The organism is Pseudomonas folii, from assembly GCF_014357575.1.
Lineage (GTDB): Bacteria > Pseudomonadota > Gammaproteobacteria > Pseudomonadales > Pseudomonadaceae > Aquipseudomonas > Aquipseudomonas folii.
The window spans coordinates 1-46,398 of record NZ_JACONW010000030.1 but is presented as its reverse complement, the minus strand read 5'-3'; the positions used below and the strand labels follow the sequence as shown (position 1 = coordinate 46,398).

Annotated in this window: 42 protein-coding genes, 3 pseudogenes and 1 riboswitch; of the genes and pseudogenes, 25 read left to right on the top strand and 20 right to left on the bottom strand. The window is 58.2% G+C overall.

What is annotated here, in order from left to right:
• The first annotated feature begins 412 nt into the window (after positions 1-412).
• From H8S59_RS09055 to H8S59_RS09020, 8 genes are all read left to right on the top strand, one after another.
• A complete protein-coding gene (locus H8S59_RS09055) occupies positions 413-1,150 on the top strand; it encodes a FadR/GntR family transcriptional regulator (RefSeq protein ID WP_187521183.1) in 738 nt (245 codons plus the stop codon).
• Positions 1,147-2,154, top strand: coding sequence for an ABC transporter ATP-binding protein (locus H8S59_RS09050; protein ID WP_187521182.1), 1,008 nt, complete (start codon positions 1,147-1,149; stop codon positions 2,152-2,154). The genes H8S59_RS09055 and H8S59_RS09050 overlap by 4 nt, the downstream gene beginning before the upstream one ends.
• Positions 2,151-3,284: an oligopeptide/dipeptide ABC transporter ATP-binding protein gene (locus H8S59_RS09045; RefSeq protein WP_187521181.1), complete on the top strand. Its 1,134-nt coding sequence runs from the start codon at positions 2,151-2,153 to the stop codon at positions 3,282-3,284. The genes H8S59_RS09050 and H8S59_RS09045 overlap by 4 nt, the downstream gene beginning before the upstream one ends.
• Complete coding sequence (locus tag H8S59_RS09040; RefSeq protein ID WP_187521180.1) at positions 3,281-4,783, top strand: ABC transporter substrate-binding protein; 1,503 nt, start codon at positions 3,281-3,283, stop codon at positions 4,781-4,783. Before H8S59_RS09045 ends, H8S59_RS09040 begins: the two co-directional genes overlap by 4 nt.
• Positions 4,784-4,811: 28 nt before the next feature.
• Positions 4,812-5,756 (top strand): ABC transporter permease, encoded by a 945-nt coding sequence (locus H8S59_RS09035; protein ID WP_027898078.1) that lies wholly within the window; start codon positions 4,812-4,814, stop codon positions 5,754-5,756.
• Positions 5,756-6,628, top strand: a complete 873-nt coding sequence (locus H8S59_RS09030) for an ABC transporter permease (RefSeq protein ID WP_027898079.1) — start codon at positions 5,756-5,758, stop codon at positions 6,626-6,628. The genes H8S59_RS09035 and H8S59_RS09030 overlap by 1 nt, the downstream gene beginning before the upstream one ends.
• 32 nt (positions 6,629-6,660) lie before the next feature.
• Positions 6,661-8,256 carry a gamma-glutamyltransferase family protein gene (locus tag H8S59_RS09025; protein WP_187521179.1) on the top strand — a complete coding sequence of 532 codons (1,596 nt, stop codon included), beginning with the start codon at positions 6,661-6,663 and terminating at the stop codon, positions 8,254-8,256.
• 200 nt (positions 8,257-8,456) lie between these two features.
• Entirely contained in the window at positions 8,457-8,906 is a 450-nt protein-coding gene (locus H8S59_RS09020) for a DUF411 domain-containing protein (RefSeq protein WP_187521185.1), read from the top strand.
• A 113-nt stretch (positions 8,907-9,019) separates the two neighbouring features.
• Here the strand turns inward: H8S59_RS09020 and H8S59_RS09015 are convergent, their stop codons facing one another.
• From H8S59_RS09015 to H8S59_RS27265, 4 genes and pseudogenes are all read right to left on the bottom strand, one after another.
• Positions 9,020-10,297, bottom strand: coding sequence for an HAAAP family serine/threonine permease (locus H8S59_RS09015; protein ID WP_187521178.1), 1,278 nt, complete (start codon positions 10,295-10,297; stop codon positions 9,020-9,022).
• Positions 10,298-10,505: 208 nt separating this feature from the next.
• A pseudogene (locus tag H8S59_RS26950) lies at positions 10,506-10,725 on the bottom strand (hypothetical protein).
• 404 nt (positions 10,726-11,129) lie between these two features.
• Positions 11,130-11,855: a methyl-accepting chemotaxis protein gene (locus tag H8S59_RS27270; RefSeq protein ID WP_425504569.1), complete on the bottom strand. Its 726-nt coding sequence runs from the start codon at positions 11,853-11,855 to the stop codon at positions 11,130-11,132.
• Positions 11,856-12,035: 180 nt separating this feature from the next.
• Positions 12,036-13,010 (bottom strand): annotated as a pseudogene (locus tag H8S59_RS27265) (cache domain-containing protein); the annotation flags it as partial.
• A 410-nt stretch (positions 13,011-13,420) separates the two neighbouring features.
• Between H8S59_RS27265 and H8S59_RS09005 the strand changes: the two are divergent.
• Positions 13,421-14,320 carry a DMT family transporter gene (locus H8S59_RS09005; protein ID WP_187521176.1) on the top strand — a complete coding sequence of 300 codons (900 nt, stop codon included), beginning with the start codon at positions 13,421-13,423 and terminating at the stop codon, positions 14,318-14,320.
• 191 nt (positions 14,321-14,511) lie between these two features.
• Here H8S59_RS09005 and H8S59_RS09000 read toward each other — a convergent pair whose 3' ends face one another.
• Both H8S59_RS09000 and cysK read right to left on the bottom strand, forming a co-directional pair.
• Positions 14,512-15,450 (bottom strand): aspartyl/asparaginyl beta-hydroxylase domain-containing protein, encoded by a 939-nt coding sequence (locus H8S59_RS09000; protein WP_095093497.1) that lies wholly within the window; start codon positions 15,448-15,450, stop codon positions 14,512-14,514.
• Between the two features lie 139 nt (positions 15,451-15,589).
• On the bottom strand, positions 15,590-16,564 hold the full coding sequence (cysK, locus tag H8S59_RS08995) for a cysteine synthase A (RefSeq protein WP_095093623.1): 975 nt from the start codon (positions 16,562-16,564) through the stop codon (positions 15,590-15,592).
• Positions 16,565-16,699: 135 nt separating this feature from the next.
• Here cysK and H8S59_RS08990 point away from each other — a divergent pair, with 135 nt between their 5' ends.
• The 3 genes from H8S59_RS08990 (at position 16,700) to H8S59_RS08980 (ending at position 20,005) form a co-directional block, all read left to right on the top strand.
• Entirely contained in the window at positions 16,700-17,767 is a 1,068-nt protein-coding gene (locus H8S59_RS08990) for a DUF748 domain-containing protein (RefSeq protein WP_187521175.1), read from the top strand.
• A 201-nt stretch (positions 17,768-17,968) separates the two neighbouring features.
• The gene (locus H8S59_RS08985; RefSeq protein ID WP_027901874.1) at positions 17,969-18,814 is read left to right on the top strand and encodes an AAA family ATPase; all 846 of its coding nucleotides are present in this window, start codon (positions 17,969-17,971) and stop codon (positions 18,812-18,814) included.
• 12 nt (positions 18,815-18,826) lie between these two features.
• On the top strand, positions 18,827-20,005 hold the full coding sequence (locus H8S59_RS08980) for a vWA domain-containing protein (RefSeq protein WP_099269108.1): 1,179 nt from the start codon (positions 18,827-18,829) through the stop codon (positions 20,003-20,005).
• 185 nt (positions 20,006-20,190) lie between these two features.
• Here the strand turns inward: H8S59_RS08980 and H8S59_RS08975 are convergent, their stop codons facing one another.
• The 3 genes from H8S59_RS08975 to H8S59_RS08965 form a co-directional block, all read right to left on the bottom strand.
• Positions 20,191-20,715 carry a DUF2937 family protein gene (locus H8S59_RS08975; RefSeq protein WP_095093500.1) on the bottom strand — a complete coding sequence of 175 codons (525 nt, stop codon included), beginning with the start codon at positions 20,713-20,715 and terminating at the stop codon, positions 20,191-20,193.
• A 217-nt stretch (positions 20,716-20,932) separates the two neighbouring features.
• Positions 20,933-21,706 (bottom strand): class II glutamine amidotransferase, encoded by a 774-nt coding sequence (locus tag H8S59_RS08970; RefSeq protein WP_095093501.1) that lies wholly within the window; start codon positions 21,704-21,706, stop codon positions 20,933-20,935.
• Positions 21,707-21,765: 59 nt separating this feature from the next.
• Entirely contained in the window at positions 21,766-22,254 is a 489-nt protein-coding gene (locus tag H8S59_RS08965; protein WP_187521174.1) for an MFS transporter, read from the bottom strand.
• Between the two features lie 142 nt (positions 22,255-22,396).
• Between H8S59_RS08965 and H8S59_RS08960 the strand changes: the two genes are divergently transcribed.
• Positions 22,397-24,457 carry a S9 family peptidase gene (locus tag H8S59_RS08960; RefSeq protein ID WP_187521173.1) on the top strand — a complete coding sequence of 687 codons (2,061 nt, stop codon included), beginning with the start codon at positions 22,397-22,399 and terminating at the stop codon, positions 24,455-24,457.
• 106 nt (positions 24,458-24,563) lie between these two features.
• Positions 24,564-25,040 carry a cyclic nucleotide-binding domain-containing protein gene (locus tag H8S59_RS08955; protein WP_095093625.1) on the top strand — a complete coding sequence of 159 codons (477 nt, stop codon included), beginning with the start codon at positions 24,564-24,566 and terminating at the stop codon, positions 25,038-25,040.
• A gap of 332 nt (positions 25,041-25,372) precedes the next feature.
• Here the strand turns inward: H8S59_RS08955 and H8S59_RS08950 are convergent, their stop codons facing one another.
• A complete protein-coding gene (locus tag H8S59_RS08950; protein WP_095093503.1) occupies positions 25,373-25,657 on the bottom strand; it encodes a hypothetical protein in 285 nt (94 codons plus the stop codon).
• 93 nt (positions 25,658-25,750) lie between these two features.
• Here H8S59_RS08950 and H8S59_RS08945 point away from each other — a divergent pair, with 93 nt between their 5' ends.
• From H8S59_RS08945 to H8S59_RS08930, 4 genes are all read left to right on the top strand, one after another.
• Positions 25,751-26,437 (top strand): spermidine synthase, encoded by a 687-nt coding sequence (locus H8S59_RS08945; protein ID WP_095093504.1) that lies wholly within the window; start codon positions 25,751-25,753, stop codon positions 26,435-26,437.
• 71 nt (positions 26,438-26,508) lie between these two features.
• Positions 26,509-26,880, top strand: coding sequence for a YajD family HNH nuclease (locus H8S59_RS08940; protein ID WP_095093505.1), 372 nt, complete (start codon positions 26,509-26,511; stop codon positions 26,878-26,880).
• Positions 26,881-27,006: 126 nt separating this feature from the next.
• Positions 27,007-27,495: an RNA methyltransferase gene (locus H8S59_RS08935; protein WP_087265375.1), complete on the top strand. Its 489-nt coding sequence runs from the start codon at positions 27,007-27,009 to the stop codon at positions 27,493-27,495.
• Between the two features lie 86 nt (positions 27,496-27,581).
• Positions 27,582-27,956, top strand: a complete 375-nt coding sequence (locus H8S59_RS08930) for a YgaP family membrane protein (RefSeq protein WP_095093506.1) — start codon at positions 27,582-27,584, stop codon at positions 27,954-27,956.
• A gap of 686 nt (positions 27,957-28,642) precedes the next feature.
• On the opposite strand, the gene H8S59_RS08925 is transcribed toward H8S59_RS08930, so the two are convergent.
• Entirely contained in the window at positions 28,643-29,092 is a 450-nt protein-coding gene (locus H8S59_RS08925; RefSeq protein ID WP_187521172.1) for a YcgN family cysteine cluster protein, read from the bottom strand.
• Positions 29,093-29,320: 228 nt separating this feature from the next.
• Here H8S59_RS08925 and H8S59_RS08920 point away from each other — a divergent pair, with 228 nt between their 5' ends.
• Entirely contained in the window at positions 29,321-29,914 is a 594-nt protein-coding gene (locus tag H8S59_RS08920) for a nitroreductase family protein (protein ID WP_187521171.1), read from the top strand.
• A gap of 331 nt (positions 29,915-30,245) precedes the next feature.
• Here the strand turns inward: H8S59_RS08920 and H8S59_RS08915 are convergent, their stop codons facing one another.
• From H8S59_RS08915 to H8S59_RS08895, 5 genes and pseudogenes are all read right to left on the bottom strand, one after another.
• Complete coding sequence (locus H8S59_RS08915) at positions 30,246-31,178, bottom strand: D-2-hydroxyacid dehydrogenase (protein WP_187521170.1); 933 nt, start codon at positions 31,176-31,178, stop codon at positions 30,246-30,248.
• Positions 31,179-31,292: 114 nt separating this feature from the next.
• Positions 31,293-31,586: a YcgL domain-containing protein gene (locus H8S59_RS08910; protein ID WP_027901859.1), complete on the bottom strand. Its 294-nt coding sequence runs from the start codon at positions 31,584-31,586 to the stop codon at positions 31,293-31,295.
• Positions 31,583-32,716, bottom strand: coding sequence for a ribonuclease D (gene rnd / locus H8S59_RS08905; RefSeq protein WP_095093510.1), 1,134 nt, complete (start codon positions 32,714-32,716; stop codon positions 31,583-31,585). The genes H8S59_RS08910 and rnd overlap by 4 nt, the downstream gene beginning before the upstream one ends.
• Positions 32,717-32,863: 147 nt before the next feature.
• Positions 32,864-33,481: pseudogene (locus tag H8S59_RS08900) on the bottom strand (methylated-DNA--[protein]-cysteine S-methyltransferase); the annotation flags it as partial.
• Positions 33,482-33,810: 329 nt separating this feature from the next.
• A complete protein-coding gene (locus tag H8S59_RS08895) occupies positions 33,811-35,499 on the bottom strand; it encodes an NAD-dependent malic enzyme (protein WP_187521169.1) in 1,689 nt (562 codons plus the stop codon).
• Positions 35,500-35,877: 378 nt separating this feature from the next.
• On the opposite strand from H8S59_RS08895, the gene H8S59_RS08890 reads away from it, so the two are divergent.
• The 3 genes from H8S59_RS08890 (at position 35,878) to H8S59_RS08880 (ending at position 40,027) form a co-directional block, all read left to right on the top strand.
• A complete protein-coding gene (locus H8S59_RS08890; protein WP_187521168.1) occupies positions 35,878-36,528 on the top strand; it encodes an HAD-IA family hydrolase in 651 nt (216 codons plus the stop codon).
• Positions 36,529-36,652: 124 nt separating this feature from the next.
• Positions 36,653-37,459 (top strand): alpha/beta hydrolase, encoded by an 807-nt coding sequence (locus H8S59_RS08885; RefSeq protein ID WP_187521167.1) that lies wholly within the window; start codon positions 36,653-36,655, stop codon positions 37,457-37,459.
• Between the two features lie 270 nt (positions 37,460-37,729).
• On the top strand, positions 37,730-40,027 hold the full coding sequence (locus H8S59_RS08880; RefSeq protein ID WP_187521166.1) for an autotransporter family protein: 2,298 nt from the start codon (positions 37,730-37,732) through the stop codon (positions 40,025-40,027).
• 108 nt (positions 40,028-40,135) lie between these two features.
• Here H8S59_RS08880 and H8S59_RS08875 read toward each other — a convergent pair whose 3' ends face one another.
• The 4 genes from H8S59_RS08875 to H8S59_RS08860 form a co-directional block, all read right to left on the bottom strand.
• Positions 40,136-40,432, bottom strand: coding sequence for a hypothetical protein (locus H8S59_RS08875; protein ID WP_425504568.1), 297 nt, complete (start codon positions 40,430-40,432; stop codon positions 40,136-40,138).
• 491 nt (positions 40,433-40,923) lie between these two features.
• Positions 40,924-41,721 (bottom strand): ABC transporter ATP-binding protein, encoded by a 798-nt coding sequence (locus H8S59_RS08870; RefSeq protein ID WP_187521165.1) that lies wholly within the window; start codon positions 41,719-41,721, stop codon positions 40,924-40,926.
• On the bottom strand, positions 41,718-42,761 hold the full coding sequence (locus H8S59_RS08865) for a FecCD family ABC transporter permease (RefSeq protein WP_187521164.1): 1,044 nt from the start codon (positions 42,759-42,761) through the stop codon (positions 41,718-41,720). The genes H8S59_RS08870 and H8S59_RS08865 overlap by 4 nt, the downstream gene beginning before the upstream one ends.
• A complete protein-coding gene (locus H8S59_RS08860) occupies positions 42,758-43,795 on the bottom strand; it encodes an ABC transporter substrate-binding protein (protein WP_187521163.1) in 1,038 nt (345 codons plus the stop codon). The genes H8S59_RS08865 and H8S59_RS08860 overlap by 4 nt, the downstream gene beginning before the upstream one ends.
• 192 nt (positions 43,796-43,987) lie before the next feature.
• Positions 43,988-44,182: riboswitch (cobalamin riboswitch) on the bottom strand.
• Positions 44,183-44,393: 211 nt separating this feature from the next.
• On the opposite strand from H8S59_RS08860, the gene pcsA reads away from it, so the two are divergent.
• From pcsA to H8S59_RS08845, 3 genes are all read left to right on the top strand, one after another.
• Positions 44,394-45,113: a phosphatidylcholine synthase gene (gene pcsA / locus H8S59_RS08855; protein WP_095099333.1), complete on the top strand. Its 720-nt coding sequence runs from the start codon at positions 44,394-44,396 to the stop codon at positions 45,111-45,113.
• 252 nt (positions 45,114-45,365) lie between these two features.
• A complete protein-coding gene (locus H8S59_RS08850) occupies positions 45,366-45,641 on the top strand; it encodes a hypothetical protein (RefSeq protein WP_095099331.1) in 276 nt (91 codons plus the stop codon).
• A gap of 134 nt (positions 45,642-45,775) precedes the next feature.
• A complete protein-coding gene (locus H8S59_RS08845) occupies positions 45,776-46,381 on the top strand; it encodes a LysE family translocator (RefSeq protein ID WP_095099328.1) in 606 nt (201 codons plus the stop codon).
• The last annotated feature ends 17 nt before the right edge of the window (positions 46,382-46,398 follow it).

The window sequence follows — 46,398 nt, the reverse complement described above, 5'->3', positions numbered from 1 at the left end:
GCGGGCGTGGTGCGCCGGGGTAGTGCCCGGTATCAAGGCTGAATGCAATTCACTTTAGATCGCGCCCAGCCTTGTCGCGGGCAAGCACCGCTCCCACAGGAATCGCATTCCGCCTTGATACCGGGCACTACCCCGGCGCACCACGCCCGCATTGATGCACAAAATCTGAACCTCCCCTGAAATTGGTCCACCCACCCGCGAACCAATTACCGTTCATCCCTCCGAACCACCCTGCCGAACCTTTGCACATTGGCCCGTCAGCACTGATCGCTAGCAATCACACAGCCTATTGCGCCTGGAAACTGATCGAACCAATTTCCATTGGCATCGCTCTTGCACCAGCCCTCTTGCCTCGAATCACTGCCTGCAGGCAGCTCAGGGCATCTTTTTCTGGTCTGGCGCGAGTACCACGATGCAAAGGTTCGACCCTGACACGCCCATCGACAACTCCTCGAAACTGGCGCTCGATGCCTTACGGCAGATCGTTGCCCAGCATGCTGCGTTCCCCCAGCGGGCGCTGCCTACCGAGCGCGAGCTGGCTGCCGATTTCGGTGTCAGCAGACGGGCGATTCGTCGCGCGCTGGCAGTGCTGGAAGCCGAAGGCCAGATCTGGCGGCGGCAAGGCAAAGGAACCTTTGTCGGCCCAACGCCGCCCAGCGCGTCCATGAGCTTCGCCCGGCTTTCCGGGCGGACCAATTTCAGCGAGGTCATGGAAGCGCGTCTGCATCTGGAGCCCGCGCTGGCGTCACTTGCCGCAGTACGGGCCAACGGTGAGCAGATGGCGATCCTGCGCCGCCTTGCCGAGCGCACCACCCGTCAGCAGGCAGCCGAGCATCCCGATGCGGAAGGCATCGAGCTCTGGGACAGCTCCCTGCACCGCGCCATTGCTGAAGCTGCGGGCAATCGGTTGATGCTGGACATTTTCGAAATGCTCGATGCGATCCGTCTGGACCCGGCATGGCGCGACTTGCGTCAACGGGCGCGCAACGCCGACCGCCTCGACACTTATAGCCACGATCACGACGACATCGTCAGCGCCATCGAAACGCGCGACCCGATCAAGGCTGCTACCGCCATGCGCGGCCATTTACGGGCCCTGCAACAGGCGCTGGATAACGTCATCAATCAAGACCTGGAGGCCAGCTTATGAGCGCCACCGTCTCAACCACCGATAACACAGTTCTCAGCGTCAGCGACCTGACCGTGCGCTTTGCCGGTGCGCCCGCCAATGTGGTGGATGGCGTGTCATTCTCGGTCAAGCGCGGCAAGACCCTGGCCATTGTCGGCGAGTCCGGCTGTGGCAAGAGCGTAACGTCCATGGGCCTGATGGGCCTGTTACCCGCGACGGCCCAGGTGGGCGCCAGTGAATCTCTGCTGATAGACGAAGCGTTGCTGGGCATGTCCGAAGAACGCCTGCTGGACGTGCGCGGTAATCGCATGGCGATGATCTTTCAGGAACCGATGACATCGCTGAACCCGGTGTTCACCATCGGTGAGCAGATCGCCGAAAGCGTGATCCGGCATCAGGGCCTCTCGGACAAGGACGCCCGACAACGGGCGCTGGAAATGCTTGAGAAAGTTCGCGTACCGGACGCCCGGCAACGACTGGACGCCTACCCTCACGAACTCTCCGGCGGCATGCGGCAGCGGGCGATGATCGCCATGGCACTGGCCAACGATCCGGCGCTGATCATTGCTGATGAGCCGACCACTGCACTGGACGTGACCATTCAGGCACAGATCCTCTCGCTGGTCGCCAACCTGCAGACCGAAACCGGCACCGCGATGATTCTGATCACCCATGACCTGGGCGTGGTCGCCGAAGTCGCTGACGACGTGATGGTGATGTACGCCGGACGCGTGGTGGAAAGCGGTCCGGTGAAGACGCTTTTTGACGATCCACAGCACCCGTACACCATTGGCCTGATGGGTTCGATGCCGTCGATTGGCCCACGTGAAGGTCGTCTGGCAACGATCAATGGCCGAGTGCCGACGCCAGCAGAAATGCCCAGCGGTTGCCGCTTCGCCGGGCGCTGTCCGTTTGTCATCCAGCAATGTAGAGACGAGCGTCCGCCGCTGCTCGAGTTGTCCCCCGGACACTTCGCCGCGTGTATCCGCGCGCCTTTGGAACAGCATGTGGGAGTCAGTGCGTGAGCCTTTCCGAACGAGACAACGCCGAGCCCATCAGCCCGGCAAGCAGCACGCAGAAACCCATTCTGGAAGGCATCGGCCTGAGCAAACACTTTGCTGTGGAAAGCGGTCTGTTCCAGCCGAAGAAACCACCTGTGCAGGCGGTCAATCAGGTCAACCTGTCGGTTCGCAAAGGCGAGACACTGGCGTTAGTGGGCGAGTCCGGCTCGGGTAAATCAACCCTCGGTCGCCTGCTGCTCAACCTGCTGCAACCAACCGCAGGCGACGTGATTTACGAAGGCCGCAACCTGGCCAACCTGCCGCCGGAAAAGCTGCGTCAGGTACGCCGCGACTTGCAGATCATCTTTCAAGACCCGTTCGCGTCGCTGAACCCGCGCATGACCGTGGAATCCATCGTCGGCGAACCGATCTGGCTGCACAGCGAAGCCAGCCGCAGTGACCGTCAGGCCAAGGTTGCCGAACTGCTGCGCACGGTCGGCCTGGCCCCGGAACACGGCGGCCGTCATCCCCACGAATTCTCCGGTGGTCAGCGCCAGCGTATCGGTATCGCTCGTGCGCTGGCTTCCGAGCCGCGGCTGATCCTCGGCGATGAACCGGTGTCGGCGCTGGACGTTTCGGTGCAGGCCCAAGTGGTCAATTTGCTGGAAGACCTCAAGCATCAGTTCGGCCTGACCCTGGTGATTGTCGCCCACGGACTGGCCGTAATCCGCCACATGAGCGACCGCGTGGCGGTGATGTACCTGGGTGAAATCGTTGAACTGGCGCCGGTCAACGCGTTGTTCGAAAACCCTTTGCATCCTTATACCCAGGCGCTGATGGCCGCTGTACCCGTCAGCCATCCGGATTTGCGCCAGCCACGGCCATTGCTGGGCGGCGACATGCCCAGCCCGAGCCGCCCGCCTTCTGGTTGCCGTTTTCATACCCGCTGCCCCCACGCCCGTGCGCTGTGCAAAGAGGCCGTGCCGGTCATGGAAACCGTTGAGGCCGAACGCCAGGTGGCGTGCCACTTCTGGCGTGAAATCGCCAATGCGGGCAGCGGCACCTTGATCCTTCCAACACCCAGCGCTGCTTATACGCAACGCCTGAATCTGTTCAAGAACCATCAATCCCTTGCAGTGGAGAGCCAGCCATGAAAATCGCACGCGTCATGACAGGAACATTGTTATTGCTGGCCGCCAACGCCGCCTTTGCCGAATCGACGTTGCGCATCGGTATTCAGGACGATCCCGATGTGCTTGACCCGCATCGCTCGCGCACCTATTCCGGGCGTCTGGTCTACACCGCGCTGTGCGACAAGCTGGTGGACGTCAATCCGGACCTGACGTACGCACCACAACTGGCCACTGCCTGGAACTGGAGCGAAGACGGCAAGACCCTGACCATGACCTTGCGGGACGGCGTGACCTACCACGATGGCGAACCTTTCGATGCCGCCTCGGTGAAGTTCAACCTCGACCGCGCCCGCACCCTGCCCGACTCCCTGCGCAAAAGCGAACTGGCCTCGGTGGACAGCGTGGAAGTGGTCGACGCGAAAACCGTGGCCATCAAGCTCAAGCAAGCCGATGCCACACTGGTTTCGCAACTCTCGGACCGTGCCGGGATGATGCTCGCGCCGAAGGCCGCTCAGGGCGAATTCGCGTCCAAACCTGTCTGCTCCGGGCCCTACAAATTCGTCCAGCGCGTGCAGCAGGATCGCATCGTACTGGAGCGTTTTGATAACTACTGGAACAAGCAGGCCTATCACTTCGACAAAGTCGTGTTCCTGCCAATTCCGGACACCTCGGTGCGCCTCGCTAACCTGCGCTCCGGCGATCTGGACATCATCGAGCGCGTCGCGCCGACCGACGTGAAAACCGTCAAGGGCGACAGCAAGCTGGCGATCTACAACACGCCAGGCCTGGGCTATATGCAGCTGATGTTCAATATCGGCAACGGTGAAAAAGCCAATACGCCGATGGGCAAAGACAAGCGCGTGCGCAAGGCATTCGAGCTGTCCATCGACCGCGATGCCATCAACCAAGTGGTGTTCGAAGGTCTGTACGCCCCAAGCGCTCAGCCGTTCCCGAAAAACAGCCCGTACTACGATCAGGCGCTGCCGATCCCGACTCGGGACGTCGAGAAAAGCAAGGCGCTGCTGGCTGCGGCCGGTGTGAAACTGCCTTTGGCGGTAGACCTGAAAGTGGCCAACAACCCGATCGCGCAACAGGTCGGGCAGATCATTCAGGCCATGGCTGAAGAAGCGGGCTTCAAGGTCAATCTGATCGCCACTGAATACGCCACGATGCTCAGCGAACAGCAGAGCGGCAACTTCCAGATCGGCATGAGCGCCTGGTCGGGCCGTCCTGATCCGGATGGCGACATCCACCAGTTCGTGACCTGCAAAGGTGGCCAGAACGACGGTAAATACTGCAACGCCAAGCTCGACGAACTGCTGAACAAGGCGCGCACTGTCAACGACGTTCCACAACGTCAGGCGCTATACAACGAAGCATTGCGTTTGCTGGCTGACGAAGTACCGACCGCGTACCTGTATTTCGACCCACGCATCATTGCCATGCGTAACAACGTGACCGGCTTCGTGCCAAACCCGGACGGTCTGATTCGTCTGGCCAACGTCGCGTTCAAACCATGACTGACGGACGCACCTGCGAGGTTCCGGCATGCTGATGTTCATCCTGCGACGCCTGCTCAGCTCGATCCCGACGCTGATTCTGGTTTCGCTGTTCGTTTTCACCCTGCAGAAGCTGCTGCCGGGTGACCCGGTGCTGGCCATGGCCGGGGAAGAACGCGATCCGGCGGTCATGGAATACCTGCGCGACAAGTACCGGCTTGATGACCCGATCCCGTTGCAGTACCTGAACTGGGTCGGCAACGTGCTGACCGGCGACTTCGGCACCTCGCTGCGCACCGAGCAACCGGTGACCACGCTGCTGGCGTCCAAGTTGCCGGTGACCATTGAGCTGGCAGTGCTGGCCTTGCTGATTGCGCTGCTGATCGGCATCCCCACCGGGATCATCTCGGCGGTGCGCAAAGGCACCGCCGTGGATTACGGAGCCAACGTCGTGGCGCTGTCGGGGATTTCCATTCCGCACTTCTGGCTGGGCATCCTGCTGATCATGATTTTTGCGGTGAAACTGCAATGGTTGCCCGCCTCCGGTTTCGTGCCCATGGGCGAGGATTTCGGGCAAAACCTGAAAACCTTGATCCTGCCTGCGTTCGTGTTGGGTGCCGGGTTGTCGGGGATTCTCATGCGCCACACCCGCAGCGCCATGCTCGAAGTGCTGCGCACCGATTACGTCCGTACTGCCCGGGCCAAAGGGCTGTTCCCGCGCACGGTGATTCTCAAGCATGCGCTGCGCAACGCATTGATGCCCATCGTCACGCTGACCACCTTACTGTTCGGTGAACTGCTTGGCGGCGCAGTGCTGACCGAGCAGGTCTTCAGTATTCCGGGCTTCGGCAAGATGATTGTCGATGCGGTGTTCAACCGTGACTACGCCGTGGTGCAAGGCGTGGTGCTGTGTGTAGCAATTGGCTTCCTGATGCTGAATCTGCTGGCCGACGTGCTTTACCGCCTGATCAACCCGCGTCTGAGGACTGCCTGATGACCGCTATTGCCAGCCTCCCGCACAGCGCGATCCTGCCCCGCAGTCGCTCGCCGTTCCTGAAGAAATTCCTCGCCAACAAAGGCGCGGTGATTGGCGCAGCGGTGTTGCTGCTGTTTGTCCTGGCGGCCCTTCTGGCGCCATGGATTGCGCCCCACGACCCGCTGAAAGCCAACTTCCTCGCCGTGCGTAAAGCGCCCTCGCTGATGTACTGGCTGGGCACCGACGAATTGGGCCGCGATCTATTTTCGCGCCTGCTGTTTGGCGCTCGCAGTTCGCTGCTGGCCGGTGGTGTTTCGGTGGCTATCGCCATGTTTATCGGCGTGCCCCTGGGCCTGCTGGCCGGGTATTTTGGCGGCAAACTGGACATGATCATTTCGCAAGTCATGGAAGCGCTGCTGTCCTGCCCGTTTCTGGTGTTGGCCATCGCGCTGGGCGCCTTTCTCGGCCCAAGCCTGACCAACGCGATGATCGCCATCGGCCTATCTGCCATGCCGATTTTCGCCCGGTTGACTCGCGGCCAGGTGCTGTCGATCAAGCACGAGGATTATCTGGAGGGTGCACGCGCCATTGGCCTGCCGGATCGCTGGATCATTCTGCGTTACGTGCTGCCCAACGTGATGTCGCCGCTGGTGGTGCAAGCGACGCTGACCATCGCTTCGGCGATTCTGGCCGAAGCCAGCCTGTCGTTCCTCGGTCTGGGCCAGCAACCGCCGTCGCCGTCCTGGGGCTCAATGCTCAATACTGCGAAGAATTTCATGGAGCAGGCTCCGTGGATGTCGATTGCGCCCGGCGTGGCGATCTACATCACGGTCCTGTGTTTCAACCTGCTGGGTGACGGCCTGCGCGATGCGCTGGACCCCAAAGGCTAAACCTTTCGTTATTCTGCCAAAGAGAAACGCATATGTTCGATGATCTGGATTACAGCCAACCTTACGCTTCGGCGCGCTCGCCGGTGATGGGCAACAACATGGTCGCCTGCTCCCAGCCGTTGGCCGCACAGGCCGGGCTGGACATGCTGCGCAAGGGCGGCAATGCGGTCGACGCCGCCATCGCTGCGGCCATGGTGCTGACCGTGGTCGAGCCCACCGGTTGCGGGATTGGCAGCGATGCCTTCGCCATCGTCTGGGACGGCAGCAAGCTGCAAGGCTTGAACGCCTCCGGTCGCGCACCGCAGGCCTGGACGCCCGAGTATTTCGCGGGCCAGAGCCAGATGCCACAACGTGGCTGGCCTGCGGTCAGCGTGCCGGGTGCGGTATCAGCCTGGGTCGAGTTGTCCGAGCGTTACGGCAAACTGCCGTTCGCCACACTGGCTGAACCGGCTATTGGCTATGCCCGCGATGGCTATCAGGTCACGCCGATCATCGCCGAGCTGTGGAAGCGCGGCTCGCAGTTGCTCAAGGATCAACCGGGCTTTGCCGAGTGCTTCATGCCGGATGGCAAGGCGCCGCTGGCTGGCGAGAAAATCAAACTCAAAGACCATGCCCGCACCCTGGAACTGATCGCCCAGACCAAAGGTGAAGCCTTCTATCGCGGCGAACTGGCAGAGACAATCATTGCCCATGCCAATGCCAACGGCAGCGTCATGAGCCTGGACGATCTGGCGACGCACACCGTGGACTGGATCGACACGCTGGCGGTGCCGTATGCCGGTGCCGTGGTTCACGAATTGCCACCGAATGGTCAGGGCATTGCAACGCTCGCCGGTTTAACCATGCTTGAAGCGCTGGGCGTGGGCGAGCATCCGGTGGACAGCCTTGAAACCGTTCACCCAGTGCTGGAAGCCATGAAACTGGCCCTGGCTGACCTGGACGAACACGTCGCCGACAGCGATCACATGCGCGTGCCTTCCGAAGATTTGCTGGGCAAGGCCTACCTGATGGAGCGCGCCGGACTGGTGACTGATCAGGCGGCCAATCCGGGTCACGGCTCACCAAAGCCAGGCGGCACGGTTTACCTGTCGGCCGCCGATGAAAGCGGCATGATGATCTCGTTCATCCAGTCCAATTACATGGGCTTTGGCTCCGGCGTTGTCGTGCCGGGCACCGGCATCAGCATGCAGAACCGCGGCGCGGGCTTTTCGCTGGACCCGACCCACGTGAACTACGTGGCACCGCGCAAGCGTCCGTTCCACACCATCATCCCCGGCTTTGTGATGAATGCCGACGGCACGCCGTTGATGTCCTTCGGCTTGATGGGCGGCCCGATGCAGGCGCAGGGTCACTTGCAGATGATGATGCGCATCTTGCGTTACAAACAGAACCCGCAAGCCGCCGCCGACGCACCGCGCTGGAGGATCGAGTCGGGGCTGAAGGTTGCTGTGGAGCGTGCGTTTGATCCAGAAGTGGTCAAGGCACTGCGCGCCAAAGGCCATGACATCGATGTCGAAGAGCCAAGCGGCGTGTTTGCCTTTGGTGGCGCACAGATCATCCAGCGCACGGCCCATGGGTATGTGGGTGGGACTGATCCAAGAAAGGATGGGTTGGTGGCTGCGTACTGACTGACCAAGCGCGGTTAAATGTGGGAGCGGTGCTTGCCCGCGATAAACGATAACGCGGTGTGTCTTCAAGCTTCGTCTCATGCATCGCGGGCAAGCACCGCTCCCACAAGGAACCGCGTACATCGTTTAGGGCCAAGGTTTTCCAGCCCTCACAACCCGTGTAGCCTTTGCCCTTTGAATATTCCTTGAGCACATCTCTCATGACGCTTTCGAAGATCAAACAGGCCAGCCTGATCGCACTCCTCGGGTTCAGTACTCTGCTGCACGCCGCGCCACAAACCATTGACGTGCACCGCGATCCGAATTGCGGTTGCTGCACCAAGTGGATGGCGTACCTCAAGGAAAACGGTTTTACCGTGAATGATCATCCCGAAGACAACATGAGTGCCGTGAAGGAAAAACTCGGCGTGCCCGAGAAACTGGGCTCATGCCACACCGGCGTGATCAACGGCAAGTTCGTCGAAGGTCACGTGCCAGTCTCGGAGATTCGCGAGCTCGTGGCCCGGAAAGACCTGATCGGCGTCGCCGCACCCGGCATGCCGATGGGCTCGCCGGGTATGGAGTCGGGTAATCGCAGAAGCGCTCACCAGATCATTGGCCTGACCGCTTCGGGTGAAGAGCAGGTAGTGGCGGACTACCCGGCGCAGTGAGTTTTCCCTGCAGACACAACCCCGTAGGAGCTGCCGAAGGCTGCGAATGGCGGTGTATCAGGATTAACGCTTCGCAGCGTTCGGCAGCTCCTACAGGAATTGCATTCCAACGACTACTGCATCAATGAATAAACCAGCGCCAGCATCGACACCACACCCACAACTACCACAAACACGTTGGATGCCTTGCCTGCGTACTGACGCATGGCCGGAACCTTGTGGATGGCGTACATCGGCATCAGGAACAGCAACGCGGTAATGATCGGCCCGCCAAGGGTTTCGATCATGCCGAGGATGCTTGGGTTAAGCGTGGCGACCACCCAGCACACCACCAGCATCATGGCCGCAGTCAGACGGTCGAGGGCTTTCGGCGCTGGACGCAGACCGGTCCTCACCACAATACCTTTCAAACCTTCACTGGCACCGATGTAGTGGCCGAGGAACGATTTGGCAATCGCCACGAAGGCAATCAGCGGCGCGACAAACGCGATGGTCGGGTTGCTGAAGTGGTTAGCCAGGTAAGACAGGATCGAGATGTTCTGGGTCTTGGCTTCAGCCAGTTGTGCCGGTGACAGGGTCAGCACGCAGCTGAACACGAAGAACATCACCATGATCACCATCAAGCCGTGGGCACGCGCAAGAATCTGCGAGCTGCGACCTTCAGCCTGAGCGCCATACATACGCTTCTGGTCAACGGCAAACGCAGAAATGATCGGTGAATGGTTGAAGGAAAACACCATCACCGGAATCGCCAGCCAGAAGGTATGCAGGAATGCCGAAGGTTCCGGTAGCGTGGTGGCTGTGCTGAGAATGCCGCCGTTCCAGTGCGGAATCAGGAACACCGCAAGGAACAGCAAGGCCACGATGAACGGGTAGACCATCAGGCTCATGGCCTTGACGATGAACCGTTCGCCGCAGCGCACCACTGCCAGCAAGCCAAGAATCAGCACAAATGCCAGCAATGCACGTGGCGGCGGCTGAATGTGCAGTTGATGCTCTAGAAAGCTGCCGACGGTGTTGGTCAGCGCCACGCTATAGATCAGCAGAATCGGGAAGATTGCAAAGAAGTACAACGCGGTGATCAGCGTGCCGGCGCTTTTGCCGAAATGCTGTTCGACAACTTCGGTGATGTCCGCCCCCTCTCGACCGGAAAGTACGAAGCGGGTCAAACCGCGGTGCGCGTAGTAGGTCATCGGAAACGCCAGCAGCGCCAGGGCCAGCAACGGCCAGAAGCCGCCAATACCTGCGTTGATGGGCAAGAACAACGTACCTGCGCCGATGGCGGTGCCGAACAACCCGAGCATCCAGGTGGTGTCATGACGACTCCACGCCGCAATCGGTGTAGCGGCTGCATCGAAACGCTGTTCGACGCTATTGGCCTGATCATTCATCCGGTCGAATCTCCGTGCCGGTTAATACAACATGGCAGGGACGCGTCAGAAAAACTGGGCAGTTTCGCGTCCCCTCAGAAAAGAGGGGCGCGATTGTCCGGGATTACGCCGGAAAATCAAAGGTTTGTCGGACGAGGAGAGTGTGATCGGGATCAGTCTTACGCGATATTCAGAACGGATGAAGTCAGCTTGGACGTGGTTTGGTGGCTTACACCAAGGCTGCCAGATGCTGCACCGTCTCAGGAAACCGATCTACCAACCGAATCAACGTCGTGGCCTGAGCGTTCGGCCTCGGAGAGACCCAAGACAGCGACCGGCTGAGAGTTTTTCAGCTCTACATAATGAGTAAGTAGCCCTGTCTTCCCTTGGCGATGTTCAGACAAGGCGTCTAGCCCTTCATTGATCTCAGCAAAAATGTCACGTGTCATAACTCTCTCATCTCAAAATACAACTTACTGAATTTGAATGAATTTTTGTAGGAGTGCCGCCCGTTCTGAACGCTGCGCTGCCGCGCAGAAAACACGGGATTTGTTGGAGCGTGGCTTGCCCGCGAAGAACGATAACGCGGTGTGCCTGACCCTCTGAGTCTGCTGGTTCGCGGGCAAGCCTCGCTCCAACAGGCCCCCGCCCCGGCCCATCAGGTCCTACAGAATCACATGGTTGGCGGGCGACATTTCAAGTGCCCCACCATAAAGCAGGCCAGATAGCCGTGGCAGTCCGACTTTTCCCATGGTTACGCGGGATTGCTCCGTTAATTCTTGGCGAACCGCCCATAAAAAAGGCCAGGAGCTTCAACGCTCACTGGCCTTCGCTGACATCACCGATAGACCGGTCAGATCTTGAAGCTTGCCACCAATTGCTTCAGGCGCCCTGCCTGCTGCGAAAGCGCGGCGCAGTCGGACAGGGTTTCGTTGAGGTTGGCGACGCCCTGCTGGTTAAGCATGTTGATCTGGCTGATGTCGACGTTGAGCGTCTCCACCACGGCGGTCTGCTCTTCGGTGGCAGCCGCCACTGACTGGTTCATGCCGTCGATTTCACTGATGCGCTGGGTGACGCTGGTCAGTCGGGTGCCTGCCTGGTTGGCGACGTCAACGCTGTCGCGGCTGCTGGCCTGACTCTGGTTCATGTTCTCCACCGCGTCATGAGAACCCTGCTGCAACTCGCCGATCATCTTGTGTACCTGATCGGCAGACTCTTGAGTCCGGTGCGCCAGGTTACGTACTTCATCGGCTACCACCGCAAAGCCACGACCGGCTTCACCTGCGCGCGCAGCTTCAATCGCCGCATTGAGCGCAAGCAGGTTGGTCTGCTGCGAGATGCTTTTGATCACGTCGAGAATCTGCCCGATGTTTTCAGTGCTGGTGTTCAGGGTTTCAATTTGCGTGCACGAATCGCTGATCTTGGATGAAAGACTGGTCATGGCCTGAATGGTTTTTTCCACCACTGCGCGGCTGTCTTCCGCCTGCTCACGGGCCTGGCTGGCCTGAGCGGAAGCATCGGAAGCGTTGCGGGCAATCTCCTGGGTGGCAGCGCCCAGTTCGTTGATCGCGGCGGCCACGCTATTGGTCCGGGCGCTCTGCTCGTCAAAGCCCAGAATCGAGGAATTGGACGATTGCTCCACCCGTTGCGACAGGTCATGAACCAGTAGCGTCGCTGAAGAGACTTCCGAGATGGACGCATGCACGCGCTCGACGAACTGGTTGAATGAGCCACCCAATTCGGCAAATTCATCCTTGCCCTGAATGCTCAGGCGGCGGGTCAGATCACCCTCACCTTGCGCGATGTCCTGCATGGCACGGCCCATCGCCGTCAACGGACGCATCAGCGCGCTGATCAGCAAACTCAACAGCAAAGCGATGACGATGACGGCCACCACCATGGCAATAAGCGCCGAGGTCCGGAATTCGCCTAACGGCGCGTAGGCTTTTTCCTTGTCGATCGACAGTCCGATGTACCAGTCCGCCCCCGGCAACCCACTGATCGGGGCAAATGACAGCAAGCGTTGCTGGCCGTTGAGGGTGACTTCACGCAACTTCTTGTCCAGCGTCAGGGTTTGCCCTGGATAGATGTCCTTGAGATTTTTCATCACCTGGTCTTTGTCCGGGCTGACGATTACCTGTCCGTCGCCGCTGACCAGGAAGGCATGTCCCAGGCCGCCGAACTCTACTGAGTTAACGATTTTGACCAGGGTTTCCAGGCTCAAGTCGCCGCCTGCGACGCCGGCAAGCTTGCCGTTGATCTTGATCGGACTGGCAATGGTCACCACCAGCCCGCCTACCGAGGCCAGGTAAGGCGCGCTGATGATGGTCTTGTCGGCGGTAACCGTCGAGGTGTACCAGGGACGCTTGCGCGGGTCATAACCGGCAGGCATTTCGGCGTCCGGCCGCTGCGTGAATACGCCGTCAGTATCACCGACATAGGTGAACTGGAAAGTCGATGTCAGTGACGTTTGACCGATCAGGCCACCCAGATCGCTTTGAGTGCCTTGCCGCGCGACGTTCTGCCCGAGGTTTTCCAGAACCAGAATGCGTCCGCTCAACCAGCTCTGAATGCCGGTCGCTGTCAGCTCGCCCGCCTGAGCCACCGAGTTCTCAAGGTTTTTGGTAATCGTATTGCGCTGCAGATAATCGTTGTACAGCGTGAATAACGCGAACGCCAATACCACAATGAGCGAAGCAGCCAGCAGAATTTTATGACGAAACTTCAAAGCCATTACGACACTTCCTCTCCGATCACAAACCGATTAAAACGGTGGGATGCGATAGTTTTAATAGATTTGCATTTTTCATGGTGATTGCTGAGCCCCTTTGAAAACGGGCCCTCCAAGGCATGAAGCCAATACATTGGCGTTGGATTAAAGTCACCGTGCAGTGTTTACCGCAGTACGGCGACCTATTACCTTGTGTCGGCAGCTGAGAAGATAAATTAATGACCAGATATCGATAATTCAGGCATTACGCTGAAGTATTAGATAATTAACACTGCATGCAGTTGTATGACGAGTTAGCCGGTTTTATTACCATCACGCAATCGAAGCCAGGCAATCCCAATAACGTTACAGACTATTGCAACAGCATCCGTCTCCCGGTAAAACTCCCGCCCTTCTAACAAGAAGGACCTTTCATGAAACCTGCCGATATCGTCAACCTGTTGGTGCTGGCCGCCATCTGGGGCGCGAGCTTTTTGTTCATGCGCATAGTTGCGCCCGTGCTGGGCAGCGTGCCGACTGCCTTCTTCCGTGTATCAATTGCCGCAGCAGGCCTGCTGATCATTTTCCTGATGATGCGCGTGCACCTGGATTTTCGCGGCAAGCTCAAGACCTGCATGCTGCTGGGGGTAATCAACTCGGGGCTGCCAGCGACGCTTTACTCGATTGCGGCACAAACACTACCTGCCGGTTACTCGTCGATTTTCAATGCCACGACGCCCCTGATGGGCGTGCTGGTCGGCGGGTTGTTCTTCAGCGAGAAGCTCTCCGCAGTGAAAATCAGCGGCGTATTCCTGGGACTGGTCGGTGTCGGCATCCTGACGCGCGCAGGACCGGTGGCTTTCAATCTGGAGCTGTTGATGGGTGCCCTCGCCTGCCTGCTGGCAACCACGTGTTACGCGTTCGCCGGCTTCCTGACCCGCCGCTGGCTGGACCGTCAGGGCGGACTGGACAGTCGTCTTTCAGCACTGGGCAGCATGCTTGGCGCGACGTTATTGCTGTTGCCATTTTTCGGCTATCGCGTCTTCACCGATCCGCCCGCCAGTTGGGGAGGCGTCAGTGTCTGGGTATCGCTGCTGGGGTTAGGGCTGGTATGCACAGCACTCGCCTACATCCTGTATTTCCGCCTGATGAGCAGCATCGGACCACTCAGTTCCATGACGGTCACCTTCATGATCCCGCCGTTCGGCGTGCTGTGGGGGGCTTTGTTTCTGGATGAGCCGCTATCGATGGCGCATGTCTATGGCGGCTTGCTGATTGCAGCGTCGCTGTGGCTGGTGCTGCGGCCTGCTGCTGTGGTGAAAACTGCAAGCTGATGTGCGACGTGGGACCGGCTTTAGCCGGGAAGGCGATATGTCTGGCGCCCCATTTTGATGACTGTAAGGGCCTCTTCCCGGCTAAAGCAGGTCCCACGTCATCACATAGATTCTGTGGGTGCTTGCCCGCTCCCACAAGAATCTATGCAGTCCCCCCTGGGATTTATGTCGCTAGCAATCCTTTGTCACACTCAACCAAACAACCAATACCCCAACAACGTCAGTACCACCACCGCCAGCACCGGACGCAGTACCCGGTAGGCTTTTGGATGCTTGCGCTTGAATTGCTTGACCTTGCCACTGAAGGTATCACTGAAACGCTTGCTCCACGCATAGGCCTGGTTGATCCCGCCAACGCGTTCGTCGTCAGTGTTCTGCGGCGCGGTCGCACGGCCCAGAAATGCGCTGACCCAACGATTGAGGCGGGTCATGATGCGGGTACGCAACGGACGCTCAATGTCGCAAAACAGGATCACGCGGGTAACATCAGTCTCGTTCTTGACCCAATGCACATAAGTTTCGTCAAACATCACGTCTTCGCCATCGCGCCAGGCATACACCTGCCCATCGACGTAAATCCGGCAATCGTCGGAGTTAGGCGTCGAAAGCCCCAGGTGATAACGCAGTGAACCGGCAAATGGATCGCGGTGCGGGTTCAGGTGGCTGTCGCCCGGCAACAGGGCGAACATCGCGCCTTTGACGTTGGGAATGGAGTTGACCAGTGCCACGGTCTTCGGGCACAGCGCCTCGGCAGACGGCAACGCTTTGTCGTACCACTTCAGGTAAAAACGCTTCCAGCCCTTCTTGAAGAACGAACCGAAACCGGCATCGTTATTCTTCTCGGCAGCCCGGATGTAACCCTCGTCGAACAGGTGCATGGCCTCTTCGCGAATGGTCTGCCAGTTATTCTTGAGCACATCCAGCTCGGGGAACGCGCTGCGGTCCAGATAAGGCTTGGACGGCACGCGGGAAAACAGGTACATCAGGGCGTTATAAGGAGCGAACAACGCCGAATGATTGACGAACTGACGCAACAAGGGCAAACGTGCCTTGCCACGTAAATGCACATACAGCGTGCTGCCGACAAAAAGCATCAGAATCGACACCTTGGCAGCCAATGAAAACGTCATCTAACTCTCCTTGCTTACCGCTGTATGTCTTGCCGTGGTGATCATGCGTGAGGGCGAAACCATCATCTGGATGGTTCGCCAGCCGGGCATCATAAACCCTCGCCGACCTGACAAGAAGCAGCGGCGTGCAAACGAGGTCTTACTGCTGCAGCTCCTGATCAGTGAACAAGTCGCTGAACAACATGCTCGACAGGTAGCGCTCGCCCGAGTCCGGCAGGATCACGACAATGGTTTTGCCTTGCATTTCCGGGGTTTCCGCCATGCGTACCGCGGCAGCCATGGCTGCACCACAGGAGATACCGCACAGGATGCCCTCTTCCTGCATCAAGCGCAGTGCCATGGCTTTGGCTTCATCGTCACTGACCAGTTCCACCCGGTCGACCAACGACAGATCGAGATTTTTCGGGATGAAACCGGCACCAATCCCCTGAATCTTGTGCGGGCTTGGCTTGATTTCTTCACCCGCCAACGCCTGAGTAATGATCGGCGAAACCATAGGCTCCACCGCAACAGACAGAATCGGTTTGCCTGCGGTGTTTTTGATGTAGCGGGAAACCCCGGTGATCGTGCCGCCGGTGCCAACACCCGCGACCAGCACATCGACCGCGCCATCCGTGTCGTTCCAGATTTCCGGCCCCGTGGTTTTTTCATGGATCGCCGGGTTGGCCGGGTTCTCGAACTGGGCTGGCATGAAGAATTTTTCAGGATCGCTGGCCAGCAGCTCTTCGGCTTTCTCGATAGCGCCTTTCATGCCTTTGGCTGGCTCGGTCAGAACCAGTTCGGCCCCCAATGCCTTGAGGACTTTACGGCGTTCGATGCTCATGGACGCGGGCATAGTCAGCATCAGCTTGTAGCCACGGGCTGCAGCAACAAATGCGAGGCCGATACCGGTGTTGCCGGAGGTAGGCTCGACGATGGTCATGCCGGGCTTGAGTTTGCCCTTGCTTTCAGCGTCCCAGATCATATTGGCGCCGATCCGGCATTTCACCGAGTAGCCCGGATTGCGGCCCTCGATCTTGGCCAGAATCGTGACTCCACGGGGGGCGATACGGTTGATCTGCACCAGTGGGGTGTTGCCGATCGAGTGGGCGTTGTCAGCGTAGATACGGCTCATGGCGGTGTCCTTGTGCACGTTCATCAGATGTCAGAGAGTTGGAAGCCTATGCCTCATGACCGGCATGCGTCCAGTCGCAGCGAACGGATGCGAACGCAAAGAGTCAACAACTCATCGCAACTTGAGACCCTTGCCATGAAACGTCGCTATCGCTGGCCACTCTGGACCCTGGCCGGGATTGTTGTGCTATTGATCGCAGTGCATATCACCTTGCCCTTGCTGGTCCGCAACTACCTCAACGACAAGCTCGCCGACATGGGCGATTACCGCGGCCAGGTCACGGATGTCGATCTGGCCCTGTGGCGCGGCGCTTACAGAATCAACGGGCTGAACATCGTCAAGGTAGACGGCAAGGTGCCGGTCCCGTTCGTCAAAGTACCGGTCATCGATTTGGCCGTGAGCTGGAAACATCTGTGGTACGACCATGCGGTGGTTGCCGAGATGATATTCGCTCAACCAGAGGTCAACTTCGTCGACGGCGGCAACAACAAGCAAGCGTCACAGACGGGTCAGGGCACCGACTGGCAAGAGCAAATCAACAAGCTGCTGCCGATCACGCTCAACGAAGTCCGAATCAATGACGGCAGGATCACCTTCAACAATTTCAGCACGACGCCGAAAGTGAAAATCGAGGCCGACTCGCTCAATGCCAGTCTTTACAACCTGACGAACGTCGAGGACGTAAAAGGCAATCGCGATGCTCGCTTCGAAGGCAAGGCGCTGCTCGAAGGCCACGCCAAAATGGAAGCCTCCGCGACCTTCGATCCGTTCACCAACTTCGAGGATTTTGACTTGCGCCTGCGAGCCACGGGCATCCAGCTCAAGCGCTTGAACGACTTTGCATCTGCCTACGGCAACTTCGATTTCAACGCCGGGCAAGGCGATCTGGTGATCGAAGCTCAAGCGAACAAAGGCCAGTTGAGTGGTTACATCAAACCCCTGCTGCGCGATGTTGAAGTCTTCAACTGGAAGCAGGACGTCGAAAACCAGAATAAAGGCTTCTTTCGGTCTATCTGGGAAGCCGTGGTGGGCGGCGGCGAAACCGTGCTCAAGAACCAGAGCGAAAACCAGTTTGCTACTCGGGTTGAACTGAGCGGGAGCGTGCACAAACAGAATGTCAGCGCGTTTCAGGCGTTCCTGCAGATCCTGAGGAATGCTTTTGTCCAGGCGTTCAATACGCGGTATGACAACAGCAAGGGCTAACGCCTGTAGGACCGGCTTTAGCCGGGAGGGCGTCGGAACATCCGTCACATTTCCTTCGCCAGAAAAAATGCCCTCCCGGCTAAAGCCGGTCCTACGGGACGCGCACCAACCTCGCCATTCAGTCACTGAATACCCGCCCCACATTCACAGTCGCCAAGGCCTCGCGCTATAGTCCGCGCATTGCTTACCGAGGATTTACCGATGAAGTTTGAAGGCACCCGCGCATACGTCGCCACCGACGATCTCAAGCTGGCGGTCAACGCGGCCATTACCCTGGAGCGTCCGTTACTGGTCAAGGGCGAGCCCGGCACCGGTAAGACCATGCTCGCCGAGCAACTGGCTGAATCCTTTGGTGCGAAGCTGATTACCTGGCACATCAAATCCACCACCAAAGCCCATCAAGGCCTGTATGAATACGATGCGGTCAGCCGCCTGCGGGACTCACAACTGGGCGTGGATAAAGTCCACGACGTGCGTAACTACCTGAAGAAAGGCAAGCTCTGGGAAGCCTTCGAAGCCGAAGAGCGGGTCATTCTGCTGATCGACGAAATCGACAAGGCCGACATCGAATTCCCTAACGATCTGCTGCAAGAACTCGACAAGATGGAGTTCTACGTTTACGAGACCGACGAGACTATCAAAGCCAAGGTCCGACCGATCATTATCATTACCTCCAACAACGAAAAAGAGCTGCCGGACGCTTTCCTGCGCCGCTGCTTCTTCCACTACATCGCCTTCCCGGACCGCGCCACGCTGCAGAAGATCGTCGACGTGCACTACCCGGATATCAAGAAGGATCTGGTCAGCGAGGCGCTGGACGTGTTCTTCGACGTGCGCAAAGTGCCAGGCCTGAAGAAAAAGCCTTCGACCTCCGAACTGGTGGACTGGCTGAAACTGCTCATGGCCGACAACATCGGTGAGGCGGTACTGCGCGAGCGCGATCCGACCAAGGCCATTCCGCCACTGGCCGGTGCGCTGGTCAAAAATGAGCAGGACGTACAGCTGCTTGAGCGTCTGGCGTTCATGAGCCGTCGCGGTAACCGCTGATCCGGAGAGACCATGCTCCTCAATCTGTTCAATGAAATGCGCGCCGCCAAGGTCCCGGTCTCGGTGCGCGAGCTGCTGGACCTGATCAATGCCCTGAAACAGCGGGTCACCTTCGCCGATATGGACGAGTTTTATTTCCTCGCCCGAACGATTCTGGTCAAGGACGAGCGGCATTTCGACAAGTTTGATCGGGCGTTCAGCGCCTATTTCAATGGTCTGGAAAAACTCGACGATCATCTCAAGGCGCTGATCCCCGAGGACTGGCTGCGCAAGGAGTTCGAGCGCTCGCTGACAGATGAAGAGCGGGCGCAAATCCAGTCACTGGGCGGGCTCGACAAGCTTATCGAAGAATTCAAGAAGCGCCTGGAAGAGCAGAAGGAACGCCATGCTGGCGGCAACAAATGGATCGGAACCGGCGGTACCAGCCCCTTCGGCTCCGGCGGCTATAACCCGGAAGGCATCCGGGTTGGCGACGCTGGCGAGCGCAAAGGCAAGGCGGTCAAGGTCTGGGATCAGCGGGAATACAAAAACCTCGATGATCAAGTGGAACTGGGCACGCGCAACATCAAGATCGCCCTGCGCCGCCTGCGAAAATTCGCCCGACAGGGCGCGGCGGAAGAACTGGACATCGACGGCACCATTGACCACACCGCTCGCGACGCAGGTCTGCTGAATATCCAGATGCGCCCGGAGCGGCGCAACACCATCAAGCTGTTGCTGCTGTTCGACATCGGCGGCTCGATGGATGCCCACGTCAAAGTCTGCGAGGAGCTGTTCTCGGCGTGCAAAACCGAGTTCAAGCATCTGGAGTATTTCTACTTCCACAACTTCATCTATGAATCGGTGTGGAAGAACAACATGCGCCGTGGCTCGGAACGCTTCTCGACCCAGGATTTACTGCATAAATACGGTGCGGACTACAAAGTGATCTTCATCGGCGATGCGGCTATGGCGCCCTATGAAATCACCCAGGCGGGCGGTAGCGTCGAGCACTGGAACGAAGAGCCGGGCTATTTGTGGATGCAGCGCTTTACGGCCAAGTTCAAGAAGCTCATCTGGATCAACCCCTACCCTAAAGACGCCTGGGCCTATACCACATCAACCAATATCGTGCGGGACTTGATCGAGGATCAGATGTATCCGCTGACGCTGCGGGGGCTGGAAGAAGGGATGAGGTTTTTGTCGAAGTAGCACTCTCATCAAACAGCGCGGAGCTATCTGAATCTACGCAGAACCTGTAGGAGCGAGGCTTGCCCGCGAAGCAGTCATGCGGTAAGTCAGACGCACCGCATTATTGTCTTTCGCGGGCAAGCCTCGCTCCTACAGGTCCAATGTTTGCCGCGATATAGCGCGGTGTAGAGATACCGGGGCTAAAATCAGCGCCAATCCCGCTCCGGCCGATGCTTGCGACGGCCGCCGTTGACGACCCAATTGATCATCAGGAAGAAGCTCTCGATCAGGAACGCCAACAAGAGCGCGCTGACGATGCCCCAGGCAATGACGTCTGGTGCCAGCAACACCTGCCAGGTGTAACCGTTCCAGGTCTCTCTGCGGATATCGGCATCGGAAGCTACAGCGACATGAATCGCTCGGGCATACCAAGGGCCTTGCATGGCCAGCCATTCACGTTCCAGGACCTGAGTGCGGGTCAAGAGCGTGTTGATGGTATCGGCGTCGCTGCGGAACACCGGGTCTTCACTGTCGCGGTAGTGCTGAATCAACGCCTGCACATCGCCTTTGAAGAACTGCTGCGCGGTCGCATTGTAGCCTCGCACACTCTGCTGAGCCTCAAGCAGATGCGCCTCGACCCGCTTGCCGTAATCGCTGATAAAACCCGGTATCTGAACCCCGAACAACAGGCCCGCCGTGAACAAGACCAATCGCAGATAACTTCGCAGCATTTAGATCCCTCTCAAACCAGGCACATCTATTGGATTTGGACTGCATCCCTACTGTGGGAGATTCTATGTTTGCCTGCAAGCTGGCGCCTGGGCCCTCGACCTCGTAGGACCGGCCTTAGCCGGGAGGGCGGTATTTCAGGCAACGGAGATTTGGTGAATGTTCCGACGTCCTCCCGGCTAAAGCCAGTCCTACAAAATTGCGCACCGCTCCCAAAAATCAGGTATTGCCGCTCGCCACACATTCACCACGCCGCCATAACGCCCACTGACCCGGCTCGTAGCGGTTCCAGTTTTCGTTCTCGGTCAACGGCTCGGTAGCAATCACCGTCACGACATCATTGGGTGTGGTTTCGGCCTGAAAATCGACGATCACGTCGACATCCTTCAGACGTGCCGGACCAAACGGAGCGCGACGTGTGATATGGGCCAGTTTGGTACTGCAAAAGCAAAACAGCCAGTCGCCATCACTGAGCAAGCAGTTAAACACACCCTTGCTGCGATAGTGACTGCACGCCTCGACCAGTGATGGCAGCAGTTCTTCGACTTCTACCGGCTCAGGGAAGGCTTCGCGCACGCGGTTGAGCAAATCACAGAACGCCGCCTCGCTGTCGGTGTCGCCCACCGGCCGATAAAACGTAGCAAGGGGATCGAAACCTGCCAATTGGCCGTTATGGGCGAAACACCAGTTACGGCCCCAGAGCTCGCGCACAAAGGGATGGGTATTGGACAGGCATACGCGACCGACATTGGCCTGACGGATATGGCCAATCACCACTTCGCTTTTGATGGGATAACGCTGCACCAGTTGGGCAATTTCCGATTCGCTGCTGGCGGCGGGGTCCTGAAACAAGCGTAAGCCACGACCTTCGTAAAAGCCGATCCCCCAGCCGTCACGATGCGGGCCCGTACGCCCGCCGCGCTGTATCAGGCCGGTAAAGCTGAAAACGATGTCAGTCGGGACATTGGCGCTCATGCCCAGTAGTTCACACATGCTCAGGTTCTCGATTGCAAACGTTCAGCAGCATGGCGACACAAGCGCCGGAGGACGATTCAAAGGCGCGGTTCGACCCGCGAACGACTGCTGGTATTGACGTTGGGCGCCACCGGTTTACGCGCAGGGCGGTCAGTGTCGGAAAAAGGCTCATCCTCGTCTTCGACATCCGTTGCGGTTTCAGGCTGGACAGGTTTTTCCGGATTGCGAGCTTTCCAGCTTTTTTCCAGAGGCCAGCGAATCAACGCGAACAGCACGTAAACCACCAGGGCAATCATGCCGTACATGGCCAGATCAGACAGCGCGTTCCAGACGTTACTGCCCACCTTGAACAACAGGTCCAGGGCCGTAATGGCAACGGCAGGCGCGTAAATTTCCTTGGTGGCGTCGATCATTGTCGGAGTAAACAGCAACACCGCAACGATCACCACCAGGGGCTCGCGCAGGTAACGCCACATCCAGCGAGTCGCCAGAAACCAAACCAGCAGACAGCCCAACGCAGCAAATGCGTAGAGCCCCCAGGCGATCGTATAGTCGTTCTCGGTCATGACATCCGTGGTAAGGCAGGTAAAGAGGCGCTTATGATAACGGCTTTTCGCCAACCCGGCTTGTCCGGCTTGAGTATTAGTCCGGCGCAGCGGCTTTTCATTTTTTCCGCTTGCGCCAGGCGCCTCCACGAGAGAGCCCTGCATGACCCTATCGAATTCACCATCCACTGCCCCCCTCGCCCGCAAAGCCGAGGGTGCAGATCCTTACGCCTGGCTGCAAAACCGCGACACCGAGGAAGTTCTCGACTACCTCAAGGCGGAAAATGCCTGGCAGCAGACACAACTGGCCGATCAGGAAGCGCTGCGCGAGACGCTGTTTCAGGAGATCAAAGGCCGCATTCTGGAAACCGACCTGTCGCTGCCCTCCCCTTGGGGACCGTATCTGTATTACACCCGCACCACCGAAGGTGACGAATACGCCCGTCATTACCGCTGCCCGCGTCCGGCGGACGGTTCGCTGAGCATCGACGAAAGCCATGAAGAAGTGCTGCTCGACCCCAATGTGCTGGCGGGGGGCGGCTTCTTTTCCCTCGGTGCATTCAGCATCAGCCCTGACCATCGGCGTCTGGCGTACAGTCTGGACACTACCGGCGAAGAGGTTTATCAGCTTTACGTCAAAGAGCTGAGCAATGGTGAAGTCAGAAGTCTGCCGTTTGAGGATTGCGACGGCAGCATGACGTGGGCCAACGACAGTCAGACGCTGTTTTTCGGCGAGCTGGACGACACCCATCGGCCGCACAAGCTGTATCGCCATCGCCTGGGTGATGACGCGGCGGATCTGGTTTTCAACGAGCCAGATGGCCGGTTTTTCCTGCATTGCTATCGCAGCAGCTCGGAAAAGCAGTTGATTCTCGGGCTCGACAGCAAGACCACCAGCGAAGCCTGGGTGCTGGATGCCGATCAACCACAACACGCATTCGTGTGCATGGCGCCGCGCGTTGAAGGTCATGAATACTCCATCGATCACGGCCAGGTGGACGGCGTGTGGAGCTGGCTGATCCGTAGCAATCAGGACGGCATCAACTTTGCGCTGTATCAGGCTGAGCAAAAAGCCACCGGCGTGCCGACCCGCAATGACTGGAAAGTGCTGGTTCCGCACAGCGACACGGTGATGCTTGAAGGTCTGAGCCTCAACGCCAAAGGCCTGACCCTTAGCCTGCGCGAAGGAGGCTTGCCGATCATCGAGGTGCGTCCGCAGGGTCTGCCTGCCTATCGCGTGCAGTTGCCGGACGCGGCTTACAGCCTTTACGTGCAGGACACGCTGGAGTTCGACAGCGATAAAATCCGCCTGCGCTACCAGTCTCTGAATCGCCCGGCCCAGGTACGGCAACTGACGCTGGCCAGCGGCGAGCAATCGGTCCTCAAGGAAACCCCGGTGCTCGGCCCGTTCGATGCCGACGCCTATGTCAGCCAGCGTTTGTGGGCCACCGCCAAAGACGGTACGCAAGTGCCGATCAGCCTGGTCGTCAAACGTGAGCTGGCAGACCAGCCAACGCCGCTGTATCTGTATGGCTATGGTGCTTACGGCGAAAGCCTTGACCCGTGGTTTTCCCACGCTCGCCTGAGTTTGCTGGATCGCGGCGTGGCCTTTGCTATCGCCCACGTGCGTGGCGGCGGCGAGCTGGGTGAAGCCTGGTATCGGAACGGCAAGCAGGAACACAAGCAGAACACCTTCGACGACTTCATCAGCTGTGCTGAGCACTTGATCGCTGAGAAGCGCACCAGCGCCGAACAGTTGGTGATCAGTGGCGGCAGCGCCGGCGGCCTGCTGATTGGCGCAGTGGTCAACAAACGTCCCGAGTTGTTCAAAGCCGCGATTGCCGAAGTGCCCTTCGTTGATGTGCTCAACACTATGCTTGATCCCGACCTGCCACTGACCGTCACCGAGTACGACGAGTGGGGCAACCCGCAGGAGCCGGAGGTTTATGAGCGAATCAAAGCCTATGCGCCGTATGAAAACGTCAGCGCCCAAAAGTATCCGGCCATGCTAGTGATCGCAGGCTACAACGATAGCCGGGTGCAGTATTGGGAAGCGGCCAAGTGGGTGGCCAAACTGCGGGCGCACAAGACTGACGATAACCTGCTGCTGCTCAAAACCGAACTGGGCGCAGGCCACGGCGGCATGAGCGGTCGCTATCAGGGTTTGCGTGACGTGGCACTCGAATACGGGTTTATCTTCAAGGTATTGCAGATCAACCCATGAACTCGGTTTGAAATCCGTGTCTTAGTAGCTGTGGGGTCGGACCTTGAAGCGTCCGACCTTGCTCAAATACATCAACACCGTTGATTGGCCAAAACAAGACCCGACCATGTCAGAACAACCGTCACACCTGAATAATGAAATCCGCGACATGCTCATGGACTGTGGGCTGTTTGACCCACTGCTGCCTGCTGATTTCCAGACCGCTGCGGGCTACTTCAACATGGCATCGATTGCCAAAGGTGAAGCCATCTTCAGTGAAGGCGATCCAGGCTCGTTCATGAGCATCATCCACCTGGGCACGGTCTCGGTGCAGAAGCTCAACCCTGAGGGGCAAACGGTGGAAATTGCCGTGTTGCGTCGCGGCCGGGCATTTGGCGAAATGGCCGTGCTGGATGGCGAGCGTCGCTCGGCCAGTTGCATTGCAGCAACCGATTGTCAGTTGCTGAATCTGGGCCGGGATGCGCTGGAAAAAATGCTCGATGAAGCGCCGCGGGTTGCCGCGAAAATCATCCGGGCGCTGGCCACGTCGCTGTCCAAACGCTTGCGGATGGTTGATGGCCAGCTGTTGGCGCAGCAGGTTTAGTTGTTTGTCTCAAGTAATTCGCAACGTCTGAGCAGAAACTGGCTTTAAATGTGGGAGCGGTGCTTGCCCGCGATAAACGATAACGCGGTATGCCTGCAAACTGCGTCTAATGATCCTCGGAATGTCGCCCAGACACAGCATCGCTCCATAGGATTCTCTGATGAGGTGGGACCGGCTTCAGCCGGGAAGAGACCGGTACAGACGTTGAATTTTTATCTGTGAAATACCGCCTTCCCGGCTGAAGCCGGTCCCACGTCCTCGATCAGCTTGCGGGCAAACATAGAACTCCCGCAGGCCCTCGACCCGCTCCATGACATCGATTTCAGGGGAATCTATTTAGGCCGAGCCGGCATCGGCGTCGGGGCATTCTGATCCAGCCCTGGCACTGGCTGCCCCTTGGGTGGCTGCGGCAGTTCGACTTTGGGCAGCAATGTCCCGTTGCCCTGTGTGCCGTTTATGAGTGCAGGCCCAGGCGGAACGACCTGAGGATACGGCGTCGGTGTGGCGGTGCCCGGCGAGCCCGATGCGGGGATAGATGCCGCAGACTGATTATCTGCATACCCGACATTTACCCAGAGCGCAGTCAGGATAATCGCCGGTAGAATAGCGCGCTTCATCAATGGCCTCCTGTGCCAAACGATTGTTGTGCCGTTCAGCCTACTCCTGGCCGACGACCTATGGTCAAAAATCTACCTCCAGATGAGTCCTCAATGAAACGTTTCGTACTGCTCGACACCACTGCCATTCCCGATAACGGCGGTGCTTTGTGCCTGTTCGAATACGGAGAAGACTTTGTAATCAAGATTCAAGGCGGCGATGGCGGCCAGTTGATGAACACCCGTATGCACGGCTCCGAAGACGCTTTGGCGGAAATCCCCTGCAAGAAAGTCGCCTCACGGGTGCAGCCTCGCGTACTGATCGGCGGCCTCGGCATGGGCTTTACTCTGGCCTCGGCACTCAAGCATCTGGGCAAGAATGGCGAAGTAGTGGTGGCCGAGCTGGTACCCGGTGTCGTGGAGTGGAATCGCGGGCCGCTGGGCGAGAAGTCTGGTAATCCGCTGCTGGACCCGCGCGCCAGAGTGATCGTTCAGGACGTCGCTCAGGTATTGAAAAGCGAGCCTCATGGCTTCGATGCGATCATGCTCGACGTGGACAACGGCCCCGAAGGCCTGACGCAGAAGTCCAACAGCTGGCTGTATTCGTCCGGTGGACTGGCAGCCTGTGCGCAGGCTTTACGCCCCAAGGGTATTCTGGCTGTGTGGTCAGCCAGCGCCGATCAGAAGTTTTCCGACAAGCTGCGCAAGGCCGGTTTCAAGGCAGAGGAAGTGCAAGTCTTCGCCCACGGCAACAAGGGCACGCGACACACCATCTGGATCGCCGAAAAACTCAAAGGCTGAACCCGTCGCGACGCGCTAGACTTGGCACATTCATTATTGTTTCAACGACCGAATTCGATACAGGTGATCCCATGAGCACGGCCAACCCACCCTCCCACACCGCCAAGCTGGATCGCATCCTGGCCGACGCCCAGCGCGACCGCGAAATGGGTTATCGCGACAAGGCGCTGCGCATGTATCCGCATGTCTGCGGCCGCTGCGCTCGTGAATTCGCTGGCAAGCGCCTGAGCGAACTGACTGTGCACCACCGCGACCACAACCACGACAACAATCCTCAGGATGGCTCCAACTGGGAATTGCTCTGCCTGTACTGCCACGACAATGAACATTCGCGCTACACCGACCAGCAGTACTTCTCTGAAAGCTCCACCAGCAGCCCGAAAGCCGCCAAGGCGACGCATAATCCGTTTGCGGCGTTGGCGGGGTTGATGAAGAAGGAATAGAAGCAGTTTCGAGCTGCAAGCTTCAAGCTGCAAGTAAGAGCAACCCAATCCGCTTGTAGCTTGTAGCTTACCGCTTGCGGCTTTGCCACCGTATAATCGCCCGCTTTTCCCAGCGAGCACCTCTCCGTGGCAAACAAACGCTATGCCTGCATCGGCCTGTTCAATCCCAAGTCTCCGGAAAACGTAGGCTCCGTGATGCGTGCGGCGGGTTGTTACGGAGTGGCTTCGGTGTTCTACACCGGCAAACGCTATGAGCGCGCCCGGGACTTCGTCACCGACACCAAGAAGATCCATCAGGACATCCCGTTAATCGGCATCGAAGACCTGAAAAGTATTCTGCCGCTGGGCTGCATTCCGGTCGCGGTGGAACTGGTGGACGGCGCTCGCGCCCTGCCGGAATACACTCACCCGGACCGTGCGCTGTACATCTTCGGCCCTGAAGACGGCTCTCTGGACAAAGAGATTCGCGACTGGTGTGAAGACGTCGTCTATATCCCGACTCAGGGCTGCATGAACCTGGCTGCCACCGTCAACGTGGTGCTTTACGACCGCATGGCGAAGGGCGTCAACACTCGTTCGGGTCCGCAATTCGGCCGGGAACAGGCTGATTCGTAAACAGCTGAGTGAAATGGATTGAACAGTTTCGGAAGGCAACAGTCAGTTCTTACTGAACCGAAATCATCCCATCATGGAGCAAGATCATGAGCGATACCCCGATTGTAGAACGCATTGACGACGCCATCGAAGGCAAACCAGAACAGAACGTTCAAGGCTGGGAGCGTGTTGGCTCGCTGGCAGGCGGCGTATTGATGATGGGCAAAGGCCTGCGTCGGGGCGGTTTCTTCGGCCTGATCCAGCTGGCTATCGGCGGCGCCGTGCTTGCCCGCGGTATCACCGGGCATTGCTCGGCCAAGAGCATGATCGAGAAGAGCCGCAACGATCTGGACATCGCCAAATCGCGCATCAAACGTGCCGGTGACGAGCTGAGCCTGCTGAAGACCAAAGCTGAAGTGGCGACTGAAGACGCGCTGACTGAAGGCCTGGAAGCGCTGACCAAGCCGAAGAACGGGCTGTAAGAACACATCGCATCGGTAGGAGCGAACTTGTTTCGCGAGAAGCAGTGGCTGATACACCGCCTCGCCAACAAGTTGCCTCCTACCCGGTCCGGCGACAAATCTGAAAATAACGCGTGAAGCTTTCACCGCATCGGTAGGAGCGAACTTGTTCGCGAGAGGTGCTGACTGACACAACGCCTCGCCAACAAGTTGCCTCCTACCCTGTCCGGCGACAAACCTGAACATGACGCGTGAAGCTCTCATCGCACCGGTAGGAGCGAACTTTGTTCGCGAGAAGCAGTGGCTGACACAACGCCCTCGCCAACAAGTTGCCTCCTACCCGGTCCGGCGACAAATCTGAAAATAACGCATGAAGCTTTCACCGCACCGGTAGGAGCGAACTTGTTCGCGAGAGGTGCTAACTGACACACCGCCTCGCCAACAAGTTGCCTCCTACCCGGTCCGGCGACAAACCTGAAAATGACGCGTAAAGCTTTCACCGCACCGGTAGGAGCGAACTTGTTCGCGAGAGGTGCTGACTGACACAACGCTTCGCCAACAAGTTGCCTCCTACCCGGTCCGGCGACAAATCTGAAAATAACGCATGAAGCTTTCACCGCACCGGTAGGAGCGAACTTGTTCGCGAGAGGTGCTGACTGACACAACGCCTCGCCAACAAGTTGCCTCCTACCGATACGCGCAATGATTCACCCCGCCCGAAATATCAGGTAATCCTCCCAATCATCCTCAGGCACGCTGTTCTCGCTGACCATGCGACCAGACTGAGAGATGCGCTCTTTATGTACCGCCTCCCGATCACCGCACACCAGATGGTGCCAAAGCGGCAAGTCCTTGCCTTCGCTGACCAAACGATAACCACAGGTCGGCGGCAGCCATTTGAATTCGTCAGCCTGCCCCGGCGTGAGCTGGATACAGTCCGGAACCGATGCACGGCGATTCGGGTAATCGGTGCATTGGCAGGTTTTCAGGTCGAGTAGCTTGCAGGCAATACGCGTGTAATAAACGCTGTTGTCGTCTTCATCCTCAAGCTTCTGCAGACAGCACAGGCCACAGCCGTCACACAGCGACTCCCACTCAGCAGTGTCCAGTTGGGCGAGGGTCTTGCGGATCCAGAAGGGTTCGACTTTAGCGGCCATGGGTTCGGGCTATCAACATCAGGTAGGAAAAAGGCCGCCAGTCTAGTGCGACAGGGGCTACGGGCCAAGTGTGATCGACTGCCGGTACTCAAGACTTGTCATCGGACGGACGGCGCAGTAGTTTTAGTGCGCTGCTTTTATACAACATGCGCTAGTCGACATCCGCGATGCCTGCCGTCCACGGCCCACCGCTTGAGCGTTCCTCCATCCTTGCCTTTCAGGATTCTCATGAGCACAAACCCTCGCGTCGCCGATTTCCCTATCGATCCACAATTCACCGAGCGCTGGTCGCCTCGCGCGTTCAGTGGCGAAAGCATTCCTCAGGAAACCCTGCTGAGCTTTTTCGAAGCTGCACGCTGGGCGCCTTCGGCTTATAACTCGCAGCCTTGGCGTTTCCTGTATGCACGCCGGGACACGCCGAACTGGGAGCGTTACCTGAGCCTTTTGGTCGAGTTCAACCGTAACTGGGCACAACATGCGGCGGCACTGGTGATCGTGATCTCCAAGACCACCTTCACCGCCCCCGGCGCCACCGAAGAAAGCCCGGCGCTTTGGCACACCTTCGATACCGGTTCCGCGTGGGGCTACCTGGCTCTGCAAGCAAGCCTGAGCGGCTGGCACACACACGGCATGGCCGGTTTCGATCAGGAACTGACCCGCAAAGAACTGAATATTCCGGAAGGCTACGCGGTGCACGCAGCAGTGGCGATCGGCAAGCTGGGCGACAAATCGATCTTGCCGGAATACCTGCAAAGCCGGGAAGTGCCAAGCCCACGCCAGACCGTGGCGCAGTTGGCAGCTGAAGGTGATTTCAGCCTGTAAACACAAATCCGGTAGGAGCGAACTTGTTCGCGAGCGGCGGTACCTTACACACCTCCTCGCCAACAAGTTGCCTCCTACCCGACCCGACGAAAAACCTGAAAATGACGCGCGAGCTTTCACCGCATCGGTAGGAGCGAACTTGTTCGCGAGAGGCGGTAACTGACACACCTCCTCGCCAACAAGTTGCCTCCTACCCGACCCGGCGAAAACCTGAAAATGACGCGTGAAGCTTTCAGCGCACCGGTAGGAGCGAACTTGTTCGCGAGAATTTCCCCTGATACGCCTCGCCAGCAGGTTGGCTCCTACCCCAGATGCGACGATAGACCCAGACTCAATACCCCCGCGAAAAATCCACTTCCCCGCGCAGTAGCTCACCCGCCTCATAGGCTTTGAGATTTTCAACAAACAGCCCGACCATCGCCACGGGTGAAGTCGGCGCCGAACTGTGGCCGGTCAGCAGCAACCCCCAGGCGGTCCAGAACGGATGGCGCTGCGGCAGCGGCTCCTGACGGCAAACGTCAATCACCGCACCCGCCAGATGCCCTTCCTTGAGGGCCTCCACCAGATCAGCATCCACCACCGAAGTACCGCGCCCAACGTTCATGAACAAACCCGTAGGCTTGAATTTGGCGAATAGCTTCGCATCGTAAAGATCATGGGTTTGCGGCGTGTTAGGCAGCAGGTTAATAACGTAATCCACCTCCCCTACCAGCCGATCCAGATCCTCCATCGCGCCGACTTCAACGAAAGGTGTCTGGGTGCGGGCGCTGGACGCGATGCCATAGACCTGCACGCCAAACGGCACCAGAAACTGCGCCACGCTCACGCCAATGTCACCTGCGCCGACGATCAAGGCCTTGCGGCCTGCAAGACTCTGGCCGCTGCGGTTGTCCCACTTGCGTTCGACCTGGCTGACCAGGCGCGCCAGCACTTCACGTTCGTGACCCAGCATGTAAGTCAGGACAAACTCGGCCATCACCTGGCCGAATATGCCAACTGCACGGGTCAAGCGGTAATTTCGGGTAAGACCTTCGGCCAGCAGCGGGGTAATGCCTGCCCAGGTCGACTGCATCCATGCGGGTTTGTGTCCCTGACGCAGCAGGTTGGCCAACAGGTCCGGCTGGCCGAGCCATACCGGACAATCAGTGGCAAACCTGGACAACTCGGCAGAGTCGCCCGTGCTGAGGATTTCCAGTTCCGGCGCAGCCTTGCGCAGCAGTTGGGTGTAGACAGGGTAATCGTGTTCGGCGATCAGAACGCGCATGGCTTCAAAACCTTAAAAACAATACAGGCGACCAATGACCGGCAATGCGCCCTGACTTGGCGCTCTCACCAGTATCAATCTTTATAACTTCGGCTAACGGGTGCTGGCTTTGGCTCAGACCGGATCATTGCGACGCAACAGCTCTTCGGGCAAGTGTTCGATGTACTCGTCCTCCGCTGGCGGCATCTGCAAGTGATAACCCTGGGTGTCGAGATTCTCCAATACCTTATTGATGTCTTCGCGAGACAGCGCACGCTCTGGACTCAATACCAGATCGAACGCATGAAACGGTTTGCCGAACGCAACCATCAACTCGGGCGGTACGCGTTTGAGCTCATCGCTCTTGAGCACGTACAGGTACATCTCATTTCTTTTGGTACTACGGTAAATCGAGCAAATACGCTTCACTGCTGTTCTCCTGCGTTGGCCAGGCTGTCGAGCAGCGCCTGGCCCATCAATTCGCGACGCCAGCCACGCAGCGAATCGGGCAATTGATAGGGACCGTTCGGGAAGCCGCTTTTAAGCAGGGCTTCCAGGGTCTTTTTGCGCAACATCAGCTCTGGCGCCATGTCCAGTTGTTCGGCATAGCCCTGGCCCACCGCACGCAGCGTCTTGATCACGGCCGCGGCTTCGATCGGCAAAGGCTCAGGTAGCGCCGGCGGCCACTGATCAGGCGGCAAGCTGCTAGCCGTCTTGATCAGGTTGAGCAGATACTCGCCATCCTGACGCACGGTCTTGGGGTGCATGTCGTCAATCTTTGCCAGCGCAGCCAGGCTGTCCGGTTGAGTCCTGGCTAACGGCCACAGCGAATGCTCACGCACGATGCGGTTACGCGGCACATTACGGGCACGGGCCTCACGCTCACGCCAGGCACACAGCTCACGCAAGACTGCCAACTGAGCGCGGGACAGTTTCCAGGCCAGCTTGGCCTCGCGATAAACCTCGTTCGGGTCGACATCGCGACGCAGATTGGCGACCAGTTCGGCACCATCATCCAGCAGCCACGTGTATTTTTCGTCAGACAGGCGCGGACGCAGAAGGCTGTAAAGCTCGGCCAGATGCACCGCGTCTTCCGCTGCGTAGCTGATCTGTGTTTCGGACAACGGACGTTGCAGCCAGTCCGAACGGGTCTCGCCTTTAGGCAGGTCAATGTTCAGGACGTCCTGAACCAGACGCGAGTAGCCCATGGAGAAACCCAGGTTCAGGTAAGCAGCCGCCAGTTGCGTATCGAACAGCGGCGCTGGCAGGCTGCCGGTCAGACGCAGCAAAACCTCCAGGTCTTCGCTGCAGGCATGCACCACTTTGATGACGTCAGGGTTTTCCAGCAGTGCCGCCAACGGGCGCCAGTCATTGATCAGCAGCGGGTCAATGAGCCACGCGCTGGTGCCGTCGCCAATCTGCAGCAAAGCCGCGATTGGGTAGAAAGTGTCGACCCGCATGAACTCGGTGTCGAGGGCAACAAAGGGCAATGACTGCCACTGTGCGCAATGCAGGGCGAGGCTGTCGTCGTCGCGAATCCAGTGAATATCGATGGCCACACGGCTCTCCCTTGAAGAATGGCGCGCAGTATATATCGCCCTCGGCAATTACCGCGCATCTGTCCTGCAAGTGTTAAACATCTTCATCTTGGATTTGTAGCTAATACAGGCAAAAAGTGACCGTTCATCGGGCCAGCGCTGCGACTTTCAGAACGCTAAGTGGCCTTGCTCGTCGATGGGCAGTTTTACGCGCTCCAGACGCAACAGGAATTCCTTGCGATGCTTGCCACCGCCGTAACCGGTCAGCGAGCCGTCGGCGCCGATGACTCTATGACACGGCAGAACGATGGACATGCGATTGCTGCCATTAGCCAGCCCGACCGCACGGCTGCCGCCTGGCTTGCCCAGCAACAGCGCGATTTCGCCATACGTGCAAGTAGTCCCGTAAGGCACCTGACGTAACGCTTCCCACACCTGGTTCTGAAAAATACTACCGGGCGTATGGAGCTGGACTTCAAAGCGGGTCAACGTGCCTTCGAAGTAGCGTTTCAGCTCATCTTCAATCTGCAGCAGATGCGGATGGTCACCCGCACCGATCAAATAGCCGAAACGACTGCGCAGTTCTTCGACTTCACGCATCAGGATCGGCCGATCCAGGAATTCAAGCATTACCAGCCCGCGCTTTTCCGCCATGGCCAGCATGGGGCCTATGGGTGTATCCAGCGGCTTGAAATACAGGGGCTCGCCGGTGCAGGGTTTCGCAGGTTTGGTTTGCAGCAGGGTTTTCAGGGCGGCGTTGAAGGCGCTGATGAGCTCAGCTCCTGCCTTGTCGAATCCTTCCAACGGATGCTCCTGTATTTTATATAGGTACTGATAGTCGCGCGGAGCCCATGACTCAGCGCTTTCTAACGGCAAACACCGAACCTGTTGGAGATTCCATGTTCGCCCACGGCATCAGTGATTCCTGTGGGAGCTGGGCTTGCCCACGATTAACGATAACGCGGTCATTCTGACTAACCGCATGCCGCCCAGACCAAGCCCAGCTCCCACAGAGATTGCATTTCAGATCGTTAACTCTGTTTCATTTTAAACCCATAAAAAAAGCCGCGACAGGCTTGCCTGTCGCGGCTATAGCTCAATTCGTCAGCCCGCGATCAAACCGCGCTGCGACGGTACGCCCGGTATTTCGGCTGCCAGAAGTTACGCTGGATTGCCTCAATCAGAAACTCTTCAGTGGTTTCCAAGGCGACACCATCAGCCTGAGCCTGCTTGGCCACGGCCAGAGCAATCTTCTTGCTGACGTCCTGAATCTCCTTCAGCGGCGGCAATACCGCGTCGCCTTTGCCCGTCACCATCGGCGAGCACTCGGCCAGCGCGTTGGAAGCAGCCATCAGCATCTTGTCGGAGATCCGGGTGGCTTTGGCCGCGATCACGCCCAGACCAATGCCCGGGAAGATGTAGGAGTTGTTGCACTGTGCAATGTGGAACGTGCGATCGCCCACAGTCACGGGCGCAAATGGACTACCGGTTGCCACCAGCGCATCACCGTTGGTCCAGGTCAGAACCTCCTGCGGGGTGACTTCAACTTTCGACGTTGGATTGGACAGCGGCATAACCAGCGGCTTGGCGCAGTGTTTGTGCATTTCTCGAATGATCTGCTCGGTGAACAGACCACGCTGACCGGACACGCCAATCAACACAGTCGGCTTGCCATTGGTCACTACATCCAGTAGTTCCGGATAACCCGTACCGCTCGACCAGCCCGACACGTCACCCGCTTTCTGGGCCAGGTTCTTCTGGAAGTCCAGCAGGTTGTCCATGCTGTCGGTCAGCAGGCCGAAGCGGTCAACCATCATCACTCGCTTGCGCGCTTCTGCTTCCGTCAGGCCTTCAATCACCATCGCGGCGATGATGTGCTCAGCAATCCCGCAACCGGCCGAACCTGCGCCCAGGAACACCACGCGCTGCTGACCGAGGGTTTCGTTCTTGGCTTTACAGGCCGCGAGCAAAGTCCCCACCGCAACCGATGCGGTGCCCTGAATGTCGTCGTTGAAGCAGCACAGCTCGTCGCGGTACTTGTCCAGCAACGGCATGGCGTTGGTCTGAGCGAAGTCTTCGAACTGCAGCAACACGTCCGGCCAGCGACGCTGAACGGCTTCGATGAACAGCGCGATGAAGTCTTCGTACTCCTTGCCGGTCACCCGCTTGTTGCGCCACCCCATGTACATCGGGTCGTCGAGCAACTCCTGATTATTGGTGCCGACGTCCAGCACGATAGGCAGCGTGTAAGCCGGGCTGACCCCGCCGCACGCGGTGTACAGCGACAGCTTGCCAATTGGAATGCCCATGCCACCAATGCCCTGATCGCCCAGACCGAGAATTCGCTCGCTGTCCGTCACCACGATGATCTTGATCCGATCCTTGGTAGCGCTGCGCAGAATATCGTCGATGCGGTCGCGATCCGGATAGGAGATGAACAGACCGCGGTGCGTGCGGTAGATCTTGGAGAATTCCTGACACGCCTGCCCTACCGTCGGCGTGTAGATGATCGGCAGCATTTCATCGAGGTGGGAATCAAGCAGGCGGAAAAACAACGTTTCGTTGTTGTCCTGGATCGAACGCAGATAAATATGCTTGTCCAGATCGCTCGCGCACTGCTGATACTGGCTGTACACCCGCGTGACTTGCTCTTCGATGGTTTCTACGTTCTGCGGCAGCAGCCCGATCAGATTGAATTCGACCCGCTCTTGCGGGGTAAAAGCACTGCCCTTATTCAGCAGCGGCATTTCCAGCAGCGAAGGGCCGGCATAGGAAATATATAAAGGTCGCGAAGTCTTGGTCATTTTCAGTGATCGCCTTTTCTTGTCTACTCGTATTCAGTCCGTACAACCGAGACTGGCAACCCGGAATCTCCAAAAGAGCGCATCAGGGCCAGCCTCGAAAAAATCGGGGTCGTGAAATCAAGGTGCGTATCTTACTCGCGCAAAACCGTGTTGCGACAATTTGCCGCTACTACATGGCGAAAGGATGGCAAAAAATCAGGTTCGTACCCCCTGCTACTGCTGGGCAGACTCGGAATTGTCACGGAATATGTTGGCCTATTTAGGAGCTGCCGAAGGCTGCGAAGGCGTTTTTCCTGACACACCGTATTTCGCAGCTTTCGGCAGCTCCTACAAAATCGCGCACATCTTCACACTACCCCCACTTCAAAGAGGTATCACATGCTCAACAACCGACGCTTCTCGGCATTCCTGTTCGACATGGACGGCACGCTGCTCAACTCCATCGTCGCTGCCGAGCGGGTCTGGACTCACTGGGCCGAGCGCCACGGCCTGGACGTCAAAACCTTCCTGCCTACCATCCACGGCGTGCGCTGCATCGACACCATCCGCAACCTGAATCTGCCCGGCGTAGACGCAGAACGGGAAGCCGAAGCCATTTCACAAGCAGAAATCGATGACGTGGAAGGCGTCATAGAAGTCGCCGACGCCGCCCGCCTCCTTGCCTCGCTTCCACCCGAGCGCTGGGCCATCGTGACTTCCGCCCCACGCGCTTTGGCCGAAGCCCGCCTGAAAGCCGCCGGCCTGAAACTGCCGGTCAACATCGTCACTTCCGAAGACGTCAGCCAAGGCAAACCCGCCCCGGACTGCTTCCTGCTTGCGGCTAAACGACTGGGTGTTGATCCAAGAGACTGCCTGGTATTCGAAGATGCGCCTGCAGGTATTGCAGCGGCTGAAGCAGCGGGCGCGAGTGTGGTGGTGATTACGGCGACGCATGAGCATGAAATGGACACGCAGCACGGAACGCTGGCGAGTTATGAAGGGGTGACGGTGGTGGTTGATGCAGAGGGGTTGGGTCTTGTTCAAAACTGAATGGAAGTATTGTGCCAACTTCAACCCTGAACTTGTCGGCCTCCAAAGTGCGGCATAACTTTTTATGAAAAGGCACTTTCCCTGTCGATCGCCGTTGGCCGGTTTCTGTAAAGCCTGGATGGTAATGGTCAGCGCGCTTCTCATCGCCTGCCAATCGCCGCGCGAGGCGTTGCAGCAACTCGCGGAAGAGCACGGCCGCCAATTGGAAGTCCTGTCAGGTTCCCAATTCCCCCTCGTCATCCTTGCACCACGCAGCGCAGAAATACCGATTCGCCTGCGCGTCTATCTGGAAGGCGACGGCCACTCCTGGGCAACGGCCACTCAGCCCAGCCTGGATCCCAGCCCGCACAATCTGCTGGTGCCACGGCTTGCGGTTAGTGACCCGACGCCCAACGCCTACCTGGCGCGCCCCTGCCAGTTCGTCATGGCGGCGGGATGTCAATCAGCACTCTGGACCCATCGACGTTTTTCTCAGGAAGTGGTCACCCGTCTCAGCCAGGCGCTGGATCAGTTAAAACATCGATATGGCAACCGAGAGTTTGAAATCGTGGGTTACTCCGGAGGAGCCGCTCTCGCACTCTTGTTAGCGGCGCAGCGCAATGATGTTACCCAAGTGCAAACCCTTGCTGGCAATCTAAGTCCACGGCTATGGGCGACCATGCAAGGCCTGTCGCCACTGGAGGGCTCACTGGATCCGCTGGACTATCGTGATCGACTCGCCTCTTTGCCCCAGCGTCATCTGATCGGGGAAGCAGACCTGATTATTCCTGGTCGTTTGGCAGATGCGTATCAACAGGCGCTTGGCTCGCCCCTTTCCCAATGCATCTCTGTACCAGCAGTCAGCCATGATGAGGGATGGGAAAAGACATGGGGCGGATGGATGAAAACACCTTTGGAACATGAGAATCCTGAGATTCAGGACGAACGTTAGCGGAATGGCTTGGCGCGGACCACAGAAAACGCCATTAAGTTCCGCTTACTGCTGACTAATCCGATAAGACTGATAAAAATAACTATCGCGTCGCAGTTTTGCGCTTTTTTTTACCTATTTCAGCAATTCGAAGATGAATTGTCCTACACAAATGTGTAAATTTTCCCCCGCTTGAATCAGCACTTAACTGACAAGCTGGCAGGGATGCCTAAAACAGACGCTGACGCGCCGGTTGTTCCCTGTCAGTTTCTGCCCTGTAAGGATACTGCCTTGAACATTTCCCACCTGCGCCGCTCGTTGCTGGCTCTCTCCGTCGCGTCTGCCACTGCCCATGCAGCACCTGCACCCGACTTCAACTACGACCTGAGCACCGGGACATACCGCAGCTCCGGCGATGTCTTCAATAACGCCACCTTAACCGGGACGTCGCAAAACGCAGGTGTAGATCTGAATGACGTGACCCTGGAAGGCAGCCTGGTCAACCTGGGCAAGATTAACCGGACGGCTGCGAACTCCACCGACTTCCCGGCCGGTATCTCCCTGACCCTCGATTCCACCGTCGCTGGTGACCTGGTCAACCAGGGCGATATTACGGTAACCGGCAACGGTACCTCGGGGCTGGACCTTTACCTTGCGACCATCGCGGGTGAAGTGAACAACACCGGCAACATCACCGTAACGGGCGAAAATGCCAATGGCATGATGATCACGTCAACCCAGGCGAGCATCAACAACTCGGGGACTATCACCGCTCGCGGCATCGATTCTGCAGGTATCGAGATCGAAAAAGCTCGCTTTACAGGCGTTATGTCAGGCGCCCCTTTCAAGAGCGACATCAACAACAGCGGGACTATCTCCGCCGACGGCGTGGGTATCCACTTTGTCAGCCTCGACACCTCCGGCGGTTTCGACATCTTCTCCATCAGACAGACAGGCGGCCTGATCGAAGGCGGCACCGCAGCAATTCTGGCGGACGACAATGCCTCCCCTTCATATTTCTACTGGCAAGGTGGCCAGGTCAAGGGTGACCTACTGGGGTTGAGCGGTGTGCTGGTGCAAGGCGACGCGATGTTCGATGGCTCGACCATCCGTTCCGGTTTTGTCGATATCGACGGTGGCCGCCTGACGCTGCTTCGCCCGCAGACCACGATCGTCGGCGACCTCGACATGGACAGCGACACTGCTCGCCTGCGCCTGCTGCTGGACAACGACACACAGCCTAATACGCCAATCCTGAAAGTCACTGGCAATACCTACTTCTCTCCAGGTAGCCAGGTCGAACTGCAGGCCCGCTCGGACGACTTCCGCACCTCGGCTCAGGGCACCCGCTACACCCTCATCAACTCTGGCACCTGGGAAGAGCCGCAAAACCTGTCCGTGGTTTCCTCCTCGGCATTGCTTGAAGTGAAGAACTTCGGCATTGAAGGCCAGGACGTAAAAGCACTGGTAGCCACCCGCAGCGATGAGACGATCACAGAAGACCTGCTCGGTGCCCACGGCTCGCGCAATGCAGTGAACGCCATCAAGCCGTTCAAGAACACAGTCATGGGCCAGCTGGACGAAAGCGACCCGGTATTCCAGCGTTTCGCCAACGCCGCCACCAGCGAAGAACTGGCGAAACTTGCCGAAACCCTGACCCCGGACGTCAGCCGTGGAGCGATCAACGCCGCCACCAACAGCCAGAATCTGGTCAGCAGTGCCGTGAATCGCCGCGCCAGCAAAGCACGTAACGGTCTGTCCTCGGGTGACGTCCTGGCCAATCAAGGCGTATGGCTACAGGCGCTGTCCAGCGACGCCAACCAGGATAGCCGCCACGGTATCGACGGCTACGACGCCAACACCAACGGCATCGCCGTGGGCGCCGATGGCAAACTCAATGCCGATACCACCGTGGGCCTGGCTTACAGCTACCTGACCAGCGACGTCAAATCCGACCTGGGTAGCAAAACCGATGTCACCGGCCATGCACTGACCCTGTACGGCAACTGGGCACGTGACAACTTCTTCGTCGACACCTCCCTGATGTATGGCTGGAACGACAACGAGTCCAAGCGCTACATCGCGGGCACTCGCGCCAAGGCCGACTACGACAGTGAGATCTTCGGCGTTAATGCACTGGCAGGCTACACGTTCCAGCTCGACAAGCAGTGGGTGGTGGAACCGCAGGTCGGTGCGCGCTACGCCAACGTATCGATTGACTCGTACCGTGAAAAAGGCAGCTCTGCCGCTCTCAACGTTGGCAGCCAGCGCTATGAAATCGGCGAGATGGGGCTGGGTGCCCGCCTGGCAGCCGCTTTCGACGTAGGCGTGGGCAGCCTGGAGCCGGAAGCCAAGCTGATGGCCTGGCACGACTTCATCGGCGACAAGGCCGGCACCACCTCCACCTTCGTGCTCGGCGGTACGCCGTTCACCACCACCGGCGCAACACCGGCCCGCGACAGCTACGAGCTGGGACTGGGCGCGAACTACCGCGTGGGTGCGTGGAGCGTGGGCGGGACGTACAACTACCTGACCAGCAGTGGCTTCGACGCCGACACCTTCACCGCGAATGTGCGTTACGACTTCTGATTGAGGTCTTAGCCTGAAGCAACAAAGCCCGCTAATGCGGGCTTTGTTGTTTCAGTTTGAGCAGAGGGATCAAGTCTCACCAGGGGCTGAACATACGACTGAGTGTGCTCAGTTAAGTAGCCTGGCCAGCAACAGCGTTACCGTGGACACTGTGCCAATCATGCCGATGGCAATTGCGACGGGATACCAGAAAATTTCGCGAGTCATTTTGCGAGCTTCAGCATTAAGCTTGGTTTTTTCAGCGCCGAGCTTGTCAGCCTCCAAAACGAGCTTGCGAGCTTCAGCTAACATTTTGTCGATCTCGGCTTTGGTTTTTTCGAGCTCGGTTTCAGTCATGACGCGTTCCTGCATGGTTTCCCCTGAACTGATTTCCCTCGTAATGCCGAGTGGATTCAGATCCATCATCAGCCAATTCCAATTGGCGACTGCGGTAGTTATTCATATCTCCCAGCTTTCGACTATCAACCTGAGGAAAACAGGACGATTCCTACACCCCTCTAGACCGCGTTAGCCGAGATCCCCCTACTCCTCCCAGGCTCGCTCGACACATCGCCCAATTATTTCGGCTTTGGCAACCAACAAACCATCTGCCATGAATTCCTCTTATCAAACAAACTACAACTATCTGATTTGGAATGCTTTTCTGTAGGAGTGAGCTTGCTCGCGATTCGGTCTGTCATTCAATGAAGATATGGCCTGTCCTGACGCCATCGCGAGCAAGCTCACTCCTACAGAAAAGCATTCCAAACCAGATGGTTGTAGTTTGTTTGATAAGAGCCGGGCTTGCTCGCGAAGAACGATAACGCGGTATACCTGCCTAGGTGCCGGGCTTATCGCGAGCAAGCTCGGCTCCTACAGGACCGTGATCATCTTGAGATGCTTTTACACCTTCAGCTTTATGAGCGAAACCGCAATATTCGCGTCCCGTCATACGGATCGGTCAGGTAGTGCGCTTCTACACCAAACGTCTCGCGCAGCAGTTCGCAGGTCAGCACGTCGGAAGGTTCACCGATGGCGATCAGTGCGCCTTTGTCCATCACGGCCAGCCGGTCGCAGGCCAGCGCCTGATTCAGGTCGTGGAGGGCGATCAGAGTCGTAACCGACAATGATCTGACAAGCCCCAGAATGCTCAACTGATGCTGGATATCCAGGTGGTTGGTGGGTTCATCCAGCAACAGGATCTGCGGTCGTTGAGCCAGGGCGCGGGCGATGTGGACGCGTTGTCGTTCGCCCCCCGACAGGCTGTGCCAGGCGCGCTTGGGTTTGTCGGCCATGTCGACATCGTGCAAGGCCTGACGAACAATGCCATCGTCTGCGGCTGACCAGGGCTCCAGCGCTGAAAGCCAAGGCGTGCGGCCCAGTTCTACAGCGTCCAGCACCGTGATCGCGTCCGAGGTTTCCGCCTGCTGCTCGACAACCGCAATCATCTGCGCGACATCGCGGCGTTTCATGGCGGCAAGGTTAATGCCGTTAAGGTAGATCTCGCCGCCGGCCGGGGTGCGGATGCCAGACAGCAACTTCAATAGGCTGGATTTGCCAGAGCCGTTGGGGCCGATCAATCCCAGGGTTTCACCGCGCCGTAACTGCAACGCGACATCCCGAACAATGGGCACACCCTTGATCGACCAGTTCAGACCGGAGCACGACAACACGTCGCGGTCGATGTCGGTCGCTGGCTGTTTGAGAATGCTCATCGACCCCCCTTGGCCTTTATCAGAATCACGGCGAATACCGGTGCGCCGATCAGGGCGGTGATAACTCCGACGGGCAAGACCTGGCCCTTGATCGCCGTGCGGGACAGCACATCGGCAGCGATCAGAAAGACCGCGCCGGCCAGGGCACTGACCGGGATCAAACGACCATGACGCACGCCGACCAGCAAGCGCGCCGCATGGGGCACGACCAAGCCGACAAAACCGATGGAACCCACCAGCGAGACCATCACCGCCGTGACCAGCGCCACCGTGGCGATCAATATCACTTGAACCCGACGCACCGGGATGCCCAGGGCCGCGGCGGAATCACTGCCGAACATGAACGCATCCAGCGAGCGCCGATGCCACAGGCAGACCGCCAGACCGATCAACACCACCGGCACGGCCAGCGTGACTGATTGCCAGCGCACGCCACTAAGGTTGCCCAGCAGCCAGAACATGATGCCGCGTGCCTGTTCGGAGTTGGCTGATTTGGTAATCAGGAAAGAGGTCAGGGCGTTGAACAGTTGCGAACCGGCGATGCCCGCGAGAATGATCTGCCCGCTGCCACTGACAGCGCCGGTACTGCGCGCCAGCAGGGCGACCAGCACAAAAGCGGCCATGGCCCCGGCAAACGCCCCGGCTGACAACGAGATAGCGCCTGCGCCCACGCCGATGATCGCTACCAGGACCGCGCCGGTCGAGGCCCCGGCGGAAATGCCCAGCAGGTAAGGATCGGCCAGGGGGTTGCGCAACAGTGATTGCAAAACCACGCCCGAAATAGCCAGGCCCGCACCGCAGGCCGCTGCGACGAGGGCGCGGGTCAGGCGGTAATTCCAGACGATGCCTTCATCGATAGGGTCGAGCACGAAACCGGCGCCCCACAGTTTGTTGGCCAGCACCTGAAACACCAGTGACAGGCTGATCGGCGTTTCACCAATGGCAATGCCCGCGACAATCGCCACCAGCAATACCGCCAGCACCCAGGCTCCGTGCAGGCAAATCTTGCTTAGCAAGCGACCGGCGAATTGCGCTGTCATGGGTGCAGATCAAATTTGTCGATGGCGTCCGCCAGTTCATCGATGCCGTCGAAGGTACGAATCGTCGCTTCCATGGCTTGGGCGTCCAGAATGACAATCCGGTTGTTCTTGACCGCGTCCATGTTTTTGGTGACGGGGTCGGTCTTGAGGAATTCCAGTTTTTTCTGGAAATCATCGGCCGGGAAGCGGCGGCGGTCCATGCGCGCCAGTACCAGAATGGTTGGGTTGGCCTTGGCGATGGTTTCCCAGCCAACCGTCGGCCATTCCTCATCGGACTGCACGATATTGCGCAGACCCAGGGTGTCCATCATGAACGCCGGAATGCCTTTGCGACCGGCGACATAAGGGTCGACGTTCAGGTCTGCGCTGGAGAACCAGAATACTGCCGAGGCGTCCTTCAGGTGTTTGCCTTTGACGCTGGCCTGAGCCGTGGCGAGACGTGCCTGCAGGTCGGCGTTCAACTCGGCACCACGGGCCTGGACGTCGAAGATTTGCGCCAGTTGCGTGACGGTCTTGTACAGGCTGTCGATCGAAAACGGGCGCAGGCGCGTGCCGTCAGCACCTTTCAGATTGTCTTTGCCTTCGCAGTCCGACGGCATGAGGTAGGTGGGGATTTTCATTTCGTTGAATTGCTGCCGGGTGCCCACCACGCCTTGGGGGCCGACCATCCATTCGAATTGCACGGCGACCAGTTCCGGGCGCTTGTTGATCACCGCCTCGAAGCTGGGATCGTTATCGGCCAGACGCGGGATCTTGTCGTTCAGGTCCTTGAAACGGGGCAGCACGTTGTTGAACCACAGCGAAGTCCCGACCACTTTGTCGGCCAGCCCCAGGGAATAAAGGATTTCAGTGGCTGACTGGCCAATGGTCACAGCTTTGCCGGGCGCCTTGGCGAAGGTCAGCGGCACGCCGCAGTTATCCAGAGTCAGCGGGTAGGTTGTCTGCATGCCAGAGGGTTGGGCCGGGTTGGCCGCCAGGGTCAGCGCAGAAAAACCCAGTCCAGCAAGCAGAACAGCAAAACGAGGCAAAGACATGAAAAACGATCTCCATTCGAACGGTTATCCGCACGATGGTGTTCTGGCTGGATACACATCACGACTTGCTGCTGGCAAAGGCTCGGCAGGGTCAATCAGTCACGGCTGTGCCGCCGTGCTGACGGATGTACTCCCCGGACACCCCGCCGGTGGGTCAGTTGCCAGAAAGTGCGGCCGCTTTATTGGCTGCGGTGCAGCTTCCTGATGTCGGCAGGTCTCCTGACTGACGCATCATCGCCGTGCTCGGGCCTTCCCGGAGTGACCCAGTGGCATCGATGGAGCAGGGCTCAGCGCCTACAGTTGCGGGGGCAGTTCCGGTTGACGACCTTGAGGTCGTCACGGATTCCCTATTAATCCCGTTTGGAAACCGACGGGCGGCATGGTAATGGATATGTTTAAAAGAGTGGGGATTTTTCCTATATTGGTCGCTGGCAGGCATTTTTTTATCGTGCGTTTCGCTTGCTCGGCGCATGATGCAACCCTGAACTGGCAGGGCGTTAACACCGTCCGGCGATGAACCTTATCGACTGATGGCCGGTCGATAGTCCGTCCAACCAGGTTTACACTGGTCCGCTACACCTTTTGGAGACATTTTCCTGTGATATCGACTCAACGAGTGGCCTGGCTTAAAGCCTGGGGTGCCCACGGTTTTACCGCCACCGGCGTGGTCATTGCATTTCTGGCGACCATTGCCCTGTTCGATGATCAAGCCAAGGCATGTCTGTTGTGGCTAGGCCTGGCGCTTGCAGTGGATGGCGTCGATGGTTCGCTGGCGCGCAAATTCAACGTGCAATCGGTGTTGCCGGGCTTTGACGGTTCAGTGCTGGACCTGGTCATTGATTATCTGACGTACGTGTTTATCCCTGCGTTGTTTATTTATAGCTACATCCCGCTGCCGCCTTATACGTTGTTGCTGAGCACTGCGATCATTCTGGTGTCGTCGCTGTTCTGTTTCTGCAATCTGGAAATGAAGAGCAAGGACAATTACTTTCAGGGCTTTCCGGCGGCCTGGAACGTGGTGGCGCTGTGTCTGTACATCATTCAGCCATCGCCTTGGGTGACCTTCCTGACCATCATCGGTCTGGCGTTGCTGACGGTGACCCGGATGAAGTTTCTGCATCCGTTCCGGGTGCGTCGTTTCATGCCGCTGAATATCCTGGTGACCACCATCTGGTTGATCAGCAGTGCGTTGCTGATCATCAACCATCCCCATAACGGGCCAGTGGTGATGGGCGTGTGGTTCACGATGTCGGCGTACTTTATCGGCATCTGCCTGTGGCGCACTTCGCTGGAGTATTGGGGAAAGTGGCGGGCTTGAGTACTGTTTGAAGGATCTGTAGGAGCTCAGGAGCACCGCGAGGCAGCGATGGCGTTCTGTCTGATACACCGCTATCGCGGCCTCGCGGTGCTCGTGCGCTCCTACAGGTCTAATGTTTGCCGCACGACAGCGATTGCATTTCTGACAATTTTCCCCCACCAATACCGACTATCAAGAGCAGTGATTTCTACGTAAACGACTCCGGGCGTAACCTTTGTTCATTCCCGAAATGAACCCGATCCGGAGGCTCTCATGAACCGCATTTACGCTTTTGCCCTGTTATTGACCGTTGCTGTTGTCTCCGGTTGCTCCACCCATCATGCCGTTGAATTGCGTCCTTACACCGCCCAGGAAACCCATCAGTTAGCGCTGGAAGATTTGAATCGTCGCGGGCTGACCTTCGACGAGTATCAGATCGCCAAGGCTAAACTGTTGGCTGATCCACAGATGCAGGCTGTTCGAGCATTTGATAATCGCGGTGAGATCAGTGCTGATAACGCTGAAGTCAGCAAGGATCGTCAAGGCTAAGCGCTCAAGTACAGTCTCGATAAATCCTTGGTGATCCAGAACTGTACCGGTTGTATTTTTACCTGACTGTTCGTGTGTTTTTGGGCGTTGGTTCGTTAGGGTGAAGGCCTGCCCTTTGACGTCTGGACCGCTCCATGTCGCTCTCTCTCGATCTACTGCTTGCCTTCGCCCTGTTTGCATTCGTCACGTCGGTGACGCCTGGCCCCAATAATATGATGCTGCTGGCCTCTGGGGTGAACTTCGGGTTCAACCGGACGGTGCCGCATATTTTCGGTATCAGCTGTGGTTTTTTCAGTCTGGTACTGGCGGTGGGTCTTGGGCTCGGCGCTGCGTTTCAAGCTTACCCACTGCTGTATTCGATCCTGCGCTACGTCGGCGCTGCCTATCTGTTGTACCTGGCGTGGAAGATCGCCACTTCTGGCCCGGCGTCTGACGCATCAGGACATGAGGGCAAGCCGCAGACGTTTATGCAGGCTGCGCTGTTTCAGTGGGTCAATCCCAAGGCGTGGGTCATGGCAGTCGGTGCGATCAGTACCTACACGCCGCTGCAGGGTTACTTCACCAATGTGGTGATTATTTCTGCGGTGTTCGCGCTGATCAACGCACCGAGTGTTTGTGTCTGGGCTGGGTTTGGCAGCCTGCTGCGCAACGCGTTGCGCGACCCGTTCTGGTTGCGGGTGTTTAACGGGGGGATGGCGCTGCTGTTGGTGGTTTCGCTGTATCCGATGTTGAAGGGGTGATTAGCGTTCACTTTAGA

What these genes read in the sequence shown, in the direction of transcription:
- H8S59_RS09055 (WP_187521183.1), top strand. Translation starts at nt 413, where the DNA reads ATGCAAAGGTTCGACCCTGACACGCCCATCGACAACTCCTCGAAACTG.
- H8S59_RS09050 (WP_187521182.1), top strand. Translation starts at nt 1,147, where the DNA reads ATGAGCGCCACCGTCTCAACCACCGATAACACAGTTCTCAGCGTCAGC.
- H8S59_RS09040 (WP_187521180.1), top strand. Translation starts at nt 3,281, where the DNA reads ATGAAAATCGCACGCGTCATGACAGGAACATTGTTATTGCTGGCCGCC.
- H8S59_RS09035 (WP_027898078.1), top strand. Translation starts at nt 4,812, where the DNA reads ATGCTGATGTTCATCCTGCGACGCCTGCTCAGCTCGATCCCGACGCTG.
- H8S59_RS09030 (WP_027898079.1), top strand. Translation starts at nt 5,756, where the DNA reads ATGACCGCTATTGCCAGCCTCCCGCACAGCGCGATCCTGCCCCGCAGT.
- H8S59_RS09025 (WP_187521179.1), top strand. Translation starts at nt 6,661, where the DNA reads ATGTTCGATGATCTGGATTACAGCCAACCTTACGCTTCGGCGCGCTCG.
- H8S59_RS09020 (WP_187521185.1), top strand. Translation starts at nt 8,457, where the DNA reads ATGACGCTTTCGAAGATCAAACAGGCCAGCCTGATCGCACTCCTCGGG.
- H8S59_RS09015 (WP_187521178.1), bottom strand. Translation starts at nt 10,297, where the DNA reads ATGAATGATCAGGCCAATAGCGTCGAACAGCGTTTCGATGCAGCCGCT.
- H8S59_RS09005 (WP_187521176.1), top strand. Translation starts at nt 13,421, where the DNA reads ATGAAACCTGCCGATATCGTCAACCTGTTGGTGCTGGCCGCCATCTGG.
- H8S59_RS09000 (WP_095093497.1), bottom strand. Translation starts at nt 15,450, where the DNA reads ATGACGTTTTCATTGGCTGCCAAGGTGTCGATTCTGATGCTTTTTGTC.
- cysK (WP_095093623.1), bottom strand. Translation starts at nt 16,564, where the DNA reads ATGAGCCGTATCTACGCTGACAACGCCCACTCGATCGGCAACACCCCA.
- H8S59_RS08990 (WP_187521175.1), top strand. Translation starts at nt 16,700, where the DNA reads ATGAAACGTCGCTATCGCTGGCCACTCTGGACCCTGGCCGGGATTGTT.
- H8S59_RS08985 (WP_027901874.1), top strand. Translation starts at nt 17,969, where the DNA reads ATGAAGTTTGAAGGCACCCGCGCATACGTCGCCACCGACGATCTCAAG.
- H8S59_RS08980 (WP_099269108.1), top strand. Translation starts at nt 18,827, where the DNA reads ATGCTCCTCAATCTGTTCAATGAAATGCGCGCCGCCAAGGTCCCGGTC.
- H8S59_RS08975 (WP_095093500.1), bottom strand. Translation starts at nt 20,715, where the DNA reads ATGCTGCGAAGTTATCTGCGATTGGTCTTGTTCACGGCGGGCCTGTTG.
- H8S59_RS08970 (WP_095093501.1), bottom strand. Translation starts at nt 21,706, where the DNA reads ATGTGTGAACTACTGGGCATGAGCGCCAATGTCCCGACTGACATCGTT.
- H8S59_RS08965 (WP_187521174.1), bottom strand. Translation starts at nt 22,254, where the DNA reads ATGACCGAGAACGACTATACGATCGCCTGGGGGCTCTACGCATTTGCT.
- H8S59_RS08960 (WP_187521173.1), top strand. Translation starts at nt 22,397, where the DNA reads ATGACCCTATCGAATTCACCATCCACTGCCCCCCTCGCCCGCAAAGCC.
- H8S59_RS08955 (WP_095093625.1), top strand. Translation starts at nt 24,564, where the DNA reads ATGTCAGAACAACCGTCACACCTGAATAATGAAATCCGCGACATGCTC.
- H8S59_RS08950 (WP_095093503.1), bottom strand. Translation starts at nt 25,657, where the DNA reads ATGAAGCGCGCTATTCTACCGGCGATTATCCTGACTGCGCTCTGGGTA.
- H8S59_RS08945 (WP_095093504.1), top strand. Translation starts at nt 25,751, where the DNA reads ATGAAACGTTTCGTACTGCTCGACACCACTGCCATTCCCGATAACGGC.
- H8S59_RS08940 (WP_095093505.1), top strand. Translation starts at nt 26,509, where the DNA reads ATGAGCACGGCCAACCCACCCTCCCACACCGCCAAGCTGGATCGCATC.
- H8S59_RS08930 (WP_095093506.1), top strand. Translation starts at nt 27,582, where the DNA reads ATGAGCGATACCCCGATTGTAGAACGCATTGACGACGCCATCGAAGGC.
- H8S59_RS08925 (WP_187521172.1), bottom strand. Translation starts at nt 29,092, where the DNA reads ATGGCCGCTAAAGTCGAACCCTTCTGGATCCGCAAGACCCTCGCCCAA.
- H8S59_RS08920 (WP_187521171.1), top strand. Translation starts at nt 29,321, where the DNA reads ATGAGCACAAACCCTCGCGTCGCCGATTTCCCTATCGATCCACAATTC.
- H8S59_RS08915 (WP_187521170.1), bottom strand. Translation starts at nt 31,178, where the DNA reads ATGCGCGTTCTGATCGCCGAACACGATTACCCTGTCTACACCCAACTG.
- H8S59_RS08895 (WP_187521169.1), bottom strand. Translation starts at nt 35,499, where the DNA reads ATGACCAAGACTTCGCGACCTTTATATATTTCCTATGCCGGCCCTTCG.
- H8S59_RS08890 (WP_187521168.1), top strand. Translation starts at nt 35,878, where the DNA reads ATGCTCAACAACCGACGCTTCTCGGCATTCCTGTTCGACATGGACGGC.
- H8S59_RS08885 (WP_187521167.1), top strand. Translation starts at nt 36,653, where the DNA reads ATGGTCAGCGCGCTTCTCATCGCCTGCCAATCGCCGCGCGAGGCGTTG.
- H8S59_RS08875 (WP_425504568.1), bottom strand. Translation starts at nt 40,432, where the DNA reads ATGATGGATCTGAATCCACTCGGCATTACGAGGGAAATCAGTTCAGGG.
- H8S59_RS08870 (WP_187521165.1), bottom strand. Translation starts at nt 41,721, where the DNA reads ATGAGCATTCTCAAACAGCCAGCGACCGACATCGACCGCGACGTGTTG.
- H8S59_RS08865 (WP_187521164.1), bottom strand. Translation starts at nt 42,761, where the DNA reads ATGACAGCGCAATTCGCCGGTCGCTTGCTAAGCAAGATTTGCCTGCAC.
- H8S59_RS08860 (WP_187521163.1), bottom strand. Translation starts at nt 43,795, where the DNA reads ATGTCTTTGCCTCGTTTTGCTGTTCTGCTTGCTGGACTGGGTTTTTCT.
- H8S59_RS08850 (WP_095099331.1), top strand. Translation starts at nt 45,366, where the DNA reads ATGAACCGCATTTACGCTTTTGCCCTGTTATTGACCGTTGCTGTTGTC.
- H8S59_RS08845 (WP_095099328.1), top strand. Translation starts at nt 45,776, where the DNA reads ATGTCGCTCTCTCTCGATCTACTGCTTGCCTTCGCCCTGTTTGCATTC.